At 40.5% G+C, this 57,671-nt stretch carries 44 protein-coding genes and 2 tRNA genes (1 of these 46 running past the window's edge); 5 read left to right on the forward strand and 41 right to left on the reverse strand.

All coding sequences use genetic code 11. The features are described 5' to 3' along the window. The first annotated feature begins 3 nt into the window (after positions 1-3). A complete protein-coding gene (locus HU147_RS19590) occupies positions 4-84 on the forward strand; it encodes a hypothetical protein (RefSeq protein WP_369075686.1) in 81 nt (26 codons plus the stop codon). Between the two features lie 74 nt (positions 85-158). Here HU147_RS19590 and HU147_RS12410 read toward each other — a convergent pair whose 3' ends face one another. From HU147_RS12410 to HU147_RS12435, 6 genes are all read right to left on the reverse strand, one after another. Further along, on the reverse strand, positions 159-809 hold the full coding sequence (locus tag HU147_RS12410) for an acetyltransferase (RefSeq protein ID WP_224076549.1): 651 nt from the start codon (positions 807-809) through the stop codon (positions 159-161). A 28-nt stretch (positions 810-837) separates the two neighbouring features. Continuing rightward, a complete protein-coding gene (lexA, locus tag HU147_RS12415) occupies positions 838-3,270 on the reverse strand; it encodes a transcriptional repressor LexA (protein WP_224076550.1) in 2,433 nt (810 codons plus the stop codon). Between the two features lie 229 nt (positions 3,271-3,499). After that, complete coding sequence (locus tag HU147_RS12420; protein ID WP_224076551.1) at positions 3,500-4,405, reverse strand: AEC family transporter; 906 nt, start codon at positions 4,403-4,405, stop codon at positions 3,500-3,502. 199 nt (positions 4,406-4,604) lie between these two features. Next, positions 4,605-4,684: transfer RNA gene (locus tag HU147_RS12425), tRNA-Leu, on the reverse strand. 10 nt (positions 4,685-4,694) lie between these two features. Continuing rightward, on the reverse strand, positions 4,695-5,990 hold the full coding sequence (locus HU147_RS12430) for a glycosyltransferase family 2 protein (RefSeq protein ID WP_224076552.1): 1,296 nt from the start codon (positions 5,988-5,990) through the stop codon (positions 4,695-4,697). Positions 5,991-6,144: 154 nt separating this feature from the next. Next, positions 6,145-6,939, reverse strand: a complete 795-nt coding sequence (locus HU147_RS12435) for a glycoside hydrolase family 16 protein (RefSeq protein ID WP_224076553.1) — start codon at positions 6,937-6,939, stop codon at positions 6,145-6,147. A 611-nt stretch (positions 6,940-7,550) separates the two neighbouring features. Between HU147_RS12435 and HU147_RS12440 the strand changes: the two genes are divergently transcribed. The 3 genes from HU147_RS12440 (at position 7,551) to HU147_RS12450 (ending at position 10,195) form a co-directional block, all read left to right on the forward strand. Beyond that, a complete protein-coding gene (locus HU147_RS12440; protein WP_263427847.1) occupies positions 7,551-8,426 on the forward strand; it encodes a LysR family transcriptional regulator in 876 nt (291 codons plus the stop codon). 168 nt (positions 8,427-8,594) lie between these two features. Then, positions 8,595-8,774 (forward strand): hypothetical protein, encoded by a 180-nt coding sequence (locus HU147_RS12445; protein WP_224076555.1) that lies wholly within the window; start codon positions 8,595-8,597, stop codon positions 8,772-8,774. Then, on the forward strand, positions 8,771-10,195 hold the full coding sequence (locus HU147_RS12450) for an amidase (protein WP_224076556.1): 1,425 nt from the start codon (positions 8,771-8,773) through the stop codon (positions 10,193-10,195). Before HU147_RS12445 ends, HU147_RS12450 begins: the two co-directional genes overlap by 4 nt. A 131-nt stretch (positions 10,196-10,326) precedes the next feature. Here the strand turns inward: HU147_RS12450 and HU147_RS12455 are convergent. Then, positions 10,327-10,410: transfer RNA gene (locus HU147_RS12455), tRNA-Leu, on the reverse strand. A gap of 463 nt (positions 10,411-10,873) precedes the next feature. Here HU147_RS12455 and HU147_RS12460 point away from each other — a divergent pair. Continuing rightward, positions 10,874-11,488 carry a hypothetical protein gene (locus HU147_RS12460; RefSeq protein ID WP_224076557.1) on the forward strand — a complete coding sequence of 205 codons (615 nt, stop codon included), beginning with the start codon at positions 10,874-10,876 and terminating at the stop codon, positions 11,486-11,488. A gap of 144 nt (positions 11,489-11,632) precedes the next feature. Here HU147_RS12460 and galU (HU147_RS12465) read toward each other — a convergent pair whose 3' ends face one another. From galU (HU147_RS12465) to HU147_RS12630, 34 genes are all read right to left on the reverse strand, one after another. Then, positions 11,633-12,511 (reverse strand): UTP--glucose-1-phosphate uridylyltransferase GalU, encoded by an 879-nt coding sequence (galU, locus tag HU147_RS12465; protein ID WP_224076558.1) that lies wholly within the window; start codon positions 12,509-12,511, stop codon positions 11,633-11,635. A 221-nt stretch (positions 12,512-12,732) separates the two neighbouring features. After that, entirely contained in the window at positions 12,733-14,733 is a 2,001-nt protein-coding gene (locus tag HU147_RS12470) for an acyltransferase family protein (RefSeq protein ID WP_224076559.1), read from the reverse strand. A 392-nt stretch (positions 14,734-15,125) separates the two neighbouring features. Then, on the reverse strand, positions 15,126-15,383 hold the full coding sequence (locus tag HU147_RS12475) for a hypothetical protein (protein ID WP_224076560.1): 258 nt from the start codon (positions 15,381-15,383) through the stop codon (positions 15,126-15,128). A 172-nt stretch (positions 15,384-15,555) separates the two neighbouring features. Next, positions 15,556-15,714 carry a hypothetical protein gene (locus HU147_RS12480; RefSeq protein ID WP_224076561.1) on the reverse strand — a complete coding sequence of 53 codons (159 nt, stop codon included), beginning with the start codon at positions 15,712-15,714 and terminating at the stop codon, positions 15,556-15,558. A gap of 135 nt (positions 15,715-15,849) precedes the next feature. Continuing rightward, the gene (locus HU147_RS12485) at positions 15,850-17,136 is read right to left on the reverse strand and encodes an ATP-binding protein (protein ID WP_224076562.1); all 1,287 of its coding nucleotides are present in this window, start codon (positions 17,134-17,136) and stop codon (positions 15,850-15,852) included. A 381-nt stretch (positions 17,137-17,517) separates the two neighbouring features. Continuing rightward, entirely contained in the window at positions 17,518-18,930 is a 1,413-nt protein-coding gene (locus tag HU147_RS12490; RefSeq protein WP_224076563.1) for an alanine/glycine:cation symporter family protein, read from the reverse strand. 603 nt (positions 18,931-19,533) lie between these two features. Next, entirely contained in the window at positions 19,534-20,865 is a 1,332-nt protein-coding gene (locus tag HU147_RS12495) for an NCS1 family transporter (protein WP_224076564.1), read from the reverse strand. Between the two features lie 92 nt (positions 20,866-20,957). Next, the gene (locus HU147_RS12500; RefSeq protein WP_224076565.1) at positions 20,958-21,692 is read right to left on the reverse strand and encodes an aspartate/glutamate racemase family protein; all 735 of its coding nucleotides are present in this window, start codon (positions 21,690-21,692) and stop codon (positions 20,958-20,960) included. 55 nt (positions 21,693-21,747) lie between these two features. Continuing rightward, on the reverse strand, positions 21,748-23,172 hold the full coding sequence (gene ncs1, locus HU147_RS12505) for an NCS1 family nucleobase:cation symporter (protein WP_224076566.1): 1,425 nt from the start codon (positions 23,170-23,172) through the stop codon (positions 21,748-21,750). 125 nt (positions 23,173-23,297) lie between these two features. Next, the gene (locus HU147_RS12510) at positions 23,298-24,554 is read right to left on the reverse strand and encodes a Zn-dependent hydrolase (RefSeq protein ID WP_224076567.1); all 1,257 of its coding nucleotides are present in this window, start codon (positions 24,552-24,554) and stop codon (positions 23,298-23,300) included. Between the two features lie 15 nt (positions 24,555-24,569). Then, positions 24,570-26,348 carry a hydantoinase B/oxoprolinase family protein gene (locus HU147_RS12515; RefSeq protein ID WP_224076568.1) on the reverse strand — a complete coding sequence of 593 codons (1,779 nt, stop codon included), beginning with the start codon at positions 26,346-26,348 and terminating at the stop codon, positions 24,570-24,572. Then, a complete protein-coding gene (locus tag HU147_RS12520; RefSeq protein WP_224076569.1) occupies positions 26,345-28,423 on the reverse strand; it encodes a hydantoinase/oxoprolinase family protein in 2,079 nt (692 codons plus the stop codon). Before HU147_RS12520 ends, HU147_RS12515 begins: the two co-directional genes overlap by 4 nt. Before the next feature lie 205 nt (positions 28,424-28,628). Beyond that, positions 28,629-30,263 (reverse strand): sigma-54 interaction domain-containing protein, encoded by a 1,635-nt coding sequence (locus HU147_RS12525; RefSeq protein WP_224076570.1) that lies wholly within the window; start codon positions 30,261-30,263, stop codon positions 28,629-28,631. Between the two features lie 75 nt (positions 30,264-30,338). Continuing rightward, complete coding sequence (gene rpoN / locus HU147_RS12530) at positions 30,339-31,586, reverse strand: RNA polymerase factor sigma-54 (protein ID WP_224076571.1); 1,248 nt, start codon at positions 31,584-31,586, stop codon at positions 30,339-30,341. A gap of 245 nt (positions 31,587-31,831) precedes the next feature. Continuing rightward, positions 31,832-32,572, reverse strand: a complete 741-nt coding sequence (locus HU147_RS12535) for an MBL fold metallo-hydrolase (protein ID WP_224076572.1) — start codon at positions 32,570-32,572, stop codon at positions 31,832-31,834. A gap of 241 nt (positions 32,573-32,813) precedes the next feature. Further along, the gene (locus tag HU147_RS12540) at positions 32,814-35,018 is read right to left on the reverse strand and encodes a S8 family serine peptidase (protein ID WP_224076573.1); all 2,205 of its coding nucleotides are present in this window, start codon (positions 35,016-35,018) and stop codon (positions 32,814-32,816) included. A 317-nt stretch (positions 35,019-35,335) separates the two neighbouring features. Next, on the reverse strand, positions 35,336-36,640 hold the full coding sequence (locus HU147_RS12545) for an alpha/beta hydrolase-fold protein (RefSeq protein ID WP_224076574.1): 1,305 nt from the start codon (positions 36,638-36,640) through the stop codon (positions 35,336-35,338). 263 nt (positions 36,641-36,903) lie between these two features. After that, entirely contained in the window at positions 36,904-37,710 is an 807-nt protein-coding gene (locus tag HU147_RS12550) for a hypothetical protein (protein ID WP_224076575.1), read from the reverse strand. After that, on the reverse strand, positions 37,707-38,999 hold the full coding sequence (locus HU147_RS12555; RefSeq protein ID WP_224076576.1) for a hypothetical protein: 1,293 nt from the start codon (positions 38,997-38,999) through the stop codon (positions 37,707-37,709). The genes HU147_RS12550 and HU147_RS12555 overlap by 4 nt, the downstream gene beginning before the upstream one ends. A gap of 179 nt (positions 39,000-39,178) precedes the next feature. Then, on the reverse strand, positions 39,179-40,060 hold the full coding sequence (galU, locus tag HU147_RS12560) for a UTP--glucose-1-phosphate uridylyltransferase GalU (RefSeq protein ID WP_224076724.1): 882 nt from the start codon (positions 40,058-40,060) through the stop codon (positions 39,179-39,181). Between the two features lie 549 nt (positions 40,061-40,609). Then, positions 40,610-41,563 carry a sugar-transfer associated ATP-grasp domain-containing protein gene (locus HU147_RS12565; RefSeq protein WP_224076577.1) on the reverse strand — a complete coding sequence of 318 codons (954 nt, stop codon included), beginning with the start codon at positions 41,561-41,563 and terminating at the stop codon, positions 40,610-40,612. A 74-nt stretch (positions 41,564-41,637) separates the two neighbouring features. Next, entirely contained in the window at positions 41,638-42,681 is a 1,044-nt protein-coding gene (locus tag HU147_RS12570) for a sugar-transfer associated ATP-grasp domain-containing protein (RefSeq protein WP_224076578.1), read from the reverse strand. A 458-nt stretch (positions 42,682-43,139) separates the two neighbouring features. Further along, complete coding sequence (locus tag HU147_RS12575; RefSeq protein WP_224076579.1) at positions 43,140-43,715, reverse strand: acyltransferase; 576 nt, start codon at positions 43,713-43,715, stop codon at positions 43,140-43,142. 940 nt (positions 43,716-44,655) lie between these two features. Next, positions 44,656-46,068, reverse strand: coding sequence for a lipopolysaccharide biosynthesis protein (locus HU147_RS12580; protein ID WP_224076580.1), 1,413 nt, complete (start codon positions 46,066-46,068; stop codon positions 44,656-44,658). Positions 46,069-46,210: 142 nt separating this feature from the next. Further along, positions 46,211-47,167, reverse strand: a complete 957-nt coding sequence (locus HU147_RS12585; RefSeq protein WP_224076581.1) for a polysaccharide pyruvyl transferase family protein — start codon at positions 47,165-47,167, stop codon at positions 46,211-46,213. Between the two features lie 169 nt (positions 47,168-47,336). Next, entirely contained in the window at positions 47,337-48,458 is a 1,122-nt protein-coding gene (locus tag HU147_RS12590; protein ID WP_224076582.1) for a glycosyltransferase, read from the reverse strand. Positions 48,459-48,940: 482 nt separating this feature from the next. After that, the gene (locus HU147_RS12595) at positions 48,941-50,086 is read right to left on the reverse strand and encodes an EpsG family protein (protein ID WP_224076583.1); all 1,146 of its coding nucleotides are present in this window, start codon (positions 50,084-50,086) and stop codon (positions 48,941-48,943) included. A gap of 62 nt (positions 50,087-50,148) precedes the next feature. Continuing rightward, positions 50,149-50,964 carry a glycosyltransferase family 2 protein gene (locus HU147_RS12600; RefSeq protein WP_224076584.1) on the reverse strand — a complete coding sequence of 272 codons (816 nt, stop codon included), beginning with the start codon at positions 50,962-50,964 and terminating at the stop codon, positions 50,149-50,151. Positions 50,965-51,021: 57 nt separating this feature from the next. Next, the gene (locus tag HU147_RS12605) at positions 51,022-52,149 is read right to left on the reverse strand and encodes a glycosyltransferase family 4 protein (RefSeq protein ID WP_224076585.1); all 1,128 of its coding nucleotides are present in this window, start codon (positions 52,147-52,149) and stop codon (positions 51,022-51,024) included. Between the two features lie 35 nt (positions 52,150-52,184). Further along, positions 52,185-53,738 carry a hypothetical protein gene (locus HU147_RS12610; protein WP_224076586.1) on the reverse strand — a complete coding sequence of 518 codons (1,554 nt, stop codon included), beginning with the start codon at positions 53,736-53,738 and terminating at the stop codon, positions 52,185-52,187. A gap of 25 nt (positions 53,739-53,763) precedes the next feature. After that, positions 53,764-54,594 (reverse strand): aldolase/citrate lyase family protein, encoded by an 831-nt coding sequence (locus tag HU147_RS12615; protein ID WP_224076587.1) that lies wholly within the window; start codon positions 54,592-54,594, stop codon positions 53,764-53,766. A 40-nt stretch (positions 54,595-54,634) separates the two neighbouring features. Next, a complete protein-coding gene (locus HU147_RS12620; protein WP_224076588.1) occupies positions 54,635-55,558 on the reverse strand; it encodes an NAD(P)-dependent oxidoreductase in 924 nt (307 codons plus the stop codon). An 11-nt stretch (positions 55,559-55,569) separates the two neighbouring features. Next, a complete protein-coding gene (locus tag HU147_RS12625) occupies positions 55,570-56,202 on the reverse strand; it encodes a sugar transferase (protein WP_224076589.1) in 633 nt (210 codons plus the stop codon). A 23-nt stretch (positions 56,203-56,225) separates the two neighbouring features. After that, positions 56,226-57,671: the 3' portion of a polysaccharide biosynthesis protein gene (locus HU147_RS12630; RefSeq protein ID WP_224076590.1), read on the reverse strand. The gene runs 393 nt beyond the window's last position; only the last 1,446 of its 1,839 coding nucleotides appear in the window; the start codon falls outside the window, past its right edge; it ends in the stop codon at positions 56,226-56,228.

The following is a 57,671-nucleotide window of genomic DNA, read 5'->3' on the forward strand; positions in this document are numbered from 1 at the left end:
TATATGCGCTACTACAACGAAGACCGGATTCTCGAAAAATTAGGCTACCTGGCACCCAAGGAATTTGGGGCGCAAGCAGCCTAATAAAGGTGTTTTATATGTGTCTCAAATCGCTATGTCAGTCTAGGCCTGATAAAAGTCTTCTATTAAATTCTCCTTTATTGGGTTGCAGATTCCTGCTTCCCTTCTTCTTTTGCCGCTATTTGCGCTGGAACCCCAAGGACCGTCGTAAATGCCTTCACATCTTCCAGTACGGCAGACCCGGCACGGACAACGCTCCACTCGCCAACCTGCTTAGTAGGAACGATGCTTGCCCCTGCCTCGACCAATGCACCCTCATCAATCGTTGCCACACCCGCCACCGTAGCACCGGGTGAGATATGGACGTAGTCGCCGACTGCACAATCATGTTCCACAACAGCCCGTGAATTGATGATGGAATGGCTGCCAATCTGCGCTTCTGCATTAACCACTGCACCGGGCATCACCACAGTTCCTTGGCCAAGCACTGCACTTGGGCTGACGATTGCACCTTTATGAATAGCAGTCGCATATTGATCATCACGCAACCCGAGAGATTCAACAATCTTTCGCCTCACCGCATTCGCGCCGATGGCCACAATCACTTTCGCTGATTCCTGTTCGATCAAAGAATGCACTTCCAAAACGGGGCCAAACCAGCAGCCGGATTCTTTGAAAAGTTTGCTGTACTTGTCGTCGAGTTTGGCGATTACTTGATGGCCGCAGGAAGCCAGATTGTCCGTGATGACGCGGGCGTGGCCGCTGTCACCGATCAAGATGATGTTCATAGTCATTCCCCCTAAGTCAGCCGATCCCTTATTTCTTCATAACCCCAATTACCCGTCCGTTGATCCGGACATCTTCGCTTCTCATCAAAATCGGTTCATATGCCGGGTTCTCAGACACCAGCAAAATATCGTTGCCCATCGGCATGTATTTTTTCATCGTCGCTTCTTCGGCAATGACCGCGATGACAATATCGCCATTTGATGCAGAGTTTTGTGCATTAACAATGACAAGGTCTCCTTTATCGATGCCTGCTCCGGTCATGCTGTCGCCGGTAACCGTCAGCGCAAACGTCTCGCGCGGCGACACGAGCCATTCACGCGGCACGTAGTAAGAGGTTTCGTAAGACTCCGCAGCAAGCGATGGCAGGCCCGCTGCGACGTTGCCAATCAGCGGAACAGCGGCTTTCTCGTGTACTTGGAGTTGCACGTCACTGCCTGCTTCACTTACTTCGATATCTTCTGCCGAATCCACATCGATTGCGTAAGTGTAGTCCCGGCCGTTCTTTAAGTTTTTATAAAGCCGGCGATTTTTCATTTCCGGCAGAAACTGCGGCCGGCATTTCGGCAAGTCCTGCACTTCTTCTCCGTTGCGGTCGATGATTTTCAGTTCCAACCCGTCTGTCGCAATGCCGTAAAATGCCCGGCTGTCAGCCTCCAAATACGATTTTAGCTGGACCAGCGCTTCGTCAATTCCGCTCCCGAAGTGCTTTACTTCTGCAATGATGTAAGGCCGCGCTTCACCTGCCGTATACACCATCACCGCAATGTCGCAATACCCTTTTTTGGAGAACTGCTGGACCCCGAATTCAAGTTCCATCAATTCATACGGATAGCCGTACGTTTCCCGCAGTTCCCTCACAAGCCACTGGCGGATGACTTCTTCTTTGGAATGCAGATCCACGAGCTGATCCGTCAGCTGATAATCGGTCATTGGAATCGATTCAAACGGCTTTAAAGATGCGTCTTTCTTCATCCGCAGATGCTTGCGGTTGATTTCCTTGATGAACTTGGACGGCTTTTTCACTGAAGACATATACAGCAGTTCGTTGGCCCGGGTCATGCCGACATACAATAACTTCCGTTCATCCGACTCCAATGTTTCCTGGTCTTCCGCATCTGCGTACCGGTCCGGCGGAATCAGTCCGCTGTTCAAATCGATCAGGAAAATCACTTTGAACTCCAGCCCTTTGATCGAATGCATCGTCACGAGCTTCACCCGGTCGGATTCAAAATCCGGTTCACTGTTCTGCAGGATGTCACTCGGAATGCCGGCCGCGTTCAACCCCGACGCCATGCTTTCAATATGGCGCTTTTCCCGGGCTACGACGCAGATTTCCGATAACGCATAATCATTCTGAAGCATTCGGATTTCCTCAATCAAAAACTGCAGCTGCTGCTGAGGCGTCAGGAAAAACCGGTAAATCGGCGGATGGCCATGGCGGTCAATCAAAGCGGGTTTAACAAAATCGACGTTCGTCCGAATACTTTCGTCCGCTTCGATAAGATGAAATGCTGCTGTTGAAATTTCCGTCGTCGTCCGGTAGTTCTTGCTCAAAGCGCGCGACTTCCCGCTCATGTCATAGCCAATCGACGTATAAGGACGCCCTTTCCCGAGCCACGACAGCGGATAAATGCTTTGCGTATTGTCCGCCACAAACAACAGCGACGAATGGTCTTTTTCCCGGTACAGCTCTTTTAGGAACAGCAGCTGTACACGCGTCAAATCCTGGCTTTCATCAATCAAGATATGGGTGTAGGCATGGAAACGGCTGCGCCGTACTTCTTCCAGTGCATACAGATTCATCTGCTTGAACGTCGTCAGCCCTTCTTTTTCAAGCAGTTCTATAAAATGGATGTACACATCGAAAATGGCAGCCCGCAGCTTCGAATTCTTCAACAATTTCTGCGGCGTTCCGCCGTCTCCTGAAGAACGCCCGACGCGGTCTGCTGCCTGGTAGGTTTCCACATCCGTCATCGCACAAGCCAAAATCCATTCCACTTCATCCAGCAGAAACTTGCTGTTTTTCGGTGTCAGCACTTTGACATCCGGATAGGATTTCTTCACGTGATGAATCGCCAGGACCATGAGTTTGTGCATTTTTTCGAAAGGAGCAATTTCCAGCTTCTTATTCAGCCGCTTCTGATAGCGCATAAACTCTTTATACATTAAGCTGTCGATGTTCGTAATATCCACTTCCGCGTCCGAAGAAAACAACTGGGCGGCCGACAATTCATCTTCATCCGCCAGCCGTGCATACTGATGCTTTATATACTGAAGCAATGTTTTATTATAAGTGACCAGCAAGATCCGGTCATCGTCTTCATGGCAATAATGGTCTTTCAGGAAATTAAGGCGGCGAATCGCTACGGTCGTCTTCCCTGACCCCGCTACACCTTTTACGAGCATCGGGCCAGTCGGTTCCAGTTCTACGATTCTGCGCTGTTCCACGTTCAATTTCATGCTGACACCTCCGCATTACTTACAAGTTCTACCTTTATTCTATGAATATTGTCGTAAAATAGCAAGTTGATTTCTGAGTCTTCAGAATCCGGAGAGGCCGTGTCTATTAAAAATATTTTAGGTCTTTAATAAAACAAAACCCGTCGGGCGATTTGCTTCATCACCGGACGGGTCTATTCATGTTCTGGCATAATTCTTTATTCTTCATTTCGCCTTTCCTTTTAAACTCTTACAGCAACAGCAACAACACAGGAATGGTGACAATGCTTGCAAGCGTACTGACAAACATGGCGCTTGAAACCATATCAGGGTTCATTCCGAATTTAATGGCGAGCAGGGTCGTTGTCGCAGCTGTTGGTGTAGCAGCACCTATCAATAGCACTTTTGCTTCCAGTGCCCCTGTTGGATAGATCAAGAGCAGCAATGCATAAGCAAGTGCCGGAAAGGCGATTAATTTGAACAGTGTCGCCGTTCCGATAAACTTGATCACGCTCTTCAACTGGATTGAAGCAAGCGTGATGCCGAGCAGTGTCAACATTGTAGGAATCGATGCCTGCCCAAGCAGCCCGGTCGCATTTTCAATGGCTCCCGGTACCGGTATGCCGGCGATTTTCAGCAGGAGCGCTAAGAGGATAGCGCTAAATCCGGGCATCCGCACCACGGTCAAAAGGATATCTTTTTTCGGGACTTGCGCATGATTGGAGGCATAAAACACTCCGGCTGAATTCATCAAAAGAGACTGCATGACCAAATAGATAATTCCGATTGCCACCCCTTCTTCCCCAAATGCAAAAAGGATGATAGGCAGCCCATAATTCCCGGCATTCGGAAATCCCGAAGCCAGCATCAAGGTATTTTGGTAAGCTGTATCCCAGCTGAAGATTTTCCCGGCTATGTAGACAAACAACGCAAATAACAGAAATAAGGCAAACGCAAAAAGGACAATCCGCCCGAGATCCGCCATATCCATTTCAGAAGTCGATACCGAATAAAAGAACAACGCAGGGCTAAAAACATAAATTGACAAATCGGAGACCGACTTCGAATTGATCGACATGTATTTGCCAACGATAAAGCCGACACCCAACAATAGGAAGACCGGCAAGACAACATTCAAAATTTCTGCAATGACCAATTGAGCTCACATCCGATGCTAATCTAGGAAGGCTTCTTCCTTAATCATTAAGTTTACGGAAAGTTTCATAAAAAAACCAGTCAGCCTTCAAGGCTCTCGTATTTAGCAGCACCCGCTTCACTTCCCTGTAAAGGACAATCAATAAAACCCGCCTAATAAAAGACGGGCTTCATCATATTCTTTCTATAAATACATTGTATGCGGATGAAGGGAGTCGAACCCTCACGGTGTTTCCATCACTAGACCCTGAGCCTAGCGCGTCTGCCAATTCCGGCACGCTATAGAATAATTATAAATCCAGTTTCTTTAAACTTTCGGGTTCTTGGACCGATTCTAAGGCAATCGCCGTTGATACCTCGACAAGCATTGGAATTTTGCTGATAGCGTCTTCCGGATAGATGGAAACCAATCCGGTCCGGTCCACTTTATTCCAGGCATGGTTTTTTTGTAAAAAGTAAGCGATGGTTCCGTATAAAAAATAATAGGTATCCAGCATGCGGTAAGTTGGATATTCAAAAATCGAAAAGATGAAAATTTTGGCGTAATCGATTACTGAATATCGATGGCCATAACGGACCGCAATCCGGTAAGAAGTCAAGCGCAAGCTGATCTGCAGGACTGCTGTCATGATTAAGAGAACGAGCGTCAGACCGACAAGATTGCCGGTAAAAACCGAAATAACCAGCAGGAACGTAGTGATGATGCCAACGCTGCCGGGCAAAAGCGCATCTAATATCATGAACATGACCAGTTTCCAACCTAAATTGTGGATTTTTTGCTTGTTGTAGATTTTTAGCGAATCCAAAAAGCCTTTTTGCCATCTGACGCGCTGCTTAGATAAGTTCTTGAAATCCGCCGGGACTTCTGTATAGCATTGGGCTTTCGGGACAAACAACATGGTGCAGTTTTTGTATTTCTGATGGATCAGTCTTTGAAAATTCAGTGTGATTTCCATATCTTCTCCGATGGTTTTTTTGTAGCCGCCTACTTCAAACATCGCATAACTTCTAAATGCTCCGAATGCTCCTGACACGACGGACATCAAACCATACTTCGATTGCACCAGCCGCTTGACGTAGAATGACATCATATAATCCGACAGTTGGTATTTGACCAGCCCAAGCCCTTTAAATTTCGGCTTGCCTTTTTTGTACATTTGCCCGACATGCACCATTCCGCCGGTCGCAATGACAAGAGGGTCTTGCATTGCCTCATTAATATGTATGAGGGCGCTTTTTTCCAGGACACTGTCTGCATCAAGTGTAATGATGATATCCCCTGCGGAGTGGTCAGCTCCAGCGTTCAAGGCGTCCGCCTTTCCGCCGTTCACTTTGTCAATGACATTGATATGAGGATACATAGCAGAACAATATGTGGCCTTGACGGATTCGTAAACCAGTTTATTCATTGCTGGAAGTTCACATTCCTTGAGGTGCAGCAATTGCTTCAGCAAGTCGATGGAGTCATCTTTCGAACCGTCATTGATAATGATCAGCTGGTAATTTTCGTAGTCCAAGTTGCGGAAGCCGTCCAAACAACTTTTCAGCACCATCGCTTCGTTATAGGCTGGTACCAAAATCGTCATTTTTTGTTGAGGAATATCCTTGCGGATTTTCTGGTCATGCTTAGAAAGCTTTACAGAAAGAAACATGTACATTAATTGTATTGAAAAAAATATCGCAAAGAGCACCAAACCGGTATATAGCAGAATCTCCATTTTCCCCACTCCTAAGTATGTTTTATTTTTTGTAATACTTGATCCAATCCACAAGCAGCTCTTTCGGAAATCCCGTAGCGCCATCCGGTTCCCCTACCCAATCGCCTCCCACCCCCGTATTGATGAACAAATACATCTCTTCATTAGGGAAATGGGCAGCGGCCGTGTAAACCGGAGCGCCGTCAATGAGGAAAGTGATCCGGTCTGGATGCCACTCGACTCCATACGTATGAAAATCCCGGGTCAAATCCGGCTTTTCCGCAAAACCGTATGTCTTTGCGTAAATCCCCCGATTATCGTAGTGGAGAGTCGACCACGCTTTGTCCGGCTCCTGGCCCAATATTTCGACGATATCGATTTCCGGAAACTCTTTGCCGTTGTTCGTCCAAAGCCAGATAGCAGGCAGAAGTCCGGTTCCAGAAGGCATTTTGGCCCGCACTTCGATTTTCCCTTGCTGGAAAATCACTTTTCCTTTTGTTGTCACTGCACCAGAGGTATAAGGCATCTCTTCAGACCATTCTTCTTTTGTTGTAATTTTTAATAGCCCATCGCTAACGCCCACATTCCGGGGAGTGTAATGCTGTTTCCGGTTGCCGTGCCCAAAAGCGTCATCCAGAACATTCCACGAATCCGGGTTCAATTCAGTGCCATCAAAATCTTCCTGCCAGGCAATTTTCCAGTGCGCATCCGCTTCAATTTTCCCCATTACCTCCTCGTTCCTTCCAATAAGGTTTTCGAGTTTCTGATCTACCGCCGTATCTTCCGGCGTGCAATACAACATCACCGAAGTGCAAATCATGTGAACGATCTTTTCCATTTAAAAACCCACCTATTTTCTTGATTTGATAACATTTTTTCTTTTAATCCTTTAAACCGAAACACCAACCAAGCTCACAACCTGTGCGATTTATTGAAATTTTATTATTTTGGTGGTAAAAAACACATCCTTTAGTCATGTAATTAATTTTTATACAATTTATCATTTAACTTTTAATAGGTGAATAGTTATATCTAATCAACTATTTTCTCAATTTATAGATAAATTAGAATTTTCAATGCCGTTTGATTAAAAGAAAACAAAAAAAGAAAACCGCCCTGCATCCTCTTGAAAAAACCCAAGAAGTACAGAACGGCTGTATATTGATATATAGCTATATATGTTTTTGCCTTCAATAACCCTTTAAAAGAATTAGTTGCCTTTAAATGTTTACTTTATGTTTCATTCGGGTATACAGTCGCCGATTACCGGATTAGAAGGATGAAGAATATAATATTCTTTCAGTACATCTAATCCTTTAATGATTTCCTCCAAAACCCATAATCTGGGTAATTCTAAGTAAAACGACTGTGAAAATCAAATTTTTATCATATAGGAGTATTTTCCTCTTTGCTCTTCAAAAAGGTTCAAATTTGCACAAATGCTGTCATTTGCAGTATGCCCTGACCTTGGTGGAAGAAAAGAACTTTACAAAAGCTGCCAAGAAACTTCACCTCGCGCAGCCTTCGCTAAGCTACCAAATCACCAAACTCGAAAAGGATCTGGGCGTCCAATTGTTCATCCGCGAGTACAACGAAGTGGTGCCCACTTACGCTGGCAGTGTCTTTGTGTCCTATGCCATCAATATCCTCAACCAGTACCGCTACCTAAAAAACGAAATCACCGATATTTCCGAGTTGAAAAAAGGAGAATTAACGATCGGCAGCCTGGTCAGTGCAGGAGCCCATCTCCTGCCGAACGCCATCTCCGCTTTCCGGAAAGAATTTCCGGGCATCGAACTTAAACTGGTGGAAGACACAAGCCACGAACTGCAGGACATGGTCGCCAGCGGAAAAATCGAAATTTGCCTCCTTTCCTTGCCGATCAAAAACCATGGCATCGAAACGGAAAATATTTTAAAAGAAGACATCTATCTGGCGGTTCCCCCGGACCATTGGCTCTCGGCGTATCAGGAAGTGGAACTGTCGATGTGCAAGGAAGAGCCTTTTATCGCGTTGAAGAACACCAATACGTTCCGCACTCAATCGGATGAGTTGTGCCTGGAAGCCGGGTTCGTCCCGAACATTGTCTTTGAAAGCACTAACATCAACACTTGCCAGTCGCTTGTACTGGCCGATATCGGCATCACCATCGTCCCGAAAATGTTTTTGGACGAATCGGAGCTCAAGGAAAAACCGAAATATGTGCCCTTCACGATCAACGGCAAACGGCTCATGCGGACGCTCGTCGTGGGCTATAAAAACATCGGCTATGTTTCCAAAGCGTCACGTGCATTTATCGAGATTCTGAAAAGCATCAGCGAATAAAAAATCGTCCGGCGATTCCACAATCACTGGATGGTTTTTAGGGAACAAAGCGGCTTCCCAAATTTAATATTTGTAATATTCCGAACTCCGAACAATTTGTGATAAAGTGAATCTAACATCTCTGTGCTTACATAATTTTTCATCATTATCCGAATGGGAGGAAAAGGAATGGCACAAGACATTTTGAAAACCTTGGAAGACCGCGGCATCGATGTACCGGAACACCACGTAGACATGCTGGTGAATCAGTGGGCAGCTTTTCAAAAGCTACGTGCAACAGTAAACCAGGAAGAGCTCGCTGATTACGACATTGGTTTGACTCATGTTCCAGGAGGTGATGGGAAATGACGCAGGAATTGGCAGCAAAATCGATTGGGGAACTGGCCCCGCTTTTGAAAGACAAAGAAATCTCCCCTGTTGAGCTGACGGAAGCGGTTCTGCAGAATGTCGAACAGTACGACGGACAAGTGAACGCCTATATCGAAATACAGGCCGACCAGGCAAGACAAGCTGCGCAGACAGCCGAAAACGAAATGGCTAATGGCCAGTACCGCGGTCCACTGCATGGCATTCCGATGGCGTTGAAAGACATTCTGTATTTCAACGGGGAAACCGCGACAATGGGCTCTGAAATCCATCGCCATTTTGTTCCGGAGTTTGATGCAACGGTCGTTGCGAAATTGAAAAGTGCAGGCGTGGTTTTTACCGGCAAACTGAATATGCACGAGTATGCCTGGGGTGCGACCACCACCAACCCCCATTTTGGCGCGTGCAAAAACCCCTGGGATCTCAGCAAAATCCCCGGCGGTTCAAGCGGCGGATCCGGAGCGGCAGTTGCAGCCGATATGGCCATTGCGTCACTTGGCACCGACACGGGCGGATCAATCCGGATTCCTGCGGCCAGCTGCGGCATTATCGGCTTGAAGCCGACGCACGGCAGAATCAGCAAATTCGGCTGTTTCCCGCTGGCCTGGAGCCTTGACCATATCGGCCCCATGACCAAGACCGTCCATGATGCAGCCTTGCTGCTGGAAACTTTGGCGGGTTATGATCCAAAGGATCCGACATCCGTAAACAAACCGGCACGAAGTTACAGCACGCTCCTATCCGAAGACTTAAAAGGCGAAGTGATCGGCATTGATGAAGATTACTTTTTCCGCAATGTCGACAAACGAGTTGATGAAGCGGTGCGCCAAGCGCTGAGTGAACTCGAAAAACTCGGGGCACGGATCGAACCGGTCAAAATCCCGTCTCTTGCCCAGTCCGAATATGCTGAACTGGTCACCATCACATCCGAAGCCAGCGCCATCCACCACAAAAACCTGTTGGAACATCCGGACAAATTCGGGGAGGATACACGCTTCCTGCTCGAGTTCGGTGAGTTGGTGACAGCCGTCGACTATTTGCAGGCTCAGCAGATCCGCCGGAAATTAAACAATGACTTTGCCCAAGTCTTTAAACGGGTCGATGTCCTCATCAGCCCGACTTTGCCGTTCCTTCCGCCTCTGATCGGCGACAGCACCGTCGACATCAATGGCCAAGTGCTAAGCTTCCTTGATGAAGTGATCCGCTTTACAGGACCCGGCAACTTGACTGGCCTCCCTGCTTTAAGCATCCCTTGCGGCGTCCGCGACGGTTTGCCGGTCGGCCTGCAGATTATGGGCCCTGCCTTTGAAGAAGAGAAAGTGTTGAATGTAGCCTATGCACTCGAAAAGCTCCAGCTCATGAAAGGCCAAAAACCCGAACTCGTTAAAACCGCTTCCCTTTAAACCAAACAAAACCCATCCGATGAGTGGATCATCTGGATGGGTTTCTTTTGTTCTGCCTATATCAATAACCGTTCGGATAAAAATAAAGCCCGCCCCATAGCAAGACGGACTTTCCGTAATTTTTCTGAAAATGCGGATGAAGGGACTCGAACCCCCACGGTGTTTCCACCACTAGACCCTGAACCTAGCGCGTCTGCCAATTCCGCCACATCCGCCGGATTAAAGAACACCACTAAATTTCTCTAACCATAATATGTGAATATTATGCCTTCGGCGCCCTTAAAATGTCAAGCATCTCTTAAAATGCAAACAATGAAAAGTCGATAAGACCATTTTAACTGGAGAATGGGCAATCAATTTATTATCTGCTTTTTCAATGCCTCCTTAGCTGCCTTCATCTATAAGCCCTTTTTGCAGCAAATCTCATCTAATTCTGAACTGGAAAGAACATTTCCGTTAAACCAAAATCAATATATTCATAATATTCTGATTTTATTGTATTTTTTTGATGTCAGCTGTGCTAAAATGAAAAGAACATAAGTCCGTTCGCTATTTAAGCTTTACATACTTTTAGAAGTAAATTCGATTAAAGAAGATTACTTAATGGTTATGAAGTCTATTTACTCGTCACTTTTAATTTCCTGTCCCTCCAACAACACTATGAAAGGAGCAGTTAAAATGGCAAAGCAAATGCCAGAAAACGTGTCTAGTTCCCAGCAGCCAAATGCGATCAACATTCCGCCGGCAGACCCAGCTCAAAAACAGCCAAAGGCTGCGGCAACAACCGCCGCTATGAATAATGCACCAACAACCAACAGAGCACCAAGAGCCCGGAATGGACAAAACCGAAAACCAGCCACTTTGGTCCCGGTTCCTCCGCCTGATGACACCTTGCTGAAGTCTGTGGAAGATCGGCTAGGCGACACCGCTGATTTTTACACGATGAACCAAAAACAAACAAAGCGTCTTCTTGCGTGGAGCGTTACGATGATGGTTGGGGGTCTGGCAGCATTAGGAGCTGCATGGACATACTTCTTTTTATATGGCATTCCTATCCTGCCTTTGGCCGTTCTCCTGAACGCACCTGCTATTCTTCTGTTACTAATCGGTGCATCATTTTTCGTCATGCATCATAGAACGATTCGAAAGGGCAATGAGCTGCACAAAAGACTGGCTGCTATTCAAGATACGCTGCTATCGGTGGCCATCACCAAAAACATGAGCGATCCTTCAGCCAAGGCACAGGCAGAGACCCTGTTAATCGACAGGTTGACCAGCAGAAACAAAGAGTGATTTTACGGCGGCCGCCAGACAAATTCTATGCCATGTTTCAATGAAAGCTACAGAAATGGCAGGGAATTTTAAGAACTCACCATTTTAAACGTCAAAACAGCTGTCCTAAAAGTCGATTGACTTTTATGGACAGCTGTTTTTGTTTTACTTTCTATTGTACGACTCCTGCAATTTCCGCTCAAACAACTCCAACAGTTTATCCCGCAACTCCGGACGCTGCAAGGCAAATTCAATGGTTGTCTCAATAAAGCCATATTTCTCACCGACGTCGTAGCGGCGACCGTCAAATTCATATGCATGCACAGGCTGCACACCGTTCAGTTTCTGGATGGCATCGGTCAATTGGATTTCCCCGCCTGCCCCCGGCGCCTGTTCCCCGAGGAAACCAAAAATCTCCGGCGTCAGGATATAGCGTCCCATGATGGCATAGTTGGACGGCGCAGTTCCAGCTTCCGGCTTCTCGACGAAACGGTCCACTTCGATCAGCTTCCCGTCGATGGAAACCGGATCGATGATGCCGTAGCGGTGCGTCTCGTCCTCCGGTACTTGCTGAACGCCGATGATGCTGTTGCCGGTGCCATCAAACTGCTTCATCAATTGCGCCAGGCACGGCTCATCGTTTTGGACGATATCGTCTCCGAGCAGCACGGCAAACGGCTCGTCGCCGATAAATTTACGGGCGGACCAGATGGCGTGCCCGAGCCCGAGCGGCTGCTTTTGGCGGATGTAGTGGATTTCCACATTTGATGTCTGCAGCACCGAATCAAGCATGTCCACTTTCCCTTTTTCGCGCAAAGTCGCTTCCAGTTCAAAGGCATGGTCGAAATGGTCTTCAATGGCGCGCTTGCCTTTCCCGGTCACGATGATGATGTCTTCAATCCCCGAAGCAATCGCTTCTTCGACAATGTACTGAATCGTCGGCTTGTCGACAATCGGCAGCATTTCCTTCGGCATCGCTTTGGTCGCCGGCAAAAAACGGGTGCCGAGCCCCGCCGCCGGAATGATCGCTTTTTTGATTGGCATATGCCTTACCACTCCTTATTTCACAGCTTGTATTCCGCTTCTGATTCGTCGGAACTTTCTAACGGATTAAAGAAAATTATACCACTGTTCCAGCAAATCCTTGAATATTATCCCGCTTGCAAGGGATTCACAGATGAAAATAATAAAAGCCTTCCTCAACATCCATTGATGTCAAAGAAGGCCGTCTTTAGGAATAGCATACTTAAATCTGTTTTATTCCTTTAATCCGTTTCCACACGCTCCAACGCCTTTTCCAAAGCCTCACCGATTACCGGCGCCATCGTTTCTACGTAGCGGGTCGTCAGGTGAGCGTCGTCCCGGTAGATGATAATATTTCCGATAACCGGAGGACAGGTTTCGTCGTCGCAGAAATAAGGCGAAGTATCAAAAAAGCTGACATTGCCAGGCAAGTTTTCGGTATTTTCCCACGGAAGGACCGCGGACAAAACTTCGTCCCTTGGAGCCGAACAGTCTTCTGCCGCTTTCGCGAGGCAATCAGCAATGTTCTGCGGCATTTTCGGGTTGTCCCGGACAGCGAAGATTTCCGTAATGCCTTCAAACGCTTTCCATTTCTCGACATAGCCGATAGGAACGGTGTCTCCAGCTTCGACAGTAGATGTCGTGAAAATCATGTCCGGCGGATTCTGTTTCAAGGTTTCGGTCACGTCTTCGTTCCATGCCATACAAGACTCTGACAAGCTACCTCCAAAATCATCTGTCGTAAACCGGCAGGCATCCTTGATGAAGACATCCACCTGCACGTTCAGCTCCGGAGCGATTTTCTCAAGTGCCGGGAACCAGTGGCCGGAATGCGAGCCGCCGACCAAGGCAACGATGTGATCCGGGTTCTCCGTCACACCGTACGAGCATTTCTTCACCGTGGCATCTTTCCCGTGCGAAGAACATACATGTCCTTCATAAAAGGACGGAAGATCGTCTTTGATCATGCCCATTGATGGAATCGGATCCACATCCTCTTCCGGAACGATGTTCTCGGAGATGGCGCGTGCGCCAGGATATTTTTCCATCGAATACTCCATCGCTGCTTCTTCGTTCATGCTTGCCTGGACATACAAATTCCAGGATGCGCCGACGACAATCACAGGCAGCGCAATCGCCACAAGCACTTTCGCGATCCGCCGCTTCGATTGCCGGACGCTCAACCCGCGCACCGGTGCTTCAATCTTATTAATGGAGAAGACCGACAGCACAAACGCCGCAGCGAGGATCGCTAAGCCCCCTAGCAGAGAAACCTCGTCGGTTTTGAAATAAGCGTAATAGGACACTAGGAGCGGCCAGTGCCATAAGTACAAGCCGTACGAAATGCTGCCGATGTACATCAGCGGTTTGGAACTCAGCAGCTTTTGCACGCCGAAGCGGCTGCTGTTTTCCGCTGACACGATGACGAAAATGACGCCAAACGTCGGCAGGAGCGCCGCATAGCCCGGGAATACGGTAGACACAGGCAGCACCATGCCGGTAAAGCAGATGACTGAGAGGCCAAGCCAGCCCATGACAAAACTGACCGTTTTATTGAATTTCAGGTACGGAATCAAGAGGGCCAAAATCCCGCCCAAACTGAACTCCCATGCCCGGGCAAAGGTATCGAAATAAGCCCATGGCTGGTTGGCATCCGTCATATAAACCGAATAACTCAACGAAACCGCAAAGATCGCGACGAGGACGGCCAGCAATGTTTTGCGGACCGGCGTCTTCAATATTTTCTTCGCCAATAGATAAACCGCCGTAATGATGAACGGCCACGTTATGTAAAATTGCCCTTGAATCGACATCGCCCAGAAATGCTGCAGCGGGCTCGCTTCATTGTTCTGCCCCAAATAGTCGACTGCGCTTGTGGCCAGCTGCCAATTCTGGAAATAGAACATCGAAGAGAAAAGCTCTGAAATCGTCTGCTTCCAAATGGTCTGCGGCAGCAGCCAAATCGTCAGCAATGCCGTAACCAATAGGACCGTGAACGACAAAGGCACAAGCCGTTTCGCCAGATTCAATAAATTCTCGATAAAATGTATTTTCCCATCGCGCTCCATCCGGGACAACAGGGAAGTCGTGATCAAATAGCCGGAAACGATGAAAAAGACGTCAACGCCTCCTGAAACCGACCCGATCCAAATGTGATAAACAGCAACCAGAAAAGCCGCTACCGCCCGAACGCCTTCCAGCTCAGGACGAAACTTTTTTTCCGGCATCCTTAAATCAGCCAAATCTACATCTCCTTCCAACATACGCAATAAATCATAAAACCCTATGTATATATTTAAGCCATCACTCTTTACTTTATCGCAAAATAGCAATGAATGCTTCCGTTTTTGATAAAAACTAAGGAATTTACATAAATTTAATGTTTGGAGGTGCGTATTGTTAGTGGATATTACCTAAAACTGAAGCACTTCAGTGTTCTAAAAAGGTATCCTATTTTACAATATCATCACTCATCAGAAAGCTTCTTACAAAATTTTAATTGCAGCACAGTAAAAATAGTTACGGCCTGCGTATCCATCAGATGTAAATGGCCGTTTTAAAAAGAGAATTTTATAAATAAAGAAGCAACAAAAAAAGAATGCCCTATCGGACATTCTTCATTCAGTGCCTTCATTTACTTAATTAACTCCACAATCACTCCATCGCTGCCATCTTCCCTAAGCTCTTTCGAAAAACTCAAAGCCTCATACTTGCTGTGCAGCTCTTCATCCGGTTGCTGAAAGACGAGCGCTAATGGCCGCAAGGCGATGTGCTGGTCGATTTCAGCTAACTCCTTCATGATTCCCGATTCGTTGGCTTCGAAGTAGGCTTTTACTTCTTTCAAGTCATCTGTACTTACTAGGTCCTCAATTGCTTGGATATTCAAATCCATATTGTCCTCCTTTTTGCCCCACTAGAGTTTTGAGCTCTTAACGCTGGATTGTTTCCATCCGGTTTGTCATCGCCCCTGACAGTTTTCAGCAGAGCGACTTACTCATTAATACTAAGGCCTTAAACTTTCCAGAAAATGAAAAAGCGCTCCCTATAGGAGCTGCCTCGCTTCATTATTCCATTTCTGTCAATTCTTCGATAGAACCTGTTTCTTCAAAAGCCCCGATGCCTTCTCTCAGCGCTTTTGCAAACTCGTCCTGGCTTTTGAAAAAGATCACTTGGTTTTCTGTTGCGTGGGCTTCTGCCCCGTTTACTTGGTTTGTTCTGTTCATATTCCTTACCTCCAACAATTAAAATTGATTATTTCCGTATCTACATTATTCCCTTTTCACTTTGCGTTAAACCTAAAAACCCAGCTAGAATCCGTTGCGGTTCTCGGCTGCTGGCACTTCCTGCTTTCCTCTTATTCAAATCGACTGCTGCTGGACTTCCACTGGACTGAACCGGGCGACAATCATATCTTCCCCTTCAGTTGAGAGAATCTGCAGAGCATCGTAAAGCGCATTGACCGTTTGCCATATTTTTTCTTCTGTATCTGCAACGATGTTAAACCGGCCAAACATTTGACCATAGGAACCCGTAACTTCTATTTGATCCCCAACACCCCGTGTCAAGACTTGGGAAATGACCGCGGGCATCTCTGCTATTTTGTCCAGTCCGTTAACTTCTCTTATTGTTCCATTCCCCAGAAGAATGGGCAGGTTGCAAGAAAATTGAGGCAGGCTGCCGTTGTCGTATTCTGCCAGATCGTATTGACCGATTGGTTTTCCTACAGCAAAGTCCAGCATCATGCCAAGCAGATTAATGCCTGTCTGTTTTTCAATGATGCGGTAATGCTGTTCGCCGCTCAACCGGAAGCCCATTTCGTAAATATAAAATGCTCCATTTTCAAAAAGCGATTGGATGAACACGACCCCGTTCTCGATTCCCATCCCCTGGATCATTTTTCGGATGGGTTGGTCCACCGTTTCGATAAACTGGTCCTGATGCCGGGACGGGAATACCATGGCAATCGGCAAAGGCGGATGCTCTTTGCTTTGCTTGTGCACATGGCGGTCGGCCGTTGCCGTAAGCAAAACTTCCTTGTTCTGAATCGTGTAAAACATCTGCACGCCGTAGGAATTGTCGATAAAGCGTTCCACGATCACTTTTTTCGATTTGGAAAACCCGAGCGCTTTTTGGTATCCCGCGCTTACTTCCTCCTCGTTGTAGCAGACCGTGATTCCCTGGCTGGCATAACTGTCCACCGGTTTGACGATGACCGGGAAGTCCAAGGCAGCCAGTGTTTCCTCATCCATGCTTCCGGCAAAAGGATACTCTTCAATGACCGGAACCTGATAGCTCCTGCAGTATTCCTTGAACTTATCCTTATTTGAACAAATGTCCAACTGCTCTTTTGTCGCATAAAAAGGCAGGCCGAGCTTTTCGCATAAGGTCTGGGCATGCCACGTGTTCACATCTTCAAACGCCGTGAAAATGCCATCTATCCCTTCCGCTTTCGCCAGCTTTGTGACTTCCTCGATTTCCGCTGTACTGATGTCGTAGGATTTATCCGCATAGCTTTTGGCCGGAGAACCGGCTTCTTTATCGATGACGATGGTGTAGAAGCCCCTCTTTTTGGCCGTTTCCACTACATTGACCATGTGGCGGCTTCCGCCAAGTATTAAAATTCTTTTCTTTTGAGTATCGGTCATTCAAAAAGCCTCCTCAGCCGGTTAATAAGAGCCGTGTTTCGGTTTGTCGCTTTTTTCTTTTTAAAGCTGCAAACCTGTACCTTTCATGGCAACTATACAGTACTTTATGTAGGGTTCATCATATATATAGTATCCATTTACCTAATACCAGCAACATTAACTAATCCTAATTTACCAGCATAGATAGAAAGTGTCAATTCAATTTCTGAATATTCAAGGTATTATTCTTAAATGTTCTCAATTGATAATGTATAAAATGCCAAACAGCAAACGATGGAACAGTACAGCCAGTTTGAAATCAATGACCGGATAATAGAAAAGCCTTGAATTCCCTACCGGGAAATTCAAGGCTCTTCACTTATTTACACAGCAGAGATCCAGTTAAGACTCATAACTCTCTCTAGCCGCTGCTTTCTTCGCTTTTTTCTCTTTCTGGTCTTTCTTATAATACGGATCCGATGTGAAAAACTCGGTGGTCAGTGCTTTTACTTTGTTGCTCAACAACAGGATGGCGATGACGTTCGGAATGAGTATCGCGGCGAGCATGATATCGAGGAAGCCCCAAATCACTTCTGCTGCTCCGACCGCTCCTAACACGATGGCAAGGATATAAACTACCTGCATGCCGTAGGAAGCTTTCATACCGAATAGGAACTCCGCCTGCTTCGCACCGTAGAAAACAACGACGAGTATCGTGGATAAGACAAAGAAAATCAAGGCGATGGTGACAAGGATTGAACCAAATCCACCAAAATACGATTCGAATGCCAGGCTCGTCAAAGCAGATGAATTGTCCATGGCTCCGTCTGCCGTCCAGACACCGGATGACAAAATGACAAATGCGGTCGCGGTACAGACGATCAGCGTATCGACGACCACGCCAACAACTGCCCAGAAGCCTTGTCTGACAGGATGATCGGTCATGGCTGCTGCATGGGCGATCGGCGCCGTTCCGAGTCCGGCTTCGTTGGAATAAAGGCCGCGGGCAAATCCCCAGCGAATCACTTCCACGATGGCTGCCCCGGCAAAACCGCCGACAACGGGCGCAGGAGAAAATGCGTTGCTGAAAATCAGCATAAAGAATTCCGGAACCGCACTGACGTTCATCAAGAGAATCACGACCGCGCCTCCGACATAAAACAACGCCATAAATGGAACGAAAATTTCCGTGACCTTGCCAATCCGTTGGATGCCGCCAAACACGACAATGGAGATCAGAACGGCAGTGGCAATACCCGTCCAGAGCGCAGGAATATTGAACGTCGTCTCGACCGTAGTGGCGATGGAATTCCCCTGCACCATGATGCTCGGGATCAATTCGATCATCAAGGCAAAGGAAAACCAGACGCCAAGCCATTTCATGTTCAAGCCTTTCGTCATGTAATACATCGGTCCGCCGACAAACTCGCCTTTGGCATTTTTCTCGCGGTACTCGACAGCGAGCACGCTTTCAGCGAATTTGAGCGCCATGCCGATCAGCGCAATGACCCACATCCAGAACACCGCTCCGGGTCCACCGAACATGATCGCCGCCGGCACCCCGACAATATTGGCTGCACCGATGGTAGAAGAAAGAGCGGACGTCAGCGCCTGAAAAGGCGTGACCGTCCCTTCGCCTTTCGGTTTCTTGAACACACTGCCGAAGGTTTGTCCGATGATATAGCCAAAATAACGAAATTGAAAAAATCCAAGTTTAAATGTCATATAAAGCCCTGATAACAGCAACACAGTGATGAGCGGAATCCCCCATAACCATGCCGAGAAACCAGCGACTTTCTGTAAAAAACCTTCCAACTGTTTTCCCCCTATAATATTTCAGTATACGGAATGTTTCCCTAGTAAGAACCGATTTAAACGGAAATCGGGAGACTTCTAAAAAATTATTAAGGGAAATCAGTGAGAAAGTGGAAACGGAGAGGTTTTTTATTTGCTGAAATCTTTTTCTGAATGAAATGATGACGAATAAATTAAAATGGAATTAAAATTTTTACCAAAAGTGTTATTTCACGATAAAAACTGCTTCAGGCTTAGCCGTTTAATATATGCAGCTATATCTGCCACACCCTATCTGAAGCAAAAGTGCCAATGGCGGACCGAATCGAGCTTTCCCCATACTGCTCGATCCCGCTTTACTGAGATGGCAGATTGCTCTCCGGCACCCGCATAGCAATGTGCTTGTTGATTTCCGAAAGCTCCTTAATAATTTTGGTCCCTTGGCTTTCAATAGTTTTACTTTCAAGAAATATTATAGAGTTATGCAAATGAAGTTTATCTCTTATTTTGCACTTCAAGCCAACTGTATATAAAAGGAGAAGGCGATTTTTCGATAAAAAAATGATTCTGGAACTTAACCAGAATCATTTCTTCTATAAAGCTGTTATTGTTTTATCTCCACATTCACTCTACTCTTGTCCGTGCTTCCTTTTTATAAAACGGCACCAATTGATATCCACCCCAATAAAGAAGTACGCTTAACGGGAGACTTACCATCCAGGAAACCGGAAGGAAGATGATGCCGACGATTCCGCTGGCGATTAAAACTCCGAGTCCAAGCCAATTATAGCTGACTTGCTGATTGTAATACTCCTCTACATCGATCTTTTGTTTTCGAATAAGGTAATAATCCGCTAGCAATATTCCCAAAAGCGGTCCCAAGAAAGCTGAGTAGAAAGCGATAAATTGGTTGAAAGCTGCACTAGTAAGAAGCAACCAAGGGAAAGTGACGATGCTTAGAACCCCTACTACAATCACTGCTACTCCCCACTTCATATCAAACATTTCAACTAAGACAAGCGCAGGTGGTTTGATATTTATGGTTAAATTCGTCGTGAATTGAGCGACGATGATAAAAATCATCATTGCGACCGCAACAATCGGGTTGGGAATGACAGAAACAAGGGCTTGAATCGGATCCCATATTCCAGTAGCTGCAGCAGACAGAATTCCGATCATTAACATTAATACAAACATGGGGACAATACCGAGAAAATGCCCCAACCAGTTATTTTTAGGCTTGTTTTCTAAATATCGACCTAAGTCCCCGTTATTGATTGATGCGGTAATCAGCACCCCGACTGATGCGGTAATGGCTACGAAAAATGGCTGTCCCCAACTTCCTGCAGCTGTCCAGTTTTCCGCTAATCGCAATCCACCCAACTGGATGATCTGATACAGGATATAGATCAGGAAGCCGAGCACCACAACAGACAATCCGGAATCAAACCATTTAATCGACTTGATTCCGAAATAGGCAATGGCTGTCTGAGCAACTTGGAAGAGAATAAAGAATAACCAAATATTTCCCCAACCCCAGATGGTCTCCGTGATATAAACCATAGCGCTTGCTCCAATCCAGGAACCGATACCGTACCAGAAAACTGCCGGAATCACGCGGATAAGGGATGCAATACGGGCTCCTTTATAGCCGAATGAAGATCTTGCTTGGACGATAAATGGAATTCCGTATTTTATACCGGGAGCTGAGTTTAAAACGAACATGAATCCTAGAATGATGGAGGAGATGATGGTGACCCAAATTGCCTGAACAATATTAAGTGAACCGCTCGGCGGAAGAAATGATTGTCCGACGATGAAAATCTGAATGACGACCATGGAGGAAACCCACATCGCAATATAACTCGGCAATCCAAATATTCGTTCACTATTCGGAATCGGATCCATTGAACTTCTTCGGGAATTTTGCGTCAGTTCAGAGGTAGGTGAAGACATATTAATCACTCTCCTGTTTTAGAGTATTATTGGCCTGGTTTCAAATGAAACGCTCCAGTGACCTGGAGCGTTTCATTTGATGGCTTGATGCTTTACTTATGGGCGAATTCTGTCAGCAATCCTGTGTATTCTTTTTTCTCGGGGTATTTGTATGTTTTCAATTTACTGGTTTTCTTGCCTAAATCCACTACCGATTCGGCAAATTTAACGGCTGCTACTACCCCATCGATTACCGGAACGCCGAACTCTTCTTCCAACTTATCAGCAAACTCCGCCATACCTGCGCATCCCAGCAATATCGCTTCAGCATCGTCTTCTTCTATAGCTCTTCTGCCTTCCTGTCTTAACATCTCCATGCCTCTTACTGGATCATTTTCAAAATCGATTACACATAAAGGCGTCGTTCTAATGTTTACAACCTTCTTCGACATGCCGTAAGAATCTACCAATTCTTCTAGCATTGTTTTTATTCTCGGCAAGACTGTTACTACTGAAAATCTCGCCCCTAACATAGAAGCCAAATATAACGATGCTTCAGCAATCCCGATAACCGGTTTATCGGTTAGTTCTCTAGCTGCATGCAATCCGGGATCTCCCCAACATGCAATTACAAATGCATCAACGCCCTCTTCTTCTCCTGCTTTTATTTCTTCCAATACTCCCGGAATACTTAAATATTCATCATAATAAGATTCAATAGAGATTGGTCCCATTTTTGGACTAACAGCGATTATTTCTGTATCAGGTCTTGCCATATGCTTGGCCGCATGTTCGATACTGCTTGTCATTTCCAATGTAGTGTTTGGATTAATCACTTTTATTTTCATTTATTCTCCTCCTAGTTTAATAGTTGGGTTCCAACTCTCTAAAATTTCAGCTGAGTTATTCTATAGGTTCCACTGGCAAAACTTCTTCTTCAGCAATACGTTTCACCTTACTAATTTCAGGTTGAGGATAAACTTTGCAAATCCAAAACTTCATCAAGGAATAGTACAAGACCGCCGCTATCAACAGTGCAGAGAAGAAGCCGTAATCTGGAAACAGCATGACAGACAGACCAGATGGAACATACGTAATGATGGCTGCCGGGTTTATATTATTCCAATATTTATATTGCCCGTTCACTTTATATAATTCATCGATATTCAACGTGCGTTTTCTTAATAAATAATAGTCAGTGAACATAATGCCTACGATTGGTGCTAATAAAGCCGTTATCACCATAAGGATTTGGGGAACATAATCTGCATAGTTCCACGGCTGTATCAGCAGACCTATTATCCCTGCAATGATCGCACCGGCAGCAAATGAAATCTTTCTCGGGAAAAAGTTAACGATGATATAACCTGGCGGCAACAAGTTTGCGCTTATATTCGTCGACCACTGAGCCAGAATAATGAAGACTAAGCAAGCAATTAAAAGCAATGGATTATTTGGACCAAGAGTCGCAACCATCACATCGATAGGGTTCCAGTTGCCTGTTGCTACCCCACTCGTCAACCCCAGTATGGTAAACATCAACATTGCACCAACAAGCCCGAATGTGTGGCCAATTGCACTGCCTCGGTTCAATTTGAACCAATTGCTTTCACCTTTTTGGGCGTTAACTTTAAGAAATCTAGTGAAATCAGGTGCGTTTAACGCCATGGTTATATAAGTTCCCATCATAACTACAATGGCGTATCCCATTGAAATACCGCCTTCTCCACCTGTAGAGAAGATGTCTCTGAAAGATAAATTATAGGTGCTCATCACTACGTATTGCAGGTAGATTCCAATCACGATAATACTGGGAGCTGCCAGCCATTGAAATCTGCTGATCGTTTGAATGCCCATTGCTGTATTTATGATTTGGACTGCTCCAAATAAGATAATCACCAGCGTTAAATTGGAATATCCGGTTAGCATTTCCATGATAATATTTAGTGCATAAGCCCCCATCCAGGTCTGAAAACCAAACCAAAATATCGCTGGGAGAGCTCTAAAAACAGCTGGAAGATGTGCTCCTAAATATCCAAAGCTCGCTCGTATAATGACTGCATAAGGGACTCCATATTTTATCCCTATATCACCAAGCAATGTTAGCAAGGCAGCGACAATCAGATTCCCGATTATACAAGCTATGATTATCTGAACAGGCGACAAAGCCGGGTACAATTGGGCAGCGGCAATAAATGTTACAAGTTGAACAGCTATTCCGATCCATAAGAGAAAAAAAGCAAAAGTGGTGATCGTTCTTTCTTTTTCTACTGTAGGCATAATATCTTTTCCGGTTAAGCTAAGCCCTCTTTTAGTATTTTTTTCCATACTTCAATCTCCTTCGCTGAGTAATTTTTTAACTCATCCGGGGCAGCTTGAATATTTTCACCCTTTTAATTTTCAGTAAGATAAAGAACGCAACTCTTTTTGCCAACTCATATTTTAAAACAATTTTATTTTTCCTCTAGAATCGTTTTCACCGTCTCCAGGAGCACATCTGTTCCAAGTGCAATATCTTCTTTATCCGCCCATTCTTCCGGCTGATGACTGATGCCTTTTTTGCATCGGACAAAGAGCATGGCCGCTTCCGTGATTTCCGCCAGCAGCATGGCATCATGGCCGGCGCCGCTGATGATTGTCTTTGGGGTCTGGCCGAGCGCAGCCATGCTAGCTAACAGAGCATCTGTCAGCCTAGGTGCACAGGCAACTGGCGGCACCCGCATGCCGTCCTCCATTTGCCATTCGATTTCCCGTTTATTGCACACTTCTTCTATTTTCGTGATGATGTTTTGATATAAATCTTCTCTGCGGTCCAAATCAATGTCCCGCAGATCAAGCGAGAATTTTACCTCTGCTGGGATAATGTTGCTACCTCCTGGCTTGGTTTCGATAATGCCGACTGTGCCGACTGTTTCCCCATTAGCCGGATTGTTGCACAATTGTTCAATGTAGAGAATAAACTCCGCAGCAGCGGGAGCCGGGTCTTTCCGGAGATGCATCGGGACGGTTCCTGCATGTCCCGCCTCCCCCGTAAGCGTAAATGTCATCCAGTGCGGACCGGCAATATGAGTAACAACGCCAAGCGCCGACTCTTCTTTCTCTAAATATGGCCCTTGTTCAATATGCATTTCCAGATAGGCGTAAATATCACCCGGTTTTAAAACAGATTGCCCGATCTTCTCGGGATCGATTTCCTCTGCAAACTGAGCAAGCGCATCATAGCGGGAAACATGGTTTTCATCGGTCCGCTGGAGGTCTTCCGGGGTGATTTTGCCAATCATCCCCCGGCTCCCGAACAAGCCGTCATTAAAGCGGGAGCCTTCCTCTTCGCAAAAAGCGATCACTTCCAGTGGCCTTTTGTGCGGAATCTGTTCTTCATACAAGATTTGCGCAATTTCAATTCCGCCAAGAACTCCGATAATTCCGTCGAACCTGCCTCCGTTTTTTACAGAATCGATATGTGAACCGATCACGACCGGGGAAAGATGGGATTCTGTCCCTTCTTTCCGCCCGATCAGGTTGCCAAAATGATCGTAGCGCACTTTCATGCCGCTTTCGGCCATCCATCCCTTTACCAATGCATGTCCTTTTTTGTCTTCGGCCGACAAGGCTCGTCTTGTCACCCCGCCGCCTTCTTCTCTTCCAATTTCCCCAAGTTCCAGAATACGGTCAAATAACCGGGTGGCATTTACTTTTTGCGATACTTGCATATGCACTCTCCTCGTTTACGCCTGCATGGATTTTCTTAAGCGGGCTGTTTCTTCTAAATCCAGTTGCCCTTCCGGGGTGATGGCCACGCCGTAGTCGTTTTTCGCTTGCTCAATGCTGATATAGTCATCCAGGAAGTCCTCGAGCACTGCCTGCGGCGACCGTTCAAGCGCATTGCCATAGCCTCCGCCGCAAGGTCCTGTCATTTTCAGCGAGCTGCCTTTTTTGACCATGGTGTTTGGAATTTTGGACGGCAAGTGCCTCTCTGTGCCATCCGGCAGCCGCATCGACAAAGCTCCCACTTTTCCGTCTTCGCCGCTTGCAAATCCCCATGGCTCATACTTGTGGCCGTCCCCTTCCAGCGAAAAGCCGCCATCTTCGAGGAACGTAATTTCCCGGATTGAACCGATCCCGCCGCGCCATTTGCCTGGAGCGCATTCATGGTTGCGCAGTTCATATTGCGAAACTCGCAGCGGATAATGGGATTCAATATCTTCAATCGGATTATTTCGGGTATTGGCGTACAAAGTATCGACAGAATCCATGCCGTCTTTGCCGTAGCGTCCGCCGTAGCTTCCTTCCATGATGTCCATGTAAACCCAGTAATCTTTTCCTCGCTTGCCGTTCATCGCCAACACTTTCAAATTGCCTACACCGGCACTCACTTGTTTCGGTACCACTTGAGCAAGTGCTTTCATCAGCGTATCCGCCACGACGTTCCCCGGGCAGAAGCGTGCAATCGTCGGAGCCGGGAATTTCGGGTTGCACAACGTCCCTTCTGGCGCCACGATTTGGATTGGCCGGGTCAGTCCGGTATTTTGCGGGAAGTTGCCGTATTCCACCGAGTCCAATAGAATCGAACGCAACGTCAAGTAAATGGCGATATCCACGGTTCCTTTCAATGGCATATTGATCGGCTTGTCATCGAGCTGCGGAGAAGTGCCCGTCAAATCCACGACCAATTCGTCTCCTTTCACTTTCAACGTGACGGCGATTTTCAAATCTTTTTTCGTCGGGTCTTCGCTATCCAAGTAACCGTCCATCAACCCTTCTGCACGGTACTCGCCGTCTGGGAGCTTGTTGATGGCGTTTCGCATCATTTTTTCCGAGTAATTGGTCAAGCCTTCTGCAGTCGCTTTCACCGTTTCAAGTCCGTATTTATCGACAATTTCCAAATAGCGCTCGGCACCGATCCGCGCAGCTGCAATCTGCGCCTCGATATCACCGACCACCATATCGGAGCTGCGGATGTTGTCTTTCAAAATACTCCAGATAAAGGTGTTCTTTTTCCCTTTTTCATATACTTTGATTGCTTTAAACTGTAAGCCTTCTGCATAGGCATCGACCGCATCGACAATTCCGCAGCTGCCTGGCGTGGAAGCTCCAACGTCCAAATGGTGGGCCGTGGTGACAGAAAACCCGATCAATTCTCTGTCGTGGAACACCGGAATGCAAAGACCGAAGTCAGGTCCATGCGACGCTCCGTGGTAGGTCGAGTTGTGCAGGATGACATCTCCCGGTTCAAAGCGTTCGCCCCGCTCCTCCATGATTTGACGGATGCCCTGCACATAGCCAGGGATCGGACCTGACTGAAGCGGCGTACTGTGGGTGGATTCACACAGCTGCTGGCCTTCAATATCGACTAATGCACAGCCGAAATCTTCCGACTCACGGATGATGCTGGAATAAGACATGCGTGCCAGCTTGTGACCCATTTCAACAGCGGCGTTTTCCAACGCCCCTAATACCACTTGCATCGTAATCGGATCTAATGCACTTTTCGTTTGGATGTTCATAAAACGTCACCAACCTTAATAATCAGATTTCCGTACTCTTCCAAAATAAATTTGTTGCCCGGAGGGATAATCGTCGTCGTGTCTTTTTGGAAAATAATCGCCGGCCCTTCCACCCATTCGCCGATTGGAAGCAGTTCCCGCTGGTAATGAGCCGTTTCCACTTTTTGAAGTTCGCCGTTGTGGCGGAATGTCACGTCATCCTTTTTCACGAGCGCTTCTGCCAGCGTGCCTCTTTCTTTCATCAATTCTTTTCTTAACTTCGGCATTTTTCCGGAGCCGGTCACCCTAATATTCACAACTTCAATTGGCGTGTCATAGAACGAGTGGCCATATTCGTTTCTGTGCATATCATGGAACAATTCAAAAACGTCTTCGATATTCCCTTCAGTCAATTCATCTTCAGGAAGTGGTACTCTCAGCTCATAACCTTGGCCAATATAGCGGCACTCTGCAAAACGCTGCATTGTAATATTCTGTTCATCAACCCTGTCTTCCAGCAACTGCTGCTTCAGTCCTTCTTCAAGTGCATTGAAATCCTCATTCAAGATGGAAAGATTCACAGAGTTACTCAGCATGAACTCGGTTTTAATGACATCGTATTTCAAGTCGGTTGTCAGTAATCCGGTCGCGGAATTGATGCCCGGATAAGGTGGAATGATGATTTCCGGGATTTTCAGTTCCCTTGCCACATCCACCGCATGCAAAGGACCGGCACCGCCGAATGCCACCAAAGAGAACTCTCTCGGGTCTGCGCCTTTTTGGACAGTTTTTTCCCGGATGGCGTTCGCCATATTGTTATTCAGAATCCGCAAGATTCCTTCAGCCGTTTCTTCTTTCGATAATTCCAGTTTTTCGGCCAGTTCACCGATGACTTTATGCGCTTCCTCTGTATGCAGCCTCATCTCGCCGCCGAGGAAGTTTTCTTGATCCAGCCTGCCTAACACGACGTTGGCATCGCTGACTGTCGGAAGTTGTCCACCGTGGCCGTAACAGGCTGGTCCTGGAACAGATCCAGCACTTTTCGGCCCTACTTTAAATAAACCGCCTTCATCAATATAGGCAATGCTGCCTCCACCTGCTCCAATCGTATGGATATCAATCATCGGTACCATCACCGGATAACCTGCAATCCACGTATCACGCGCCGAAGCTTCGCCAAATCCCTGCTCGGTGACAATCCCAATATCCGCACTTGTGCCCCCGATATCAAACGTGATCAATTTGTTCCGCTCGGACAAGGTGCCGGCATAAGCTCCACCAAGCACGCCGGCTGCCGGTCCAGACAGCAGCGTATTCACCGGTTTTGCGGCAATATTTTCCGGAGTCGCTACGCCGCCGTTGGAGCACATGATGTGCAAATCCGCCGTAATACTCGCATCTTTCAATCCTTTTGACAAGTTATCGACGTAGTTTTTCACTTTCGGTCCGATAAAGCCGTTCAGGCCTGCAGTCGTAAACCGCTCGAATTCCCGGAACTGGGGAGAAACATTCGATGAGCTAGTGATGAATGCTTCCGGATATTCTTCTTTGATAATCTCCACTACCCGCTCTTCATGTTCCGGATTGATATAGGAGAACAAGAAGCCAACGATAATCGAATCGACGCCCTGTTCTTTCAATTCATTGACAGCAACTCTTACTTCTTCCTCATTCAACTTTTCAATAACTTCCCCTTTAGCCGGTCCCATGCGTTCAGTAACAGTCTTTCTATTTCTTCTTTGAATGAGCGGACGATGCTGCCAAGGAATATCCTGCATGATGGAATAGTTCTCAGGACGCTGGTGCCTGCCGATATGGAGAATGTCTTTATAGCCCGCCGTCGTAATCATTCCGGTCTTTGCGCCATCAAATTCCAAAATGGCGTTGGTGCCGATTGTGGTCCCGTGGAAAACATGGTCAATCTCCGAAACTTCCAAATCGTACAGCTGCGATAGCTCCAATATGCCGTTGATGACGCCAACCGATGGATCGTCAAGCGTCGTTGGCAGCTTATGAATAAAGGTCTGATGCTTTTCCGTGTCGTTATAAAATACGTCTGTAAAAGTTCCCCCTACGTCTACTCCAAATAATCTCATGATTTTCCTCCTTTAATGTTTAGCGGACTTATTAATACCTGTAGCAAAAACTGTGCCAACTTTGGAAACGCCGAAAATACAGCATTTTAGGAATGAAACAAATAAAAATCCATTGCAATTTTGCAATGGATTCAAAATAAATCTAATTATTCTGTCTTTTTTTTATTTAGAAAAGACGATATTGCAAAAATGCAACGACTTTGCATTATTGCAAGTTCAAATGATGTTTTTTTAGTTTTCGGCTGATAGTCGAGGCATCAATTTTTAAAATCTGGGACATTTCGTGCAATTTTTTTGTTTTTTTCAATGTATCAAGCAAAATTTCTTTTTCGTAACTATCCAAGCGGACTTTCAGTGAATCGTCCGGCAAGTCCGCTCTTTCATCCGACGCTTCTCCCCGTTTTAACGGAATCGGCAAATCTTCAAAGTCAATCGACTGTTTCGGGGAAGTGATGACTAGTCTTTCCACCATGTTCTGTAGTTCCCGGACGTTGCCTGGCCAATCGTAATGAGAAAGCTGTTCAATCGCTTCCATCGTAAATCTGCAGCTCCGCTTGTAATTGGCATTAAAAGCATCCAAAAAGTGTTGAAGGAAAAAAGGCACGTCTTCCCGTCTTTCGCGAAGAGGCGGAATGGTGATTGGTACAACATTCAGCCGGTAATAAAGATCACTTCGAAACTGCCCTTTTTCAACCATCTCTTCTAAGTTTTGATTGGTAGCTGCAATAATCCTAATATCCACTTTAATAGCTGAGGTCTTTCCGATTGGCATAAATGATTTATCCTGAAGTACCTGTAAAAGTTTGGCCTGCGTCTGCAACGGCAATTCACCGATTTCATCCAGGAATAGGGTCCCGTTATGGGCCGCTTCGATCAATCCTTTTTTCCCTTGCGTACTGGCTCCGGTAAAAGAACCTTTCACATAACCAAATAATTCCGACTCGATCAAATGCTCCGGCAGCACGCTGCAGTTCACATTGATAAACGGCGCTTTCCTTCTTTCACTGATATTATGCAAATGTCTTGCAAAGACACCTTTGCCTACCCCTGTTTCTCCGAGGAAAAGTACCGTGGCGTCGGTTTTGGCAATCCTGCTTAGCAGATAATAAATTTCTTCTATTTGAACCGATTTCATGATGATCTTACTGTTTTCAAAACCCTTATTGACTTCCTGGGACAATAATTCTACTTCCCGTTCCGTCTTTTTCAGCCTTTCCCGCAAAATCGACTCTTCCGTTACGTCCCGTGAGATGTTCAGGATTTTTTCCAGCGTGCCGTTGTCATTAAAAAGCGGAAATCCATTGACATACAGTCGGCGTCCCCCTTTGGTCACTTGGGTAACCGTCACTTCCCGGTGTGTTTCAAGCACTCTTTTCGTAGAAGACAAACTGACGACTCCGGTCCGTTCCAGCTCAAAAATGGAATTCCCCACAAAATCTGCTGCCTCGATTCCCATGATTTGCTTGCAGTTTGAACTGACACGTTCCACAACCCCCTGGTTATTGACAATCGTCACCAGCTCTCCGGTTGAATCCAAGATGGATTTCAGTTCGTCTTCAATGCTTTTATAAATCCTGCTCGCTTTGATGAAAAGTTCCAGTTGCCCTGCATCAAGTTTGGTCGTCAGCGCAAAATCTCCTCGTAATTTCTGGGTATGGAAAATCGTATGCTCCGACAGTTCACTAATGGATTCATGCTGTTCGCCCACTAACAGTCTGGCCAACCTTTTTGCGTCTTTGAATCCGATTTTTTCACCTTTTTCGATTTTTGCCTCATAGCTTTCGCCTTCCGTATCAATCAGAAAAACACTCATTCCGCCCGCCCCTTTGTCTTTTTTCATGACAATCACATGGCTCTCTTTTGCTCTTCATAAGAAAAATGCCGGATGAGAAACCATCCGGACAAACGCGCATAATCATTTAACGCGAAACAGCTCTTTCCGCTTCGAAGAACCTGGCAAATTCAGCTGACGCCGATATTTGGCAATCACTCTTCTAGAGACTTCAATGCCTTCAGCATGCAGTTTCTTCGCAATATCCTGATCCGATATCGGCTTCTTTTTATCTTCTGTTTTAATAGTGGTGAAGATAAATTTCTTCAATTGGTTGACGGTCATTTTCGACTCGTCCAGAAATTGGTTAGACGTCGAGAAAAAGTGCCGGAACGAAAAAGTCCCAAAAGGCGTCGATATGTACTTTTCTTTCACCGCCCGGCTGACTGTGGAAACGTGAAGATCCAAACTTCGGGACAATTCCGTCATGGTCAGCGATTTCAGCGCTTCCGGCCCTTCCTTGAAAAAATCCGCCTGCCTTTCCGCGATTTCTTCTGCGATCTTGCGGATGGTTTCTTTCCGGAGCTCCAGCTGCTCTTTTAAAATTCTGACCTCTTCGTACTGTTCTTTTAAATATTTCTTCACTTCCACGCTTTCTTCTCCATAACCACCATCAAAAAAGGTCTGGGGAAAGGCATGTTCATGGAATTGGATGCGCAATTTGCCGTCTCGATTATTAATGGATACATCAGGCCGGATTATCATTATTTCTTGGCTCTCCCCGGAAAGCGGTCTTGTCTTCATCTTGGAAACACAGCCACATACTTCTTTAATTTCCTCCAATGAATAGCCGGAGCGTCGAGAGAGCTCTGTCCATTGCTGATGCAGAAACAGGCCGTAATAATTTTGTAGCACATCTTTTACAGCTGTCGGGTGCTTGTCAGCTTGCAGCACCAAAAACTCCTGCAGATTGGCAGAACCCAGTCCTTGAGGTTCACAGCCCTTAAGCAACCGGAGCGCTTCATCGATCTCTTCTCTTAAAGCCTGAAAACATAATGCCATTTCGCCTGGTGTTTGCGTTAAGAAACCGGTTTCAGACAAATCTGCCAGAACCAGTTTAATTATATATTTAAGCCGCGTGGAAAGATTTAGATGCAATAACTGATCCAGAATCTCCTGAGAAAAATTGGTTGAACTGTCTTTAATCTCAGCAGGACATTCTTTATAGCTAGAATGTTTAAACTGCACTTTCAAAAACGGGTTTTTCTCCTGCATAGAACTTAACAATGAATGCAATTCGTCGGTTGAACACTCCAATACATTTAGGTATTGCACCATGCCTTGGGCAAGAAAAAGATTTTGTTTCAAGAGTGGCTGCAGTTTCAATTCCATAATGTTTACTCACCCCATTATTTGTTGTTAAATTCTGATTATTATTATAACTTCTTTTCTTTTCGAGTTGAAGGTAGTTTTTCCCAACACAAATACTCAATTGAATTTATCTTCCTTATCTAAGGAATGTAAAAAAGCCGCCTACCATAAAATCAGGAGATTTCATCGTAAGTGGCTTTATTAAGTATACATTGGAGCGGATAAACAAATTCTTTCGGAACACAGGATTTAATTTTTCCTCACTCTCATTCCATCTCAACAAATTTGATATTCCCTTCATGCTGGGAAATGAGGTGTGCCGGAATGGGCTCTCCCCGGTAACAGGCAATCTGATTGCCGGATTTCAATTGGTGAAGGTAATCCAAATCGTCTTCGATCCGCCGGAGGATTTCCCTTTGGGAATCCAGCACAGGACGGCCATGGCCAGGAACCAGGGTATGAATGCCAAACTCCAGTACTTTCTCTTTCATTTTCTCTAAGCTCTCCAAGTATTTTTGGCTGGAATAAAAGATAAAGGGAAATTCCAGATCGGATAACACGTCCCCTGCCACCACGACTTTGCGTTCCAGAAAGAAGGTAGCCATCATATCAGAGGTATGGCCGGGGATCGGCAAAAAATACAAGGTCTCATCTGAAACGACTTTCGTTGTCTCTCCCATGATTTCCTCATCAATCCGTGGAAACTCGAGTTCTTTGTTACGTGCGACATACCACTCGAGATCAAAAGCTCCGGCTTTCTCAAGCTGGTCACTCTGTTCCTTCACTTGATGATGGCCCAGCGTATGGCCAAATGAAAACTCGGAAAAACCGGCAATGTGATCCCAATCCGCATGGGTGTAGATCAAGTTCAACGGCTTGTCCGGCAACGCTTGCTTAATGCGTTCCACTTCATGCGGATAGTAGGTGGGGTCAAACAGAAAGCATTCCTCCCTCCCCTCTATCAACGTCGAATTCGTCTGCCATAAGCAGCTCTGGAAAATTTTCATCGTATTCCCCTTTTCCTCTGCAAAATTATGATGCGTTGATGTGCATAGATCAGCCATTTCCTTCCAGCTAGCGGAAAAGAAAGATGCTTCTATATAGAATAAGCTACGCCAAACCTTTTTGAAAAGGAGCACCTCTCCTGTACAAAAATACCAAGCTCCATTTCCAAGAGAAGTCAAAAAAAATGGCCCCGATATGAAAGCGAAGCCATCTCTTTTATAGGTTTTTTATTCCTTTACAGACTTACCGGAAGCCTTTATCCAAGGCCCGCGCCAGAAATACGGAATACTCCGCTCTGGTAGTCGGTTCTTCCGGATGGAAGGTTCCATCTGCGTATCCTGTGGTGATGCCCTGTTCGAAGAGCCCCGAAATATAGCCTTTTGCCCAATGCTTGGGCTTCACGTCTTTGAAATGGTCAGCTTTGCTGGACTTTAAGCTATAGGCAATGCTGATGACTTTCGCCATTTCTGCACGCGTCAGCATGTCATCGGGTTTAAACGTTCCGTCCGGGTTGCCGTTGAATAAGCCGGCTTTGGAAACCGCGGCAATGTAATTCTTCGCCCAGTGCTTGCCCGGCACATCGCGATAACCGGATGCAGCATCTTTTATCGGCAGTTCCAGCGCAAGCGAAAGCATCTTCGCCGCTTCTGCACGGGTGGTATTCTTCTCCGGCTGGAAGCTGCCGTCCGGGTATCCGCCGATGATTTGGCCGTCTGCCAAATACATGATTTCATCCAGTGCCCAGTGGCTCAGCTTCAAGTCGGAATAATCGCCGACCGCCACCAGGACTTCAATCGTTCGGCTGCGGTTACCTTTTGAATCGGCAGCCGTAATGGACAGGATCGTCCCGGCCGGCTGCTTCGGAATCTTCACTTCATACTTGCCTTTCGCATCTGCCGTTGCTGTGCCGATCGTTTTGGCCCCTGCTTTGACTTCGATCTGAGCAGCCGCTGTCGCTGAACCGCTGATGCGCGTCGAATGGTTAGTCACCGTACTCGTCACCGAAATCATCGGGACGGTTCCCCTGAGTACGGAAATCTCGGCTTCTTCACTTTCATTGCCATAGGAATCCTTTACCGAAACATAAAGCTTCGTTCCAGCTGCTTGCGGCGGGAGAGCCAGCTGGAATTGCGCGTATCCGGAGTATCCATCGTCTGAGGTGATGACCGTACCCGCCTGATTGCGGACAATGATTTGGCCGCTTTCCAGTTCAAATGGAAGATAGCCGGAAATTTGGGTCGACTGCTCCGAGATGTCGTAAACCGCCGGAGGAAGCAATTCCTTGATATGTAATGCCTGCTTTGAATTCACCAGGCCGTTGCCGTATAACGCATCTTTTCCGGGTTTGCCTAAATCCATGGCCGTGTCCAAAAGCCGGTCCACGACCTCATCATTCGTCAACTTCGGTTCATTTGCCCAGACGAGCGCGGCCACACCTGATACCATCGGAGCCGCCATCGACGTTCCGCTCATCCCGCCAAAATTATCATTCGGCAAGGTTGAGATGATTTCACTGCCCGGGGCGACAAGGTCGATGTCGCTGCCGCGGTTCGAAAAAGCCGAGAGGAAGTTGGTCGAATCCGTTGACCCCACCGAAATGACATGGTCGTAGGCAGACGGGTAATAGGCTTGAGTGGAAGCCTCGTTTCCTGCAGCCGCAACGAGCACCAGCCCTTGTTGATACGCATATTGAACGGCTTCATCGAAATGGGAACTATAAGAATAGTTGCCGAGGCTCATATTGATGATATCCGCCCCTGCTTCTATCGCCTGATAAATTCCTTCCACCACATCAGACGTATAGGCAAGTTCTCCTTCAAAAACGTCAATGGGCATAATCGCCGTTTCCGGAGCGACACCTGCCACTGAATGCTCCTCATCAATCGAACTGCCGATGATTCCTGCCACGTGTGTGCCGTGCGCATCTACACTAAGACCTCTGGAGCTATCCGTCACGGTGCTGTACGGTGCAACAATCCGGCCGGCCAAATTCCGGTGCTTCAAATCGAATCCCTCGTCCAATACCGCAACCGTCACGTCCGTCCCTTTCGTCTTTGCCCATGCGATTTCGTTTTCAATGCTTTGATGATGGTACTGGTAATAGCTATACTGAGAGCTGTTCGGGGCAGCCGTCAGGTGGATCAAATGATCCGGCTCCACACTTTCAATATCTGTTCTTTCTTCTAGTTCCTCGGCATACTCATCTGCCGTTTCCCCTTCCGGAACCTTCACTGTCACGGCTTCTTCCTCTTTTACTGTTGCCGCTTCCACCACATCCAAATCATCCACTTCACTTATTGCATCTTCTTTGAACGTGACGATGACTTGATCGGTTTCTGTTGCCTCCGCGCTAGGCGCTTCCTCTCCGGCATAAACGTTGCTGCCAAATGTCGTAGTGACTAATAAGGCCGTCAAGAAGACTGCTGGCAATCTTATGTGTTTTCTCATTTCCTTTTCTCCTTTTGCTCCATGCAGCTGTTCTTAGGCATCCGCGTTTAAACCCGCGAATTTCCCACCAGAAATGTATACCCTTACAAAGTAAAAATATTCCTTTTATTTTAAAATTGTTTTTAATTAACTTTTCGAAGTATATTCTTCATTAAATAAAGGCTGAAAGACTTGCCAGAATGGTCGATAAGCTCTTTTTCCTGACCAAAAGAAAAAAGCCAGACACATTGTGTCTGGCTGAGCTGAACTCTTCTAATTCCGAAACTTTATCTTTGATTCCATCGATGAAACAAGCCCTTTAAGAACTCTCCTTTGAATCATTTTTCTTTCTTCTTGCCTTTCTCCTTCTTCCACAGATGATCCTCTACAAAAGCAGCGTAAAGCAAATGCCACGCTTTCCAGTCATGCGCCGCGGGAACTTCCACATAGGCGTGTTCAATCCCCTCTTCGTTCAGCGCCGTATGGAGATTTTGCACGGGGTCAATCAAGTAATCCCAAATGCCGACGCCGACCATGACAGAAGGATCGTCCAGGTTGCGGTAAGATCCGATATTGCTCAGTTCATCGCCTGTTACGGCATAACTCCAAATGCCAAAATATGCAAAGTCATCCGCGTGATGGAAATACATCCGGTTAGCGGTCACCCCGCCCATCGACAATCCGGCGTAGGCACGGCCCGCGGGCTCTTCTGATACATTGTAGTTCGCTTCGACATAAGGCATGATGTGTTCGAACTGGTCTTCTTCTATCCGTTTGTAATCCCAATTCAGGTCCTGGTTGTTCATCGTGACGACCACAAAGGGTTCAACTTTTCCGCCTGCGATTAAGTTATCCGTGATATTCGCCACTGCGCCTTCGTTCATCCAGCGCAGTTCGTTGCCGTACGGGACGCCGGACATGCCGTGGGACAGATAAAGCACTTTGTACGGTTTTTTGCGGTTCGGATTATAGCCGTCGGGCAGGTAAACAGCAAGCCCGCGAACGTCACCGACCGCTCCTGTATAGGTTACTGTTTCTACCGTTCCGGTTTTTTTATCTTTGCGGGGAAGTTCCACCGAGCGGTCCAGCCAATCGCCTTTTCCCATTGTCTTCTTATTATATGGAATATAGACCATGCTCGACACGCTGGACACATTGGTCGCCGTATTGGTCATCGTCGGATTATGGGGATCGTCCAGTCTCGCGGTCGTCGTGCCATCCGGATTGGTGATGCGGAAATTGTAAGGATAAGCTCCGCTTGACAGCGGGACTCTGCCTCCCCATAAATTGTCTTTGATCTTTTTCAGGGATAAATAATACGTTGTGTCACTATTACCGCCAGCCGGGAACATCCCGGGTTGATAGGCCACCGGTTTATACGGGTTTTTAAATCCATCTTCAATCGTGAAATGATAGAAAGTATCGCTGTAAAGTTCCACTTTTGTGGCGGCTGACGTCTCATCTTCATAAACAAAGGTGGCATAATAGCCGGTCGGAGAAGCAGCATCTTTCTCCACCGTGACACCGGGTGCATAATCGGTGTAATCAAATCCAGAAGAGTCTGCGGCTGAAACCGACCGGTTGTTGCCAAAAATCGAGCAGGCCAAAACCGCCATAATTCCCACACTCACCACTTTTTTCATGTACTTGCTCCTTTCTCTCTTATAGAATTAGCCGAACCATATAGTTATGCCAAGATGTGACTTTATTGTACGGTTGCCTGATTGTTTTTACAAATTCTAAAATAGATAATTTGGGTTTCTTCTTTGCCCTTGTGTACAGTGAAATTACGACTATGGGTTATTGCTATAAACACACAAAAGGAACCCGCCCATTACTGGTTTAAGCGGATTCCTTTTGTGTGTGTTGAATTATGTTTATCATCGGTACAGGATTTTAATAATCACTAAATTTCAAATCTTATATAGGCTCTATCATCAAAACTAATGTTCCCTACCACTGTACCTTTTGTAGATTTATATTCTTTAAAACAAAAAGGGTCTACTAACAATAACCTAGATAAAGCTTCTTCACTTTCCGATAACGTAGGAAAGAGATATGGATAGCCGTCAGTGGCAAAGACTACTTCATTATTGCTTCTTACATTATAAATTGACAATAGGTCCAGATTGGGTTTATCGCCATTTATAACAGGATAGCCATAAGCGCTATCTTTATTCTCAAATCTTAACTGGGCTACCAGAAATGGCAAAATAGCTTCTCTTCCTATATCCTTGACAGAAAGTACAGCGTCGATTTCATCACTACTAGCTTGACTTTCGATAGTAAAGGCACGTAACTCTCCGAGCAACCTATCTATAATTTTATGGTGTGTGTAGTGAGTTCCATTTATCAAACATTGACAATCTCCATAGCTCCAAATCTGTTTATAATATTGGCTATACACGATAATAGAAGCTCTCGGATATTCAATCTTATTATCAACGAGTCCTCTTTGGTTTATTTCTACCATGACTCTTCTATTAATCTCTTCTAATAACTCTTCTATGCCCGTTTCCGGATGCACTTCTTGAAAATAATTAACTATGATATCTCTAGCAAATCCACCACTAGTTTCTCCATCCCAAGATATAGAACCTTTGGCAGTAGCACCATCTATAACAACTACAAAATGATTATTATAAAATAAACCGTCTTCACAAAAATTTTGATTTGGATTTTTACCAATTAAACTTTTTTCAATTATCTTCATGATGGCATTTCCCTCGTACTCTTTAAATACTCTATGAGTAATACTATACATGCCGATGCACTCGGCATAGTTGCGTAAGCTTTCTTTTCATGAAGCACCATACCGGGAGTAATAAATAGCTTTTCAAGTTTATCTTTATCTACAAAAATTAACTTGTTGCCATCTGAAAGCAGTTTAGACTGCAACACTTTCCGATTGGTTTTGCGATTTGCTTTTTTAAAATTATTATAAATTTCTATAGACGTTTGATTCACTTTGACATAAAACAAAAGTTGCGGCTTGCCGCCTTCTACTAAATCTCTATAGATTGCAATGATATTTCGTTCAGAAAATGAAAAATAGCTTGGATCAATTTTTAGTTCTGCTTGAATTTCTTTTATAATACTTTGAATCAAACCACACTCAGTAAATTTCCGTTCATCTTTATTTAACGCATACATTGTTTTAAGTGAAGCAGCAACACTATTTCCCAGCGTCCCTTTTCCGATGGAGACATTTTTACTTCGAATTACAAAAATAATTTTACCATCAGATGTTTCTACGAATCCATTAAATCCAAGATGATTTGAAAGACTAGACTCACTTAACTTACTTACAAATGGGCCATATTCAAAAATCTCACGATTAGTACTTTTCAATCCCCACTTAAAGTCCATTGCTCGGTTGGTAACTAGTGAGTCGTAATAAGTAGTTCTAGAAGTAATTAATTGCAGTGTATTAGTTTCTTGTTCATATGTATAATCATCTAAACGAATATTCAATTGGTTGTATACATCGGAAAATTCATGAGCCTTCATAATGGCTTCATAATGTTGTTTAATAAACTCAGGAAGTTCATATTGCTTATTCCAGTTATCTGTAACTGTTAACTTTGAATTAAATAACTTTTTTTCTAAGACGACGGGAAATGCTAGATTTTTTTTCTTAATTCTATGTGTGATGCCAATATGTACGTAAGAGGGAATGGCTTTTTCGTTATCGTACTCAATCATTTTCTGACCGGGATATTGTTTGACCAATGCATTGTAATCATCTGATAATTTTTTTCCATCTTCAATGCTTTTTCGTATCCATTTGGAAACAGATGATTTCCCCATAGTTAATAAGAAAGCTAGTACAACTGCAAAAAATACGGATACATCAATGCTTTCCGTTAATGTCTTTCCATTTTGTCTGAGTAGTAATAGTACTAATGAAAAGATAAGTAACATTAATAAAGCTTCAATTACAAACTCAGTCAAAAATTTTGAAAGCGTTTTGAGAGTGCGTTTTTTTATATTTGTAAACATAATCTCACTTCCTATTATTTGTATTATATGTTAATTGTAAGTAACAGTAGCGAATGCAGTTTTTCTAACTAAATTGAGTTAAACGATTCTCCCTAATGTATAGCAATTCATTTCCTCTAAAACAGATAAAGGAGGATACTAAAAGTCAATGTCTGACCTTTGGTATCCCCTAAAAAACCTTACTGCTTATTTAAATATGACTCATTCAACTTCTTCTCAAACAATTCCAACAACTGATCTCTCAACTCTGGACGCTTCAATGCAAACTCAATCGTCGTTTCAATGAATCCGTACTTCTCCCCCACATCAAAACGATGACCATCAAACTCATAAGCGTAAACCGGTTGTACTTCATTCAGCTTTTGAATGGCATCGGTCAGCTGGATTTCTCCACCCGCTCCGTATTGATGCTCCCCTAAGAAATCAAAGATTTCAGGAGTCAGGATGTAACGGCCCATGATAGCATAATTTGATGGAGCAGTTCCAGGAGCCGGCTTTTCAACAAAGCGATTAACACCAATCAGATTACCTTCTATGGAAATCGGATCGATTATTCCGTAACGATTCGTATCTTTCGGTGCTACTTGCTGTACGCCGATTACGCTATTGCCAGTTTGGTCATACTGATTCATCAATTGAGCCAAGCAAGGCTCGTCATTTTCGACAATGTCATCACCTAACAATACAGCAAATGGATCGTCTCCAATAAATTTACGTGCTGACCAGATGGCGTGACCTAAGCCAAGCGGCTGCTTTTGCCGGATGTAATGAATTTCGACTTTAGAAGTCTGTAGAACAGAATCCAGCATATCTTGTTTGCCTTTTTCACGCAGCGTCGCTTCCAGTTCAAATGCATGGTCGAAGTGGTCCTCGATTGATCTCTTTCCTTTACCAGTAACAATAATAATGTCTTTAATTCCAGAAGCAATTGCTTCTTCCACGATGTATTGAATTGTCGGTTTGTCTACAATAGGAAGCATTTCTTTCGGCATTGCTTTCGTCGCAGGAAGGAAACGCGTTCCAAGACCTGCAGCTGGAATAATGGCTTTTTTCACTTTCATTCTCTTCACCTTCTTATATTTATTAAAAGATATATATTGTTAATTTATCAAATCTAGACTCTTACTTATGCCAAAAAATTATACCAAATTTCCCTAAATTATATTTCTGATTTGAAACTAATAGAATTCAGCTCTATTCTTCGAATACGCTCAATATATTAAATAAAACCACTTCTTTAAAATTTTGAAGTGGTCCTATGAATCTAATTAATATTTTTTTAAATTAATTGCTAATAAATTCATTAATGCGTGTTGTCAATTGAAAAACTCTTGTGCTGTTTTATAAGACACTAGTAACTAAAAGAATTAGACAAGTAGATGTATAACGAAAACTTTAACTTTAATTTTATGTGACTATTATCGCGATAAATTATAAAACGAAACCCTTTGATTCTACTTAAATTAAAGAACAATACTCAAAAAAACTTGTTAATGAAAAAGGTTTTACTTTTTGTCTACCTTGCGCTTTTTACTTTAGGATCGGATAATCTAGTTCTTTTAAGACTTCTTAGCTTCTGCGCAACGCTAGCAGGAGTGTGATTTAATTTATCAAATATATTGCTTAACCAATTCATACTTCCCAATTTGATCACTGATTTGAATAAGGTCGTGTGCAGGATCATGATTAGCTTCTATTAATTCTACTCCGTCTTTTGTAACCGCAACATCCCAGCCTAAATACCTTAAACTAGGAACGTCAGAAGCAGCTTTTTTAACCACTTCAATTACTTGTTTCCAATGAGGTACTTCAAATCCCATAAATTCAATCCCTGTGGATGGATGTGTTTGAAATTTTTCAAGTTTAGCATTAATTGCTGGAGTAAATACAACTCCTTTTTCAATATCGATACTAACAGACATTCCACCTGCATGAAGATTATCAATAATACTTTCACCTGCACCAGTTCTTAAACTGCAAGCAATTACGTTAATTTTATTATCCTTTTTTACAGTGAAAACTCTAATAGTGTTAACAGAAGAAGGGTTTAAAGCAACCAAATGATCGTGTTGTTCTATTAGCTCTTCAACCAATGATTTTTTGACTTTTAAAAACACTTGACGCAAATCATCTTCTTGTTTATATGTGTATTTCCAAATACCTTTACCGGACCCTGCACTAATAGGCTTAACAATGACACTAATATGATTCTTTATAAAATTTTCAAAATCTTTGAAAGTACAATTCCTTGTATCTAACCACTCTCGCTGGACGTAAGCAGAAAAAAAACTGTTAAAAGCTACTTTATCAAGAACTTGTTCTATTCCTTCTGCTTTATTTAATTCTTTTATCAGTCTTTTGCTTCTTCGATAAGTGATAAATGTCTTTCTTTCTGCATTATTTTTTTTGTAAAACTCATATCGAAAATAGTCATCAGGGCTACTACCGAAACGTACTGCATTATAAATAAAACTACTCCAACAATAAATATATTTTGAACTCCCATAAGTACGGACTCTATCGTTAAATCTAGAAATATTATTAGTTAAAAATTTTTTATTCATTTTAAGTCCCTTCTCGCTTCTAAGTATTAATTTAATTGTCTACTTGAAAACTTAAGAATTTTTATATAAATACTTTAAATGAAATCAGAAAAAATTTTGCTATATTTTGGATGATCAACAAATCCACCACAAGCCATCTGCATCATTATTAAATGCGGATTTTCATTTCCTTCAATTATTACAGGACCAGTTTCGGTTAGCGCAATGTCCCATCCTATGAAGTCATAGGAGAACAAAGTTGCCGCATTTTTAACTGTTTCTTCGATGGCAGTACCATAGGGCAGTACCAAACCATGGAACTTCTCATTCGAGTCTGGATGACTTTGAAAGGCTAAACCACCACTTTTTAAATAAGAACTTCCACTTCCAACTAATTCCCATCTATCTGTATCAATTGAAACAAACATTCCTCCTGAACTACCGTTATCAACAATAGCACCTCCATATCCAAACCTCATTAATGCAGATGTTATTTCCGTGTGTTTTTCATCTCGGTTATAGTAAGTGTGCACTCTGATAGTGTTTATACTTTTCGAGTATACTTCATTAATTATGGGATGCTGAACTATTGTTTCTTGAAAAATAAAATCGAACTGATTAAGCAAATAAAATAGATTTAATATTTCTTTAGAATCTTCAATCATTTTTTCATCTATGATATAACTGTGGCTTCCGCCAACTCCATTTGTAGGCTTAATAAAAATCGAGGAAGAATTTGATTGCCTGAATAGTATCCGAATAATTTCCAATAGTTGTTTTTCGTTTTTCAATTCAACTTCTTCATTCATAAGAATCATTCTATTTCCTTTGTTATAAGCTAACATTTGTGGTGTCATAATGTTATTGCTAATTAACACTTTACTAAATGAAATCTTATCTTCTAATTCTTTACTGCTTCCTCTTTTATAAAAGAATTCATTATAAATTTTCCAAATTTTTTTATGTCCAATATATTTTCTGTAATTGTTTGATTTTTTTTTATAGAGTAGACTAGTAAAATAATAAATTGGAATTTCTTTTTCTATTAAAGCACAATGAATGGCTTCTTTAACTATCTTAAAAATCGATTTACGGTTTTCATCTTCTATTATTGTTTGTAAGTAGCTTAAAATATTCACAAAGAAACTCCCATCGCCATATATTAAATGTAAATATATAAATTAGTTCTACCTTATAAAAATGAACTTTGGATGCTAGCTGTTCTACTTTTGTAAATTCAGATATTTAGACATTAGCAGCACGTTATTAATTCTTACATTCAATACATGAGGCACCATCTATCCATTTTTTGGAATACTTATAAGTAATCTTTTTAGTTATTTTAGATTTTCTAATATAATTACTGATACTTTAAGAAATCGTAAAGGAAGTTATTCCATGTATAAAACCGCAAACAATTACTTTATAATCTATTTAGTAGGATTAATATGAATTAACTTAAAAACTGTTTTAAAATCCCAAAATTTCCATAGTAAATTTTTTTAGGAAACATCGGCTCTTTCAAATAATTTAACTCTAGTAGTTAGTAATTTTTCTGCTTCTTAAAATAGAAGATAGATTAGTAGTGATAAGTGAATTAATTTATTCTTTTGGATGTCATAAAAGCTACACCGTCTTTAGTTGCTTCTGTCATATCTCTAATCCTTTGTGTCTTCGTTAAGTTTGATTCTTTCCACTTCCTATCGAATATAGTGGTCGATTCTATTATTTTATTGTTTTCCCCTAAATAATTATCAATGGATTTAATAAACCTAGCAGGATTACCCGCTACAACTGAATTACTTTTTACGTCTTTAGATACAACACTGCCTGCACCAATCACTACGTTGTCACCAATTTGCACATTCGGCAAAACAATACTATTAGCACCAATAAAAACATTGTTACCAATTGTAACTCTTCCAAGTTTTGTGTATCCTAAAAAAGGCTTTAAACTTGCATCATGTGCTAAAATATGAACCCTTGGAGCTAATATTACATTATCGCCAATTGTAATTAACTCGCAGTGTGACGGGTCAATTTTAACTTCTTCTTGTCTACTGAAATTTTTCCCTACTTTTAATCCAGCTTCTATTAATTCTGAAATTGGGACTTCTCCTCTAACTGCCTTTTTTAATTTCATTCTCAAATTGGAAAACATAAAGTCGTTCACCTTCTCTTTACATAATATGTATCAAAATCTTTACTTTATACCTTTCTAATACAATTATTAAAACAAATTTTCAAATTATAAATTGTCGTTTTTTACTTATCAATAAAAATATTTAAAGGTTAAAAATATAATTTACACTTTATGAAAATAATTTAATTATTTTTGCTACTTTTATATTTAATATTTTTTACCAATAAACAATTCATCGATTACCAATTTTCATGCCACATTTAAAAGCTCTTCTTTAAGTAATTTTTATCGATTTTTATTATAAAAGTATAGAAGAGGAATAATTTTTTTAGCTATTAAAACCAAGTATAGATACTCTAAGTGATTTCTTGTATACAAAAGGATATAAACTTTAAGATATCACTTGAACATTCATTAATTTAATTGAAGCCAAATTATATATTTTAAGCAACATCTTTTTTTAATAAATAGTTGTACTTATATAATTTAGATAAAATGAGAATCACTCAAAAAATTTGAGCTCAAAACAATTGAAACTCATAACAAATTGAATGAGGATCTCCATACTATTTGTCCTGTAAGTTAAATGAAATTGATTATTCTATTGAAAGGCTTGCTACATATTCACCACATTCTTATCAAAATAACAAAGTGAGAGTAAAGATGTTATAACAAGAGAAAATTTATTAAATCTTCCAAGTTCAAAATAAGCTTTTCATCGATTTTTTAATAAATATATGGAGACTAAATTTGAACTCTCATCATTCGTTAATTTTTGTGACCTTTAAAATTCGGTACAAGTTGTTGTAGCATAACTATAAAGAGTTATTACGGTAAATTAAACTAATTTAAACTTGACCTCTATGGACTCTTTGTCATTCCTATATTAATTAGGGTAAAAAACTAGTGAATATGATGTTAATAACATCCTCGATAAATAACAAGTAATTTACTTGTAAAAAAGTTTTTATTATATATTTTTAACTTTCTTATTTATTGTATTATAAATTTTATTAGTAATTCTGTTAACTTCTTTAAAGTTTATAATAAGAATGATTATTAAAATAAGAATATGGAATAAAATTTCCGTTTTTAGGTTTATGTACATAACTCCAATTTGAATATTTATCGCAATAAGGGTAAATAGTATTTTTTTCGAATTTATTCGAAGTTCCACAAATTTCTTCGTTTCTTTTACTCTTATTAACCAAATTATTAAAAAGCTCAACATAGTGCTTATAGCTGCTCCAATGGTCCCTATTATAGGTATTAAAATAATATTAAAAATAATGTTGAAGATAGCTCCAACTGAAGAGGTTTTAAAAACACCGCCCGTTTTCTTTGCTACTATATAATTAGTACCTAAAAACCCAGAAAAACTTGAAAAGATCACTCCAAGAAGTAAATATGGAACAAATATCCATGCCTCATAATATTCAGATGCAACAAGATGTGTCATAATAAATTTTAAAAAAATTAACAGTACTGAAGTAAATATCAAAATAGTTGGTGCGAATAAGTTAAATATATCGGAAAAAAATTTCGATTTATTTTCTGACTTTTCCTCTTCAATTGCCGACATTTGCCATGCTTGAAAGAATATTGAATTAACTACTGTAAGAACACTTGGAATTTTATTAGCTACTGCGTAAAGCCCATTAGCACTTGATCCTAGGAAATATAAAATTAAATACCTATCTGATAAACTCATCACCCACCACATTAGCGAATTAGGTATTAATGGGATACTATAAATAAGCATTTCCTTTATTAAAACTATATTTATCTTTTTGATTACTATATCTCGATAAATATTGCTCTTAATTACTACTAAAAGGCTACTAAAGATATTAGCCATTATCAATGAGGTTAAATATCCTAATATACCTGTATGAAATACAGCTAACAAAACTAAATTCGAGCAAAGAAGAACGATTGCATTAATAATCCCGCTAAAAGCAAATAATTTCACAAGTCCCTTTGCTCTAACATACTGGGTCACTACAGCATTAAAGGACTGAAAAAACAGCAAAGTGTAAAAATACGGAAGATACTTATCAAATGGCAAAGCATAGAGAAATAATGGATAAAGTACTAATGAGATAACAAAACCCGTTAGTACTACTACTAACGAATTTGTTAACACAGATTGCTCATCATAATTTTTATCCATTACAAATCTAAATACTGAATCAAAAATACTCAACGTAATAACAGGCAGCAAAAGTCCTATTGTGGTAGTAAGTAAGTCCACAAGTCCAAATTCACTCTGCGCCAAATAAGCTGTATATAATGGCAGAAGAAAAAATACAATTATTTTAGATCCTAAATTTCCTATTGCAAAAATCAGTGTATTATTTATAAGCTTTTTATAATTATTCATTTGTAATCAACCTTGCTGCTTAAAAGTTTTAATACTAAAATTTAAATTTATTATTACTGTATTCTATTTAATTCTTCAGGTTTTTTACTTAAATCGCGCTCATTATTTTCAAATGTTAACAAAATTCAATAATATTATATATTTAATCTAAAAACTGGTTTCGCCATAAGTTTATTTCCTTTTTATTCAAATTAATTTTTGTATAAATTTTTCCATCTATTATATTTGGAAGATTCGAAATGTCATTTCTATCTAAAACGTTAAGATTAAAATCTTTTTGCTTTTCAATAGCTCTATTATCAATTCCTATGATTAAACTTCTTTTCTTTTTTTGCATAGCTCTAATACCAGCATGTAGTCTCGTTCCTATATAGTCTAAATCTTCATTTGAATCAAGAAGTTCGTCGTAACTTTTTAGAGTTGGGTCCACAAAAATTACAGAATCGTCTAAAGAATTAAGATACTCATAATCATCCGATCCTTGAATCCAAAAATAAACTTTATCGTAACTTTTTTTTAATATATTGATCAGTTCTTTATCTTTCTCCGGATTTCTACTATAGTCAGTTAATGTAAAAACAACATTTTTTGCTTTATGGATGGGAATAGATAAACAATGATTTTCAGTAAGCTCCCACATTGTTGGACACCCGGTATTATAAACATTATTTATCCCTATAGACTCTAATTTTTTTTTTGTATATGAATCTCTGACAGAATGATAAAAATCTTTACTTAATCCATTACTATAAATCTTATTAGTATAAAAGCCAGGTTCTTCCTGATAACTAGTCCATCCTACCCCCATTAAAACAACATTTTTAAAATTAATTGCATCGATTAAGTTTATATTCCATTGATTACCTCTAAGTACACGATGCTTTGAGGTCAATAAATTTGTTCCAGCTACAAATGAAAAATTACTATTTTTTATTATTCGTCGGCTGTATCTACTTAATTTTTCATGCGTAGGCAAATTTACAAACATAGTTTTATTGTTGAAAATCTTTGTAAGTTCTCGGTTAACTGAATCGACAATAATTTCGTCTCCAATATTCAATGTTCCTACTGCTGTGTTAAGTACTGAAATCTGCTTCATTTATCTTCCACTCCTGTGCTTTAACTTTTTAAATTTTTTTGGTTCTATTATTATTTTTTGATTTCTAAATTCAAAATAACAAATAATTTTTGTCATTTTTAAAAAATCATAAAACAAGTATTCAACATATAATCAAGTTAGTTTTTTTAATGCTTTAATAATTAAATCCTTATTTATTTGGTTCGTCTAATAATTCTTCTATTTCTTTCACTGTTTTTTTCAATTTAAAGTAATCGCTTCTTTCCGAGGCCTTTTGTTTATAATAGTTTTGCATTTTCTTATCAGTTAAGAATTCTCTTAAACCATTATAAAGATCTTGTTCAGTATTTTTGGTGATAATTCCGTATTCATTTTCTTCTCCGAGTATTTCTTTCATTCCAGAACATAAAGTTGTTATAACTGGTGTACCAACTATTAAAGATTCAGTTACAGCAGTGCTATATCCTTCTCTAAAAGAAGAGCATATAAATACATCACATTTAGCAATGTATTTATATGGATTCTCTTTAAAACCAACAATCGTCACATAATCTTCTAAATTATTCTTCTTTATTATTTGTCGATAAATTTTTTCTTCTTCTCCCTTACCGAGCAAGTATAAACGAAATTCAAATTTTTCTTCTACTAATTTACTAATAATTTTTAAAAGTCTTATATAGCCTTTTTGTTCAGTAAATCTTCCTACTGAAATTAAATTTATTTTTTTTGAATCAAAATCTAAATCACTAACAATTTCTAAAGACTTTTTTCGAATTAAACTGTCATCAACAGTATTATATTTAACTAAAAAGTTTTTATTGACACTTGGAAAAGTTTCTTCAAACGCTAGTTGTGCTGTTTCCGAAACAAAAATTGTTTTATCATATCTATCGTAAGTAAGAACTGCTTCTTCTTTACTTCTATATGTCGGAATAATCATTTTTTCATTGTTTACTTCAATATGAACCCAATTCAATAAAGTCGTTTTTGGAAATGGACATCCCGATACTAATCGAGTTGTAGGTCCTTCTAGATAAGAAATAACAATATCATATTCTTTTCTTATCATTAACTTATATAATTGTTTAGGTGATAAAAACTTAAATAAAATAGTGTTTCCTTTAAAACTCTTTTTAAAAAAAGATTCATGCTTAATATTTTTATTTAAATAATTTTTATTAACCCCTTCATCAAATATAGTAAATAATGTTATATCATATTTTTTAGGATTTAAATTATTTAACAACGTTACTAATACTTTTTCAGCTCCCCCACCATCTAGGTTTGGTATTGTAAATAAGATTTTTTTCACTGAATTCACCTCTTTTATTTTCATTCTAAGAAGAAGAGCAATTTTCTAAAAAAATAAATTTTAAAATTGAAAATATATAAAAAAGTGATAATATATAGAAAATTTAGCTCTGATTAATTTGATTAAAATATGATTACTACTAAGAATTTTTTCTTATAGACTTTATATAATATCGAAATCCTGCGAAAACCTTATAGCTTCTAATTACATGGAAATCGCACTTCTTCTATGGAAGTGTATTTAAAATTTCAGCCCTTCACGTATTTTAAAACTAAATTTTTTAAAACAAATTATTATATTACATTAAAATTAATGTTTTTTCATTAATAACACTACCCTTCTCCTGCCAGATCAACTAGATATCAAAAAGAGACGGCTCTATAGAGTTCCACAGTTATTGAGGAAAAGAGTTAATTTTTTAAAAATAATTTGCAGATTATTTTTCTACATAAAAATTTAATACACTATTTCTTTTATAAGCTTTAATAATTGTAATTGTAAAATTCACCAACCTGAAATATATGATTAAAAACTTCATAAAAGTTCTTATATTGATATAAATAAAATACTAAGTAAAATACAATGCATAACAATATCATTATATTTCTATACTTATTACTTATTACGTTATAGAGTATCCAAACTAACGATAATATATTAAAAGGCAAGAAAAAATAAGATAATCTAGCAAATAAATTTGCCCCACCAAAATATCCCGGGATGATAAATAATAAACCTAGTATGGAAGCGTTTATGCTAATATTAACTAAATTATTTCGATATTTATTTATCGTTTTTCTATAATACCAAGAAATTAAAGGAACAACTGAGAGTACAAGTATTCTCAGAATACTGCCTCCTTCAGTTTCTAAAAAAGATTCTTCTTGATATTTTTTTCCAGTAATTTCTGAAGTTACTCCAATAAGGGCAGCTACCAAATATTCGTAAAAGATAACCGCAAATGCTGTTAAAAATACTAAAAATAAAACTTTCTTAGACCATACTTTTTTCCTAAATAGAGGAAGTAATAAAAACAACAGTATGTATGGGTGAAACGTAGAAGCTAAAAAAATTATAAGAAAAAAAGTTTTTAATTTATTTGCTATTAAATATTTAATTGCTAGTATCCCAATCGACATAGCCAAGGTTTGTTTTATAGCAGCCATTCCAAATATATATAGCCCAGAAGTCAAGAATAAATAAACACTCAAGCTGAATTTATATGCATATGAATGATAAAAATAAATAAACGTTCCCACATAAATTAATGAACTTGCAAATATAAGTATTTGAGGATTTTCACCAAAAAGAATTTTTAAAATCATTTGGTATATTTCAAATCCAGGATAAGCACCTAAAGAATAATCTATTTCTATTAATGAAGATAGGTCGTCACTAACGCTATAATAGAATAAATACATATATAGAGATGTATCATTAAAAGAAGTACGTAATCCCGCAAATATAGTTAAAATACTTATTATTAATAAAATAATAAATAAAGAAATTATTTTTTCATCTTTTAACTTTATATTCTTACCTTTACTGGTGGTAATTAAGTCCTTGTTATAGTTGCTCTTATTAGTAAATAATGCAATGAATGAAACTATTGTTAAAAGTAAACTCAAATAAAGCATTTAATTAACCACTTTCTTTTTTTATTTATTACTTTATTAGTTTTACAAAGTTCTTATGCATGAGTTGCCTTCTTTTTATTACGATGTAAAAATTCATATAGTTTAGAAGGAACAAATGCTAGAATAAAAGGTCTTAATACAAAAATATAATTTTTATAAGGAATATTAAGCATTCTAAACCCGATCCACTTAACTCTTGTTTCATTAATTCTATTTTTAAAAGTTTTTCTGTTTGTTGCATCTCTATCGTCGCGCATTTTGTATAAATTTTCTTTAATATTGTATCCTTTATAGCCTTTACTATAAATTTTGAACCACAAATGATAATCTTCTACACGTAATAATTTTGAATCTATTGTATAACCTTCAACTTCATCAAATATTTCTTTTCTAACCATAGTAGTGGCATGACAAAAAGGAGTCCCTTTTATAAAATTTGAATTTTTAGGAGTTTGAGAAACATTTGTACAACCCCAGCCACCTTCTGAATCAAAAAAAGTCATGTCTGTGCCTACAAAAGCAAACTCTATATTAGTATCTAAAAAAGAAACTTCTTTCTCTAACCTAGTAGGCTCAGATATATCGTCTCCATCTTGTCTTGCAATATACTTTCCATCTGCTATTTCCAAACATTTGTTTAATGTAAAATTAAGACCCATATTTTTTTTATTTTTTATAACTACTATCTTTCCTGGATATTTTTCCATATAATCTCTAGCTATATTATAGGTTCTATCCATAGATCCATCATCACACATTATTAAATTCCAATCCTCAAAAGTTTGATGCAATATTGAATCAATACTTTCCGATAAGTATTTTTCGCAATTGTATATTCCCATGATGATTGATACTTTTGGTTTGCACATTTACTTCACTCCCTAAAATATATGGGATAAACCTGTTCCTTGTATCAAGTAATATAATCAAACTATTTCATAAATTTTTTTTAATTCCTTTTTAACATTAGAAACAGTATGGGTTTCGATATATCTTAAAGCTTCTCTACCAAGTCTTTTTCGAAGACTTTTATTTTTATACAATTCAATAATTTTATTTTTAAGAATATCTCTATCATTCACTTCAATTAAAAAACCGTTTATTCCATTATTAACTAACTCCCTATGCCCTCTATTTAAAGAAGTAATAACAGGTTTTTCACATAACATAGCTTCCATAATATTTAAAGGCAATCCTTCTCTATAGCTCATAGAAATAACTATATCAGAAATATTAACGTATTTTTCCAAATTATTTTTGTAGCCTAGAAATTCTACTATGTTTTCCATATCTAACGATTTAACTAAAAATCTTAATTCATTTTCTAATGGACCATTACCGGCGAGCAATAGTTTTAGATTAGGAATTTTCTTATTAACTTCAAACACGGCATTTATTAATGTTTTTTGATTTTTATTTTTGTTAAGTTCTCCTGTACAAAGAATAATAAATTGACTTTCTGAATAACCAAGTTTTCTTTTTAATTCCATATATTCTTCCTCAGAATAGGAATAATATTTTTCATTATCCACCCCTACTCCAGGTATATAAAAAATATTGGTTCTCATCTTTTTTCTAGCAAAATCATAATCTTCCTTTGTTATTGTTATTAATTTATCGGTATATCTAGACAACCATTTTTCAATTGGGTAATAAATTAACCAGTTAATGAATGGTGCACCTTTATAGAAATGAAATCCATGAGCAGTATAATAAACCTTAGATCCTTCTTTTTTTCTAGCATGCTTAGCAGCAACTCTAGTGATTACTCCTCCCATAGGAGTATTACAATGAATTACATCATAATTATTCTTTTCTATTATTTTTTTCAACATTTTATAGGTTACTATATTTGATTTGCTTAATGGAGAGCGATTAAATGGAAGATCAAAAATCTTATCTACATTTTCAAGGTTTAAACCATTTTTTTCATGCAAATTATTTCGAGCAGCTAAATGGACAATATAGCCCTCATCTTTAAGAATTTTTATTAGTGGTTTATGAAATTGAGCTATATGACTTTGTACCGTAGCTATTAATAATACTTTTTTCAATATTAAAAACTCCTATTTTGCTTTTCTAAATCAATTTAAGAATTGAGTTGAAAAAATATTCTCTCCAAGGCTATACGTTTTTTATTTTTCATAGCATTTTCATTACTAATATTTAAATTAAACAATTCACTATTCATAACTTCAGTTATATCTTTTTGAGGTATATCATTAATTCTATCTTTTAACTCAAAATTCATAAAAAGCTCAAGTAGCTTTCTATTGTTATATATGACCGTAGTTTCATGAGAAATATCAAAATCCTGCTTTACTAGAGCTGCCCATTGAGACATTCTATGCTCCCAGTAAAACATATCCGACTCATCAAAATTCCCTTTAAATTTTTCTCCGAATTTTGTAACGTTAATAAATTCTTTAAATGCATCATCAGAATATTTTAGAATATTTCTATTAAACATATTTCTTTTATATAGGTTACTCATATGTCTTGGTGAAAGTGGACTAGGCATTTTAGCTTTACCGAGTTTTTTATAATAGAAGGCTCTTCCTATTTCTGCAATATGAGATTTGATTTCTAACTCAATATTTTTACTTATTAAAAATGCTATCTTCCGCATTTCTTGATCTTTGTGAATCTTAATATAGCCCGAATTATGATTAATAATTGAACAAATTAGTTCATAATCCTTAATATCATTATTATTATTTGGTATTTCAATTATTTCATGCTTTAAATTTAAAGAATCGCATATATGTCGTGCTGCTATAGCGTCTTTTTCTTCAGCACTAGTTGAAAAAAAACTAAAATATTTAAATTTTTCATAATGTCCTTTCCCGGCAGCGAGTGTCATTTTACTATCTGTTCCACCTGTTAGAGAAATACTTGCGTCCCACTTTTCAGCGCATATTTGCATACTACTTTTCAATATTTCAGATATTTTTTGTAAAACTTCTCTTTTTTCTATTATTTTAATTTCATTTTCAGACGGGTAAAAACGAATAACTCTGAAGGGTAACAGCTTTAAATACGTATTTGCAGTAAGTGCCTTTATTTCTGTAAAGGGAGATTTAATTCCTGGTAAATGTCTGATACCGATTCTATAAAAGGAAGCTTTTATCAATTTATTAATTTGGGGATCCATTTCAAATCCACATAAATCAGCTATTAATTGTGAGTGTGAAGATAGAAAGACATCACCTAAATATTCACTGTAAAAAACAGGCATCATGCCTACGCTATCTTGAATTGCTATAACATCTTCATTCTCAATAATTATTATTGTAAAAACTCCGCTTACATTATTAATTTCATCAATAAAGGTTCTTATACTATTCTCATAAGCATTAGCGCATTTTTCTAATACTGTTTCTTCATCTTTAATATCATGCCACGGGTTATACGCATGACCAATTAATATAAATATCTTATTGTCTTTTCTAAAAATGAATTTTTTTTGATCTTTATGAACGTATAAATTAAAATTACCTACTATGCTTTGATTCCAAGATTTATAAAAAGGAAAACAATTATTAAACTCGATTTTTTTTGATGTGAATAAAAAACCTCTGCGAAATAGAAGATGGTTATACCCTTGCTGTTTTTCTAATAAGACTTGAATATTTTTTTCCATTCAAACATCTCCAAATTTTATATTATCAATAACTTTCTTGTAAAATTTTAGTTGTTATAATATTGACGAGTAACTGAACATCTTTTTGATTTTGCAATAATTGTTCTTCTGGCCATAGTTTAAGTTGTTTCTCCATATCCCTTATTCTTTTTATTTCATCTTCAATAATCATTCTTTGATTTAATTCAGCAAGATTTGAACTTCTTTCATGGAAAGTTCTCGATAATATAGCCATTTCAGAACCAATTCTAAAATGCTCTGCTAATATCATTTCGGCTGGCAAAATGCCTTGACCAATCTTTGCTATACCGCCAAATCCCACCCTAATATTTTGAGCCTTGATCTTTTGACAAGCGTATTCTACTGTTCCATCACTTAATAGTTCAAACATAAATGTTCGTTCCATACTTAAATGAAGGTCGTTCAAACCAATGTGTATTTCGTCAATACCCTCTACTTCTAAAATCTCATCCAAATTGAGTAGCGCCTCATAAGTTTCAAGTAACAAAGAAACTTTTACTCTTTTATTGACTAAGGTTATAAAAGCAGCAACTTCCCATGCCTCTTTAAACATAGGCAACATAAGTACATCTGCACCTCTTAGTATGGCTTCATTAATTTCTTCTTCTGTTCCTTCATATAAAGGATTAACTCTTACTAGAAGTTCTGCAACATCCAATACATTACGTATTCTTGATATATCTGATAGTTCATGATGTGAAATAACAGTATCTTTATGACCTTGTCTTTCGTATTTTCCATTTATTTCAAGATCTATAAAAATTCTATCCACTCCAGCATTTTGTATCGCTTTTGCTATTTCTGGTTCATTCGTGATATACATTAATTTCATCATCTTGAAACACATCCTTTTTAAAGATCCACACAAATTAAAATTAAGTTATTAAAGAACTTAAATTCTTAAAGATTACTTGAAATAACCTATCCTCAACATTATCTGAAACAAAAGAATTATGAGGAGAAATTATAACCTTTGGGTTTTTCCATAATTGATGATTCGCAGATAAGGGTTCCTCAGAAAAAACATCTAAAGCAGCTCCTCTGACTTTTCCCTTGTCTAGCGCCTCTATTAAATCAGCCTCATTCAATATTCTTCCTCTAGAAACGTTAATTATAATGGCATTATTTTTCATTGTATTGAATACTTTTGCATTAATTAGATTCATTGTTTTTTCTGTTAAAGGTACAGCAAGAACAAGTATATCGATTTCTCCAATGACTGAAAGCAAATCTTGAATACTATAACAAACATCAAAAGTATTTACTGAATTTCCCGTTGTATTAAAACCCACCGTTTTTGTACCAAATGCTTTCGCTCTTTTCGATACTTCTATTCCTACGTTTCCAGTACCTAAGACTCCAATAACTTTCCCATTAAGCTCCATAAGATTTCTATTTTTTCTCCATAAAGATTTGTATTGAGCTTCTTCGAAGAAACGAGTCTCTTTATAAATTTCAAGAATTTTTAACATCACCCATTCTGCCATGGGAATACTGTATACATCGCCAGCATTTTCCAATCGAATTCCTTTTTTTTTAATTTCTTCTACAGGAACTCTATCCGTACCGACACTTGTCAGTTGAATCATTTTCAATTGATTAAAGTTAGATAATTTATTATGCATAAAAAGGGAATTGCATATCACCACATCTGAATCAAACAAGTCCTTGCTTAAAGGTTCAAATTCATCAATCCACGTAGAAATTTCATAACCCAATTTTTTAAATTCTTCGATTTGGAAGTTAGTAAATTTTGATGGATTAGTTAATAGTAATTTAATAACAATCGCCTTCCTCACGTCTTCTAAATTTACTTAAGCGAGTTTTTAATATTGTTATTTTCAGCAGTTTTACCCGTATTATAATTATCACCCATAGCAATAACTTTAATAAAAGTCTTAACAAAAATATTTACATCCAAAAATAAACTCACTTTTTTTGTATACCATACATCAAATACAATTCTTTCTGGCCAAGGAAGTTCTTTTCGTCCTTTTACTTGAGCAAGACCAGTTACACCAGGACGCACTAAAAATCTTTTTTTCTGCTCTTCCGTATATTCTTCTAAAGGCCACGGATGATACTCCAAAGTCGGGCGAGGTCCAATAACACTCATTTCACCCTTTATGATGTTAAAAAGTTGGGGTAATTCATCTATACTCGTTTTTCGGATAAAAGCCCCAACTTTTGTAACTCTACTATCACCTTTAAAAGAATAAACTCCTGTACCTGTTTTTTCAGCATTTACTACCATTGAACGAAATTTATAAATTAGAAAAGTATCTCCATTTAGCCCTAATCTTTTTTGTTTGAAAAACACCGGTCCTTTAGATTCCAATCTGATTGAAAGAGCAACTAGAAGCATTAATGGAGAGATTACTACAAGTAATATAAGAGAAAATATAAAATCAGCTGCTCTCTTAACTATTAAATACGGTTTCATAAAAAACATCCTTTTATCTTCTTTTAAACGCTAATGCTGACAGGGGACTTTTGAGAAATATCCACATTCTTCCGATTAGCCAATCCCACTAAAGTTTGCTTAATCTCTTCATTGTTCATCTCAGGCAGCTTTTCCAGCACATATAGCAACTCTAAATCGCTGGCTGGGTTTGCTTTCCCGATATAAATCTTAGGAAATACTTGCTTGTTTTGAATTTCATCTTCATTTAATAGCTCTTCAAACAACTTTTCTCCAGGTCGAATGCCTGAATACTTAATCTCAATTTCATCCTCTGTATATCCAGACAAACGAATTAAGTTCTTTGCGAGATCTACAATTTTCACTGGCTCTCCCATATCGAGGACGAACACCTCTCCGCCTCTTGCAAGTGATCCAGCTTGGATTACCAAACGCGATGCTTCAGGGATTGTCATGAAATAGCGAGTCATTTCCGGATCCGTCACCGTAATTGGACCACCTACTGCAATTTGTTTCTTGAACAATGGAATGACTGATCCACGTGAACCCAGTACATTACCGAAACGGACCGCAACGAATTTCGTATCACTGCGCTTCGCCAGGTTTTGGACAATCATTTCGGCGAAGCGCTTGGATGCTCCCATGACGTTCGGTGGGTTAACGGCTTTATCAGTTGAAATCATGACAAAACTTTCTACTCCGGAAATATGCGCTGCATTGGCAACGTTTTTCGTGCCATAAATATTATTTTTGACTGCTTCTGTCGGATTGCTTTCCATGAGCGGCACATGTTTATGTGCTGCTGCATGATAAACGACGTCCGGGCGGTGCAAAGTCATAATTTCCATAATGCGTTCATAGTCTTGTACGTCTGCAATGATTGGAACCAGTTCCGTGTCAGGTGCAATCGTTTTGCGAAGTTCCATATCAATTGTATAAATGGAGTTTTCGCCGTGGCCGAGAAGCAATAGCTTTTTGGGACCAAATCGTGCAATTTGGCGTGAAATCTCAGAACCAATTGAACCGCCGGCACCTGTAACTAGTACGGTCTTACCAGTTAACTGGCCTTTAATTTTATTCATATCGAGCTGCACTTCATCGCGCCCAAGCAAATCTTCAATTTTAACGTCTTTGATATCTGTAACAGACAACTTGCCAGTCATTATGTCTTCAATGAGCGGGATTGTCTGTGTCCTGATCCCAGTATCAACAGCCATTGAAATCAGCTCAGCAGCTTCCTGCTTTCCGAGCGACGGAATGGCGACAATGATATGTTCGATTTGGTTGTCTTTCACATAATCATTGAGGATTTCTGTACCCCCAATAACCCGTATGCCGTATATTTCAAGGCCCTGCTTTTTGACGTCGTCATCGACAAAGGCGACCGGCAGTAAGCCGCGGTCTTTATTATTCAAAAGCTGTCTAGCGACAAGTGTTCCTGCCTGTCCAGCTCCGATAATCATTGTTCTTTTCTGATTCGGCATTTTCTT

Source organism: Planococcus chinensis (genome assembly GCF_020071995.1).
GTDB lineage: Bacteria > Bacillota > Bacilli > Bacillales_A > Planococcaceae > Planococcus > Planococcus chinensis_A.

Excerpts from the sequence above, each read along its gene's own strand:
- HU147_RS12485 (WP_224076562.1), bottom strand. The coding sequence starts at position 17,136 with ATGACCGATACTCAAAAGAAAAGAATTTTAATACTTGGCGGAAGCCGC.
- HU147_RS12525 (WP_224076570.1), bottom strand. The coding sequence starts at position 30,263 with ATGAAAAAAGACAAAGGGGCGGGCGGAATGAGTGTTTTTCTGATTGAT.
- HU147_RS19590 (WP_369075686.1), top strand. The coding sequence starts at position 4 with ATGCGCTACTACAACGAAGACCGGATTCTCGAAAAATTAGGCTACCTG.
- HU147_RS12610 (WP_224076586.1), bottom strand. The coding sequence starts at position 53,738 with ATGGAAAAAAATATTCAAGTCTTATTAGAAAAACAGCAAGGGTATAAC.
- HU147_RS12450 (WP_224076556.1), top strand. The coding sequence starts at position 8,771 with ATGACGCAGGAATTGGCAGCAAAATCGATTGGGGAACTGGCCCCGCTT.
- HU147_RS12550 (WP_224076575.1), bottom strand. The coding sequence starts at position 37,710 with ATGAAGATAATTGAAAAAAGTTTAATTGGTAAAAATCCAAATCAAAAT.
- rpoN (WP_224076571.1), bottom strand. The coding sequence starts at position 31,586 with ATGGAATTGAAACTGCAGCCACTCTTGAAACAAAATCTTTTTCTTGCC.
- HU147_RS12430 (WP_224076552.1), bottom strand. The coding sequence starts at position 5,990 with ATGACGATTTTGGTACCAGCCTATAACGAAGCGATGGTGCTGAAAAGT.
- HU147_RS12500 (WP_224076565.1), bottom strand. The coding sequence starts at position 21,692 with ATGAAAATAAAAGTGATTAATCCAAACACTACATTGGAAATGACAAGC.
- HU147_RS12515 (WP_224076568.1), bottom strand. The coding sequence starts at position 26,348 with ATGAACATCCAAACGAAAAGTGCATTAGATCCGATTACGATGCAAGTG.
- HU147_RS12585 (WP_224076581.1), bottom strand. The coding sequence starts at position 47,167 with ATGAAGCAGATTTCAGTACTTAACACAGCAGTAGGAACATTGAATATT.
- HU147_RS12535 (WP_224076572.1), bottom strand. The coding sequence starts at position 32,572 with ATGAAAATTTTCCAGAGCTGCTTATGGCAGACGAATTCGACGTTGATA.
- galU (WP_224076724.1), bottom strand. The coding sequence starts at position 40,060 with ATGAAAGTGAAAAAAGCCATTATTCCAGCTGCAGGTCTTGGAACGCGT.
- HU147_RS12445 (WP_224076555.1), top strand. The coding sequence starts at position 8,595 with ATGGCACAAGACATTTTGAAAACCTTGGAAGACCGCGGCATCGATGTA.
- HU147_RS12540 (WP_224076573.1), bottom strand. The coding sequence starts at position 35,018 with ATGAGAAAACACATAAGATTGCCAGCAGTCTTCTTGACGGCCTTATTA.
- HU147_RS12510 (WP_224076567.1), bottom strand. The coding sequence starts at position 24,554 with ATGCAAGTATCGCAAAAAGTAAATGCCACCCGGTTATTTGACCGTATT.
- HU147_RS12565 (WP_224076577.1), bottom strand. The coding sequence starts at position 41,563 with ATGAATAAAAAATTTTTAACTAATAATATTTCTAGATTTAACGATAGA.
- HU147_RS12410 (WP_224076549.1), bottom strand. The coding sequence starts at position 809 with ATGAACATCATCTTGATCGGTGACAGCGGCCACGCCCGCGTCATCACG.
- HU147_RS12475 (WP_224076560.1), bottom strand. The coding sequence starts at position 15,383 with ATGGATTTGAATATCCAAGCAATTGAGGACCTAGTAAGTACAGATGAC.
- HU147_RS12495 (WP_224076564.1), bottom strand. The coding sequence starts at position 20,865 with ATGTCTTCACCTACCTCTGAACTGACGCAAAATTCCCGAAGAAGTTCA.
- HU147_RS12625 (WP_224076589.1), bottom strand. The coding sequence starts at position 56,202 with ATGAAACCGTATTTAATAGTTAAGAGAGCAGCTGATTTTATATTTTCT.
- HU147_RS12460 (WP_224076557.1), top strand. The coding sequence starts at position 10,874 with ATGGCAAAGCAAATGCCAGAAAACGTGTCTAGTTCCCAGCAGCCAAAT.
- HU147_RS12600 (WP_224076584.1), bottom strand. The coding sequence starts at position 50,964 with ATGTGCAAACCAAAAGTATCAATCATCATGGGAATATACAATTGCGAA.
- lexA (WP_224076550.1), bottom strand. The coding sequence starts at position 3,270 with ATGAAATTGAACGTGGAACAGCGCAGAATCGTAGAACTGGAACCGACT.
- HU147_RS12520 (WP_224076569.1), bottom strand. The coding sequence starts at position 28,423 with ATGAGATTATTTGGAGTAGACGTAGGGGGAACTTTTACAGACGTATTT.
- HU147_RS12615 (WP_224076587.1), bottom strand. The coding sequence starts at position 54,594 with ATGATGAAATTAATGTATATCACGAATGAACCAGAAATAGCAAAAGCG.
- HU147_RS12435 (WP_224076553.1), bottom strand. The coding sequence starts at position 6,939 with ATGGAAAAGATCGTTCACATGATTTGCACTTCGGTGATGTTGTATTGC.
- HU147_RS12555 (WP_224076576.1), bottom strand. The coding sequence starts at position 38,999 with ATGTTTACAAATATAAAAAAACGCACTCTCAAAACGCTTTCAAAATTT.
- HU147_RS12580 (WP_224076580.1), bottom strand. The coding sequence starts at position 46,068 with ATGAATAATTATAAAAAGCTTATAAATAATACACTGATTTTTGCAATA.
- HU147_RS12480 (WP_224076561.1), bottom strand. The coding sequence starts at position 15,714 with ATGAACAGAACAAACCAAGTAAACGGGGCAGAAGCCCACGCAACAGAA.
- HU147_RS12545 (WP_224076574.1), bottom strand. The coding sequence starts at position 36,640 with ATGAAAAAAGTGGTGAGTGTGGGAATTATGGCGGTTTTGGCCTGCTCG.
- galU (WP_224076558.1), bottom strand. The coding sequence starts at position 12,511 with ATGCCAATCAAAAAAGCGATCATTCCGGCGGCGGGGCTCGGCACCCGT.
- ncs1 (WP_224076566.1), bottom strand. The coding sequence starts at position 23,172 with ATGGAAAAAAATACTAAAAGAGGGCTTAGCTTAACCGGAAAAGATATT.